At 52.8% G+C, this 57,671-nt stretch carries 47 protein-coding genes (2 of these 47 only partly in view); 27 read left to right on the top strand and 20 right to left on the bottom strand.

Going from position 1 to position 57,671, the window contains the following annotated elements; all coding sequences use genetic code 11:
- On the top strand, positions 1-1,058 hold the 3' portion of the coding sequence (locus tag AACU55_RS15715) for an exoribonuclease II (protein WP_134705716.1). Its footprint begins 886 nt before the window's first position; only the last 1,058 of its 1,944 coding nucleotides appear in the window; its start codon lies off the left edge, out of view; its stop codon occupies positions 1,056-1,058.
- A gap of 138 nt (positions 1,059-1,196) precedes the next feature.
- Here AACU55_RS15715 and cbl read toward each other — a convergent pair whose 3' ends face one another.
- Both cbl and AACU55_RS15705 read right to left on the bottom strand, forming a co-directional pair.
- On the bottom strand, positions 1,197-2,150 hold the full coding sequence (gene cbl, locus AACU55_RS15710) for an HTH-type transcriptional regulator Cbl (RefSeq protein ID WP_013575556.1): 954 nt from the start codon (positions 2,148-2,150) through the stop codon (positions 1,197-1,199).
- A gap of 192 nt (positions 2,151-2,342) precedes the next feature.
- Entirely contained in the window at positions 2,343-3,287 is a 945-nt protein-coding gene (locus tag AACU55_RS15705; RefSeq protein WP_134705715.1) for a 2-hydroxyacid dehydrogenase, read from the bottom strand.
- Positions 3,288-3,499: 212 nt separating this feature from the next.
- Between AACU55_RS15705 and glgX the strand changes: the two genes are divergently transcribed.
- Positions 3,500-5,782 (top strand): glycogen debranching protein GlgX, encoded by a 2,283-nt coding sequence (gene glgX, locus AACU55_RS15700; protein ID WP_134705714.1) that lies wholly within the window; start codon positions 3,500-3,502, stop codon positions 5,780-5,782.
- A 46-nt stretch (positions 5,783-5,828) separates the two neighbouring features.
- Here glgX and apbE read toward each other — a convergent pair whose 3' ends face one another.
- Positions 5,829-6,869: an FAD:protein FMN transferase ApbE gene (gene apbE / locus AACU55_RS15695; RefSeq protein WP_013575559.1), complete on the bottom strand. Its 1,041-nt coding sequence runs from the start codon at positions 6,867-6,869 to the stop codon at positions 5,829-5,831.
- Between the two features lie 114 nt (positions 6,870-6,983).
- Positions 6,984-7,550 carry a DNA endonuclease SmrA gene (smrA, locus tag AACU55_RS15690; RefSeq protein WP_134705713.1) on the bottom strand — a complete coding sequence of 189 codons (567 nt, stop codon included), beginning with the start codon at positions 7,548-7,550 and terminating at the stop codon, positions 6,984-6,986.
- 214 nt (positions 7,551-7,764) lie between these two features.
- On the opposite strand from smrA, the gene AACU55_RS15685 reads away from it, so the two are divergent.
- Both AACU55_RS15685 and AACU55_RS15680 read left to right on the top strand, forming a co-directional pair.
- Positions 7,765-8,580, top strand: a complete 816-nt coding sequence (locus AACU55_RS15685) for a mannosyl-3-phosphoglycerate phosphatase-related protein (RefSeq protein ID WP_119261651.1) — start codon at positions 7,765-7,767, stop codon at positions 8,578-8,580.
- Positions 8,581-8,699: 119 nt separating this feature from the next.
- Complete coding sequence (locus AACU55_RS15680; RefSeq protein WP_037034052.1) at positions 8,700-9,920, top strand: glycosyl transferase; 1,221 nt, start codon at positions 8,700-8,702, stop codon at positions 9,918-9,920.
- Between the two features lie 79 nt (positions 9,921-9,999).
- Here the strand turns inward: AACU55_RS15680 and AACU55_RS15675 are convergent, their stop codons facing one another.
- Positions 10,000-11,025, bottom strand: a complete 1,026-nt coding sequence (locus AACU55_RS15675) for a TerC/Alx family metal homeostasis membrane protein (RefSeq protein WP_013575563.1) — start codon at positions 11,023-11,025, stop codon at positions 10,000-10,002.
- A 441-nt stretch (positions 11,026-11,466) separates the two neighbouring features.
- Here AACU55_RS15675 and AACU55_RS15670 point away from each other — a divergent pair, with 441 nt between their 5' ends.
- Positions 11,467-12,222 (top strand): FNR family transcription factor, encoded by a 756-nt coding sequence (locus AACU55_RS15670; RefSeq protein WP_013575564.1) that lies wholly within the window; start codon positions 11,467-11,469, stop codon positions 12,220-12,222.
- Between the two features lie 135 nt (positions 12,223-12,357).
- Entirely contained in the window at positions 12,358-13,317 is a 960-nt protein-coding gene (uspE, locus tag AACU55_RS15665) for a universal stress protein UspE (protein WP_013575565.1), read from the top strand.
- Positions 13,318-13,386: 69 nt separating this feature from the next.
- On the opposite strand, the gene pntB is transcribed toward uspE, so the two are convergent.
- Positions 13,387-14,778: a Re/Si-specific NAD(P)(+) transhydrogenase subunit beta gene (pntB, locus tag AACU55_RS15660; RefSeq protein WP_013575566.1), complete on the bottom strand. Its 1,392-nt coding sequence runs from the start codon at positions 14,776-14,778 to the stop codon at positions 13,387-13,389.
- A 9-nt stretch (positions 14,779-14,787) separates the two neighbouring features.
- Positions 14,788-16,317: a Re/Si-specific NAD(P)(+) transhydrogenase subunit alpha gene (gene pntA / locus AACU55_RS15655; RefSeq protein ID WP_134705796.1), complete on the bottom strand. Its 1,530-nt coding sequence runs from the start codon at positions 16,315-16,317 to the stop codon at positions 14,788-14,790.
- Positions 16,318-16,852: 535 nt separating this feature from the next.
- On the opposite strand from pntA, the gene ydgH reads away from it, so the two are divergent.
- Positions 16,853-17,806 carry a DUF1471 family protein YdgH gene (gene ydgH, locus AACU55_RS15650; RefSeq protein ID WP_013575568.1) on the top strand — a complete coding sequence of 318 codons (954 nt, stop codon included), beginning with the start codon at positions 16,853-16,855 and terminating at the stop codon, positions 17,804-17,806.
- A gap of 229 nt (positions 17,807-18,035) precedes the next feature.
- Here the strand turns inward: ydgH and AACU55_RS15645 are convergent, their stop codons facing one another.
- Positions 18,036-19,148: a dipeptidase gene (locus AACU55_RS15645; protein WP_134705712.1), complete on the bottom strand. Its 1,113-nt coding sequence runs from the start codon at positions 19,146-19,148 to the stop codon at positions 18,036-18,038.
- A gap of 250 nt (positions 19,149-19,398) precedes the next feature.
- Between AACU55_RS15645 and AACU55_RS15640 the strand changes: the two genes are divergently transcribed.
- The 13 genes from AACU55_RS15640 (at position 19,399) to dauA (ending at position 36,484) form a co-directional block, all read left to right on the top strand.
- Complete coding sequence (locus tag AACU55_RS15640) at positions 19,399-20,994, top strand: ABC transporter substrate-binding protein (RefSeq protein ID WP_134705711.1); 1,596 nt, start codon at positions 19,399-19,401, stop codon at positions 20,992-20,994.
- Positions 20,991-22,004, top strand: a complete 1,014-nt coding sequence (locus AACU55_RS15635; protein ID WP_134705710.1) for an ABC transporter permease — start codon at positions 20,991-20,993, stop codon at positions 22,002-22,004. Before AACU55_RS15640 ends, AACU55_RS15635 begins: the two co-directional genes overlap by 4 nt.
- Complete coding sequence (locus AACU55_RS15630) at positions 22,001-22,927, top strand: ABC transporter permease (protein ID WP_013575572.1); 927 nt, start codon at positions 22,001-22,003, stop codon at positions 22,925-22,927. The genes AACU55_RS15635 and AACU55_RS15630 overlap by 4 nt, the downstream gene beginning before the upstream one ends.
- Positions 22,927-23,757 carry an ABC transporter ATP-binding protein gene (locus AACU55_RS15625; RefSeq protein ID WP_013575573.1) on the top strand — a complete coding sequence of 277 codons (831 nt, stop codon included), beginning with the start codon at positions 22,927-22,929 and terminating at the stop codon, positions 23,755-23,757. The genes AACU55_RS15630 and AACU55_RS15625 overlap by 1 nt, the downstream gene beginning before the upstream one ends.
- Positions 23,754-24,527 (top strand): ABC transporter ATP-binding protein, encoded by a 774-nt coding sequence (locus AACU55_RS15620; RefSeq protein ID WP_013575574.1) that lies wholly within the window; start codon positions 23,754-23,756, stop codon positions 24,525-24,527. Before AACU55_RS15625 ends, AACU55_RS15620 begins: the two co-directional genes overlap by 4 nt.
- A gap of 83 nt (positions 24,528-24,610) precedes the next feature.
- Positions 24,611-26,164 (top strand): serine hydrolase domain-containing protein, encoded by a 1,554-nt coding sequence (locus tag AACU55_RS15615; protein WP_134705709.1) that lies wholly within the window; start codon positions 24,611-24,613, stop codon positions 26,162-26,164.
- A 209-nt stretch (positions 26,165-26,373) separates the two neighbouring features.
- Positions 26,374-28,353 carry a formate-dependent uric acid utilization protein AegA gene (gene aegA / locus AACU55_RS15610; RefSeq protein ID WP_134705708.1) on the top strand — a complete coding sequence of 660 codons (1,980 nt, stop codon included), beginning with the start codon at positions 26,374-26,376 and terminating at the stop codon, positions 28,351-28,353.
- Positions 28,354-28,771: 418 nt separating this feature from the next.
- A complete protein-coding gene (locus tag AACU55_RS15605) occupies positions 28,772-29,248 on the top strand; it encodes a GlcG/HbpS family heme-binding protein (RefSeq protein ID WP_134705707.1) in 477 nt (158 codons plus the stop codon).
- A 40-nt stretch (positions 29,249-29,288) separates the two neighbouring features.
- A complete protein-coding gene (locus AACU55_RS15600) occupies positions 29,289-29,855 on the top strand; it encodes a sugar dehydrogenase complex small subunit (protein ID WP_134705706.1) in 567 nt (188 codons plus the stop codon).
- Positions 29,848-31,452: a GMC family oxidoreductase gene (locus AACU55_RS15595; RefSeq protein WP_134705705.1), complete on the top strand. Its 1,605-nt coding sequence runs from the start codon at positions 29,848-29,850 to the stop codon at positions 31,450-31,452. Before AACU55_RS15600 ends, AACU55_RS15595 begins: the two co-directional genes overlap by 8 nt.
- 22 nt (positions 31,453-31,474) lie before the next feature.
- Entirely contained in the window at positions 31,475-32,797 is a 1,323-nt protein-coding gene (locus tag AACU55_RS15590; RefSeq protein WP_134705704.1) for a c-type cytochrome, read from the top strand.
- Between the two features lie 890 nt (positions 32,798-33,687).
- Positions 33,688-34,395, top strand: a complete 708-nt coding sequence (locus tag AACU55_RS15585) for a GNAT family N-acetyltransferase (protein WP_134705703.1) — start codon at positions 33,688-33,690, stop codon at positions 34,393-34,395.
- 421 nt (positions 34,396-34,816) lie between these two features.
- A complete protein-coding gene (gene dauA, locus AACU55_RS15580) occupies positions 34,817-36,484 on the top strand; it encodes a C4-dicarboxylic acid transporter DauA (protein ID WP_037034063.1) in 1,668 nt (555 codons plus the stop codon).
- Positions 36,485-36,547: 63 nt separating this feature from the next.
- Here dauA and kdsA read toward each other — a convergent pair whose 3' ends face one another.
- The 6 genes from kdsA to hemA all read right to left on the bottom strand — a co-directional run bounded on the left by kdsA (position 36,548) and on the right by hemA (position 41,965).
- Positions 36,548-37,402: a 3-deoxy-8-phosphooctulonate synthase gene (kdsA, locus tag AACU55_RS15575; RefSeq protein ID WP_015689950.1), complete on the bottom strand. Its 855-nt coding sequence runs from the start codon at positions 37,400-37,402 to the stop codon at positions 36,548-36,550.
- Between the two features lie 95 nt (positions 37,403-37,497).
- A complete protein-coding gene (gene sirB1 / locus AACU55_RS15570) occupies positions 37,498-38,307 on the bottom strand; it encodes an invasion regulator SirB1 (RefSeq protein ID WP_013575584.1) in 810 nt (269 codons plus the stop codon).
- A gap of 2 nt (positions 38,308-38,309) precedes the next feature.
- The gene (locus AACU55_RS15565; protein ID WP_037034064.1) at positions 38,310-38,699 is read right to left on the bottom strand and encodes a SirB2 family protein; all 390 of its coding nucleotides are present in this window, start codon (positions 38,697-38,699) and stop codon (positions 38,310-38,312) included.
- Between the two features lie 19 nt (positions 38,700-38,718).
- Entirely contained in the window at positions 38,719-39,588 is an 870-nt protein-coding gene (prmC, locus tag AACU55_RS15560) for a peptide chain release factor N(5)-glutamine methyltransferase (RefSeq protein ID WP_134705702.1), read from the bottom strand.
- Positions 39,588-40,670: a peptide chain release factor 1 gene (gene prfA / locus AACU55_RS15555; protein ID WP_013575587.1), complete on the bottom strand. Its 1,083-nt coding sequence runs from the start codon at positions 40,668-40,670 to the stop codon at positions 39,588-39,590. Before prfA ends, prmC begins: the two co-directional genes overlap by 1 nt.
- A gap of 32 nt (positions 40,671-40,702) precedes the next feature.
- Entirely contained in the window at positions 40,703-41,965 is a 1,263-nt protein-coding gene (gene hemA / locus AACU55_RS15550) for a glutamyl-tRNA reductase (RefSeq protein ID WP_134705701.1), read from the bottom strand.
- Positions 41,966-42,227: 262 nt separating this feature from the next.
- On the opposite strand from hemA, the gene lolB reads away from it, so the two are divergent.
- The 3 genes from lolB to prs all read left to right on the top strand — a co-directional run bounded on the left by lolB (position 42,228) and on the right by prs (position 44,826).
- Positions 42,228-42,851, top strand: a complete 624-nt coding sequence (lolB, locus tag AACU55_RS15545) for a lipoprotein insertase outer membrane protein LolB (RefSeq protein ID WP_013575589.1) — start codon at positions 42,228-42,230, stop codon at positions 42,849-42,851.
- Between the two features lies 1 nt (position 42,852).
- Positions 42,853-43,716, top strand: a complete 864-nt coding sequence (gene ispE, locus AACU55_RS15540; RefSeq protein ID WP_134705700.1) for a 4-(cytidine 5'-diphospho)-2-C-methyl-D-erythritol kinase — start codon at positions 42,853-42,855, stop codon at positions 43,714-43,716.
- A gap of 162 nt (positions 43,717-43,878) precedes the next feature.
- Positions 43,879-44,826, top strand: coding sequence for a ribose-phosphate diphosphokinase (gene prs / locus AACU55_RS15535; RefSeq protein WP_013575591.1), 948 nt, complete (start codon positions 43,879-43,881; stop codon positions 44,824-44,826).
- A 122-nt stretch (positions 44,827-44,948) separates the two neighbouring features.
- On the opposite strand, the gene ychH is transcribed toward prs, so the two are convergent.
- A complete protein-coding gene (ychH, locus tag AACU55_RS15530; RefSeq protein WP_013575592.1) occupies positions 44,949-45,227 on the bottom strand; it encodes a stress-induced protein YchH in 279 nt (92 codons plus the stop codon).
- A gap of 292 nt (positions 45,228-45,519) precedes the next feature.
- Between ychH and pth the strand changes: the two genes are divergently transcribed.
- Positions 45,520-46,110, top strand: a complete 591-nt coding sequence (pth, locus tag AACU55_RS15525; RefSeq protein WP_037034067.1) for an aminoacyl-tRNA hydrolase — start codon at positions 45,520-45,522, stop codon at positions 46,108-46,110.
- A gap of 91 nt (positions 46,111-46,201) precedes the next feature.
- On the opposite strand, the gene AACU55_RS15520 is transcribed toward pth, so the two are convergent.
- From AACU55_RS15520 to AACU55_RS15500, 5 genes are all read right to left on the bottom strand, one after another.
- Positions 46,202-48,106 carry a cation-translocating P-type ATPase gene (locus AACU55_RS15520; protein WP_134705699.1) on the bottom strand — a complete coding sequence of 635 codons (1,905 nt, stop codon included), beginning with the start codon at positions 48,104-48,106 and terminating at the stop codon, positions 46,202-46,204.
- A gap of 12 nt (positions 48,107-48,118) precedes the next feature.
- The gene (gene hflK, locus AACU55_RS15515) at positions 48,119-49,162 is read right to left on the bottom strand and encodes a protease modulator HflK (RefSeq protein WP_134705698.1); all 1,044 of its coding nucleotides are present in this window, start codon (positions 49,160-49,162) and stop codon (positions 48,119-48,121) included.
- On the bottom strand, positions 49,159-50,193 hold the full coding sequence (gene hflC, locus AACU55_RS15510; RefSeq protein WP_134705697.1) for a protease modulator HflC: 1,035 nt from the start codon (positions 50,191-50,193) through the stop codon (positions 49,159-49,161). The genes hflK and hflC overlap by 4 nt, the downstream gene beginning before the upstream one ends.
- Positions 50,190-52,148, bottom strand: coding sequence for an SPFH domain-containing protein (locus AACU55_RS15505; RefSeq protein ID WP_134705696.1), 1,959 nt, complete (start codon positions 52,146-52,148; stop codon positions 50,190-50,192). Before AACU55_RS15505 ends, hflC begins: the two co-directional genes overlap by 4 nt.
- Positions 52,149-52,360: 212 nt before the next feature.
- Positions 52,361-53,842 (bottom strand): SulP family inorganic anion transporter, encoded by a 1,482-nt coding sequence (locus AACU55_RS15500; protein ID WP_013575598.1) that lies wholly within the window; start codon positions 53,840-53,842, stop codon positions 52,361-52,363.
- 218 nt (positions 53,843-54,060) lie between these two features.
- Here AACU55_RS15500 and ychF point away from each other — a divergent pair, with 218 nt between their 5' ends.
- The 3 genes from ychF to AACU55_RS15485 form a co-directional block, all read left to right on the top strand.
- Complete coding sequence (ychF, locus tag AACU55_RS15495; protein ID WP_013575599.1) at positions 54,061-55,152, top strand: redox-regulated ATPase YchF; 1,092 nt, start codon at positions 54,061-54,063, stop codon at positions 55,150-55,152.
- A gap of 172 nt (positions 55,153-55,324) precedes the next feature.
- Positions 55,325-55,672: an HNH nuclease YajD gene (yajD, locus tag AACU55_RS15490; protein ID WP_013575600.1), complete on the top strand. Its 348-nt coding sequence runs from the start codon at positions 55,325-55,327 to the stop codon at positions 55,670-55,672.
- A gap of 210 nt (positions 55,673-55,882) precedes the next feature.
- Positions 55,883-57,671, top strand: the 5' portion of a protein-coding gene (locus AACU55_RS15485; RefSeq protein ID WP_134705695.1) for a TonB-dependent receptor. Its footprint extends 419 nt past the window's final position; the window shows 1,789 of its 2,208 coding nt (coding positions 1-1,789); it begins with the start codon at positions 55,883-55,885; its stop codon lies beyond the right edge, outside the window.

Genomic DNA, 57,671 nt, shown 5'->3' with positions numbered 1-57,671 from the left:
GCAGCGACATTCGTTTCTTCGCGGCGACTATCGAGTCGAAAGCCAAACTGGCTTATGACGACGTGTCTGACTGGCTGGAAGCGGATGAGAAAAGCGAATGGCAACCAGCCAGTGAGGTGATCGCCTCACAGATCCGCCTGCTCAAACGCGTCTGCGACGTGCGCAGTGCATGGCGTACCGAACATGCACTGGTATTTAAAGACCGTCCTGATTACCGCTTCGTGCTGGGTGAGAAAGGTAACGTGCTGGAAATCATCGCCGAACATCGCCGCATTGCTAACCGCATCGTTGAAGAATCGATGATTGCCGCCAACGTCTGTGCCGCTATCGCCTTGCGCGACAGCCTCGGTTTCGGCGTTTATAACGTGCATACCGGTTTTGATCCTCTGCTGGTGGAAAACGCGGTCACCGTGCTGCAGGCCAATGACGTTGAAGCCAACGCTGAAGAACTGCTGACCCTGCCGGGCTTCTGCGCTCTGCGCCGTAAGCTTGATGCATTGCCAACCCAGTTCCTCGACAGTCGCATCCGTCGTTTCCAGACCTTTGCAGAAATCAGCACCACTCCGGGGCCGCACTTCGGTCTGGGGCTGGAAGCTTATGCGACCTGGACATCACCTATCCGTAAATACGGCGACATGGTGAACCACCGTTTGTTGAAAGCGATGATCCTGCAACAGTCTGCTGAAAAACCTCAGGACGACATGACCATTCAACTGGCAGAACGCCGTCGTGCCAACCGCATGGCCGAGCGCGATGTCGGTGACTGGTTGTATGCCCGTTACCTGGAAGATAAAGTCGGCACTGACGTTAAATTCAGTGCTGAAATTATCGATGTCACCCGCGGCGGCCTGCGCATACGTCTGCAAGATATCGGTGCCGTGGCGTTCATCCCTGCTCCGTTCCTGCACAGCGTGCGCGACGAACTGGTGTGCAGCGCCGATACCGGTACTGTCCTGATTAAAGGCGAAGTGGCCTACCGCCAGAGCGACATTATTGAGGTGAACATTGCTGAAGTTCGCATGGAAAACCGCAATGTGATCGCCAAACCGGCAGTCTAGGTTTCGCTTTTAGCGAAGGTAAAAAACCGGTCTCAGGACCGGTTTTTTTATGTCGTAAACAGGCATTGCTGGGAAAGTGCTCTGTCAACTCCCTCCCAGCATCCCCCTTCGCAGGGGGAGGAGCGAAAAGCTTGCCCCTCAGATCTGATAGTCAATCACCGGCTCCCCGCCCGTCGCAAATACCTTTTCTTTGATCTCATTCACAGAAAGCCCCGGATTACACAACTCGATAAACCGCCATACGTAGTTTCTCTGCAATTGCGCTTTCTTCAGTCCCAGCCAGACCGTATTGGCTTCGAATAAATGCTCCGCATTGATCAACTGCAGGCCGGTATCACGGGCGGCTTCAAATGCCTTATCTGCCAGGATACCCACGCCCAATCCCAGCTCGACGTAGGTTTTAATCACATCAGAATCCTGGGCACTCAGCACGATATCGGCGGTCAGCGCGGCACGGCTGAAAGCTTCATCGAGACGGGAACGGCCAGTGATACCCTGACGATAGGTGATCAGCGGTTGTTCGCTCAGATGTTGTAACGTCAGCGGGTGTTGCAACGTCAGCGGATGCCCTTGCGGTACGACAATTGCGTGATGCCAGCGGTAATAAGGAAACGCGGCGACTGACGGGTCATTCATCAGCTTTTCGCTGGCGATGGCGACATCCGCCTGCCCGCTCAGCAGCATTGTCAGCACTTCCTGTGGCGAGCCCTGATGCAACTCGAGGCGTACACCCGGATAAATTGCACGGAAGGCTTTGATGACTTTAGGCAAACTGTAACGCGCCTGAGTGTGAGTGGTGGCGATGGTCAGCACGCCCGCATCTTCTTTAGAGAAAACATCCGCAAGACGGCGGATATTCTGCGCCTCATTGAGAATTCTCTCAGCCACTGCCAGCAACTCTTTACCCGGCTCAGTCAGCCCCAGTAAGCGCTTTCCACGACGGATAAATATCTCAACGCCCAGCTCATCTTCCAGCTCGCGGATATGACGGCTGACACCTGACTGCGACGTGAACAGCATGTTCGATACTTCGGTCAGGTTGTAATTGCATCGCGCTGATTCCCGTATAATTTTGAGTTGTTGAAAGTTCACCGCTGTCTGCCTCTTTGCTTGCCGAAAACCCTATTGTTACGATCTGTTGCTATGCCAGACAAATAAGAAAAAGCGGTTACTTATGCTTTTTACGACTATAGAAATCAGGTGTCTGTTTTTTGGCTGCCATAAAAAAACGCTGGCAAGCAGCGTTTTTAAAGCATTCTCAGCAGAACGGTAACAATCAGCGGCTTACTCAGGCACCGGCGTTAAGACCGGTTTGCCGCCAAAATGCGCCTCAAGATTTGATAACACCAGGGCCAGCATATTTTCTACTGATTCCGGCGAACGCCCCGCGACGTGCGGCGTGATCACCAGATTATCCAGCGTGAGCATTTCCGCCGGCACCTGCGGCTCGCCGTCCACCACATCCAGTGCGGCACCGGCGATTTCGTTATTGTGCAGGCTGGCAATCAGCGCGGCGCTGTCCACCACACTTCCCCGCGCAATATTAATCAAAAACCCTTCCGGCCCCAGCGCGCGCAGAATATTGTCATCCACCAGCCTGGCCGTATTTTTGCCACCCGGCGTCGCCACCACGAGATAATCAGCCCACTCGGCCAGCTCAGTGATGGTGAGGAAATAACGGTGCGGGCTGTCTTCCAGCGAACGCCGGTTGTGATAACCGATCTCCATATCGAACCCGCCCGCTGCACGTCGTGCGATCAGTGCGCCGATATTTCCCAGCCCGATCACACCGAGACGTTTACCCGCCATTCCCGGCGTATTCCAGCGCGTTTTTTTCCATTCTCCCGTACGTACAGCGGCATCAAACTGCGGGATTTTCCGCGTGACCGCCAGCATCAGCGCCAGTGTATGGTCAGCGACAGAAGCGTTATTGGTGCCGGGGCCATTCGTGACGTGAATACCGCGCTGTTTTGCAGCCGCGACATCAATATGTTCAAACCCTACACCCTGTGCACAAATGATTTCCAGCGCCGGTAACGCGTCCATTTCAGTTGCACTTAGTCCGATGCTGCCAATGGTTAATACCGCACGGATTTGCTGAGCAATCTGCGGATCAAGGTTCGCACGTTGTTCAGGCGTCGTCGCAAAAAAGAGAGTAAAACCGGCCGCTTCGAACCGGTCAGGATAGCCAGCATCAAGTTCAACATGGCTGAGCAACGCGATGGTCATGGAGATTCCTCTGGATAAAGTCAGACAATAACTAGCAGGCTAGCTTTTTCGCTTTCACTATCGACGAAGCCCTTCCTCTTGTACAGCTTTTCGGCGGTTTACGGGAGAAGTTACGAAGTCCGGTCTACACTCGTTGTTATCGTCTGCGTGAACGCAGACGGCCCTTTTCGGCAATTTTTGTCAGATTTCCCTGAAACGGAGTGACGTCAAGTATGGCAAAGGCCCGATCCAGCAAGATAAGTAAACCTGCCGTAACAACGGAAGCAATCCGCACCCTTCCGGCACATTTACAGGTTGATATTGCAGTAGATGAGTTTGGCGTACGTATTATCGAGCCTTACAGCGACGGTGAAATTGTGCGCAGTTTCGATTCCGGACACACCACACGGGTACGCGAAGGACTGCCGGTGCCTCTGGGGGCGACCTGGGACGGGCTTGGCGTAAATTTCGCACTGTTTTCAGCCAATGCCACCAAGGTAGAACTGTGTCTTTTTAACGAAGACGGCGAGCAATATGATGTGATCGAACTGCCGGAATATACCGATGAAGTCTGGCATGGTTATCTGCCGGATGCCCGTCCTGGCCTGCTGTATGCCTATCGCGTGCATGGTCCCTATGCACCGCACGATGGTCACCGGTTTAATCCCGCCAAGTTACTGCTCGACCCTTACGCCAAGCAGATTGTCGGCGAACTGAAATGGGACGATGCTCTGTTTGCCTATGACCTGCAAAGCCCAAAGAAAGATTTGCACATCGATAACAGTGACAGCGCACCGTTTTTGCCTAAATGCCGGGTGATTGATCCGGCATTCTCGTGGGCCCGTTCACGTAAAAGACATATCCCCTGGGAAAAAACCCTGATTTATGAGACGCATGTACGCGGCTATACCATGCGCCATCCGGCAGTACCTGAGCATTTGCGCGGCACGTTTTCCGGCATGAGCACACCGCATATCGTGGACTATATCCGTTCTCTCGGGGTCACGTCTGTCGAGCTGATGCCGGTCCATGCTTTCACCGATGACCGGCATTTGCAGGATAAAGGTCTGCATAATTTCTGGGGCTACAACACGCTGAGTTTCTTTGCGCCGCATCCGCAATATATGGCAACGCATACCGTCAACGAATTCAAACAAATGATCGCCACCCTGCACGCTGCGGGTATTGAGGTCATTCTGGATGTCGTTTACAACCATACCGCTGAAGGTAACGAGCTGGGTCCGACGCTGTCTTTTAAAGGTATCGATAACGCCAGCTATTACCGGCTGATGCCGGACAATAAGCGTTATTACATTAACGATACCGGTACCGGTAATACGCTCAATCTCAGTCATCCGCGCGTATTACAGATGGTCACAGACTCGCTGCGATACTGGGCAACCGAGATGCAGGTCGATGGTTTCCGCTTTGATCTGGCGACGATCCTCGGACGTGAAAGCTATGGCTTTGATGAGGGCTGCGGTTTTCTCGACACCTGCCGTCAGGATCCGATCCTCAGTCAGTGCAAACTGATCGCCGAACCCTGGGATTGCGGTCCCGGCGGCTATCAGGTGGGCGGCTTCCCGCCGGGCTGGATGGAATGGAACGACCGGTTCCGCGACACGGTGCGCAAATTCTGGCGTGGCGACGAGGGCCAACTGGCGCAGTTTGTCACACGGCTTTCCGGTTCAGCAGATCTGTTTAATCACCGGGGCCGCAAGCCTTATGCTTCCGTGAATTTTATTACTGCCCATGATGGTTTCACGCTCAATGACTGGGTGTCGTATGCCAGTAAACACAACGAGGCGAACGGCGAAGACGGCAAGGATGGCAGCGATAACAACATTTCTGCCAACTATGGAGTGGAAGGCCCGACTGACGATCCGGCCATCAATGAACTGCGGTTGCGGCAAATGCGTAATATGCTGGCGACGTTACTGCTTTCTCAGGGAACGCCGATGCTGCTTGCGGGTGATGAATTTGGCCGCTCGCAAAACGGCAATAACAACGCCTATTGTCAGGACACAGAGATTGCCTGGGTGAACTGGGATATTGGAGACAAAGGTCAGTCGTTGTTGCTATTCACCTACCGGCTCATTGCCCTGCGTAAGCGCTTCCCGATATTGCATCGCGGACGTTTCCTGACGGGCGCATTGCATGAAAAACTGGGAGTGAAAGATGTCAGTTGGTTCCAGCCACAGGGGCCGGAAATGACGGATGCGGCATGGAAAGATCCGCATGCCAAATGCATTGCGATGCTGCTTGACGGGCGCGCCCAGCCCACCGGTCTGGTTCGCCAGGGCTCACTCAGCACCGTGTTGCTGTTGTTCAACGCGTCACACGAAGACGTGGTGTTCACCTTGCCTTCGGTGGCGCACGGTGAAAGCTGGCGACATATTTTCGATACCTTCCAGCCGGACGACATCAACGAGCACAACTTTGAGTTTGGCCGCGAGTACATCTGCACCTCCCGCACTGTCGTGTTGTTCGAGCTGATCAGCACCGCGAAACACTAAGGCTTTGGCGCTGCTTCAGATAAGGAGGATCTGAAGCAGCGAAAACCTACTCCGGATCTTTCAGATAGGCTTTGAATTGTGGAGACATGTAGCTTTTAAACGTGTCGCCTTCTCTGGTGATGAGATAAACCGCCAGATGCTGTTGCTCAGCCAGCGCCAGCGCTTTCTTCGTGCCAAGTACCATCAGGCCGGTATCCCAGCCGTCCGCTTCCAGTGCGGTCGGTGCAATCACCGTGGCTGACACCAGCTTGTGCGTGATCGGCGAACCGGTCGCCGGATCAATAATGTGTGAAAGGCGTTTGCCGTTCAGTTCGTAATAATTACGATAACTGCCGGAAGTGCTGATCCCCATGCCCTGCAAATCAACAATCGCCTGCACCGCAGTTTCTTTGTCCGTCGGTTTCTGAACTGCCACCTGCCAGGGTTTATCCTGCGCGTTATGCCCGCGGGAAACCACCGCTCCGCCGACAGACACCAGATAATTGCTGATGCCGTTGCCTTCTATTAAACGTGCCAGATGATCGGTAGCGTAGCCTTCGCCCACGGTTGAGAGATCGACATACATCCCGGGTAAATCTTTTTGCAGGTACTGCCCGTCATTTTGCTGGATCACTTTAAGATGCTGTAAACCCGTGCGGGCGCGGGCGGCATCGATTTGCTCCGTTGTCGGGATTTTTACCGGCTGTTTGTCCGGCCCGAATCCCCACAGATTCACCAGCGGGCCGACAGTAATATCCATCGCGCCACCGGTCAGCCTGCCAATCCGGATGGAGGTAACAATCGCATCGGCCATTCCTTCACTGATCGGCTGCGGCACGTTGCCCTGATACTGATTAAAACGTGACAGTACGGAGTCATCTTTGTAAGTCGACAGCTGATGATCGTCTTCTTTAAGCTGTGCTTCAATTTGTTCGCGCAGCGCCGGTTCCCGGTTTTTATCCACTCCTGCCAGACTGACACGATAAAACGTGCCCATAGTTTTGCCCTCAATCACCAGCGGCTCAGGAATATGACGATCACAGGCAGATAAAAGGCTGACGCCGCACAACACAAGTGTACAGCGCAGATAAACCGGTTTTGAGAACATGGAAATAACTCGATTAAGTGCCCGTCGCCGGGCATGAAAAGTATCAGGACAGTAAGGGGTGATGCTTAAACCACACTGCAACGGACGCACCGTTGAACCATAGCGCAATAAAAATTACCGGCTGCGCTTGGCGTGGCGCTCCCAGTTTTCCTGTTTTGCCTGCGCGGTTTTCTTTAGTGCGACATAACAGGCTCCTGCACCGCCATCTTTCTGAACAGCGGCGCAAAACGCTTGCACGTCATCCAGTTGCTGCAGCCATTTGGCAATATAACTGCGCACAATATTCGCATGACTTTCGTCTTCGCGGCCACGCCCATGAATAATCAGCAAGGTGCGTAAATTTTCAGCCTGTGCCTGACAGAAAAAGGCAAACAGTTCCTGACGGCACTGCTCAACAGGTTTGCGCAACAGGTTCAGGCTGGCTTCCAGCGGGTATTTCCCCTGCCGGAGTTTATCCAGCACTCCCTGCTGTACGCCATCGTGTTTGTATTCGAGAGGGTCATCGCATGGCTGAATATTCAGAAAGCCGGTAGTCAGCGGATTCTCACGTATTTCCGACTCAGGGTCTGCACTCACCTTGTGCCCCGCAACTGAGTTTTTGAGGTAGACCACCCGTTTATCCGACGCCAGTGGCTGTACACCTGCCATCTCCTGACTGAATAAATCATCATCTTCGCTCATCTGCTTACCTCTTTTTCAGCGGGGGGACTGCACCAAATTATCGCCATAAACCCGCAGCGGGTAAAGTCACACGCCTGCGGAACTGCGTCGGTAAAAATTCCGGAAATGCCCTGCCCGCCGTTAAAACTCATTTTTATATCTATACTTAGCTGCTGGGGAAGAAGTAAACCAGTGAGCTTGTGCTTGCGTTCCCCGGCACAATTGAGGAGAAAAAATGCCTTACCTTGATGATCCCTTGATTATTTTCACTGACCTTGATGGCTCACTGCTCGACCATCATGATTACAGTTGGCAACCCGCGCAGCCCTGGCTGGATAAACTCTCGGTGGCACAGGTTCCGTTAATTTTAACCACCAGTAAAACCTCAGCCGAAGTGGCGGAATTACAGGCTGACCTGAATCTGACACAGCAGCCTTTTATTGCAGAAAATGGCGCAATCATTCATCTGCCACCTGACTGGCGGGACGAGGACGCCGCGCCGTTTCACCTTTCCGGCGCGAGTTATCGCGAGATCCGCCAGGTTTTAGTGGAACTACGCCAGCGTTATGATTTTGAGTTTCGCGGCTTTGGTGATGTTACGGCGAAACAGGTCGCAGTCTGGACCGGACTGGCAGTCAAGGACGCGGCACTGGCGATGCAACGTGACGCTTCTGAACCGCTGATCTGGTTCGGTAACGATCTGGATTTCGCGCACCTGAAAAAATGTCTCACGCGCGAAGGCCTGTCACTGACCCGCGGCGGGCGTTTCTGGCACGTAATGGGAGCCGGGGCCGGTAAAGGTCAGGCGGTGCAATGGTTAACGGCGCGCTATCAGCAAAAACGCGGTCATCCGGTGTTAAGCATAGGTCTGGGAGATGGCCCTAATGATTTATCCATGCTGGAAGCGGTGAATTACGCCGTGGTGATCAAAGGCCATCATGAGCATGAAATGCCGCTACAGCGAGACGATGTGACACAGGTTTTTCGCACCGATGAATTTGGCCCGCGCGGCTGGAGTCAGGGGCTGAATCATTTTATTACCCTTCTCTGAAGGAAAAATGGAAAAGGTAAAATACTTTATTAACAGTTGGTTTCCACATTGTTTATCGTTCTGTGTTTGCAGAGAAGACTTCCAATAATTTTATCTATTCTAAAATTGGAGAATACCGTATGAGCGATTTTTATCAGGATGGTGTCATTACTAATTTTCATAATCTGACGAACCGCAAAGTCGAAGAACTGGAATACGATCTGCAGGTGTTCTCCGGCCGCCGTTCAATGGGATTAATATTACCGTCGTTATTTTCAGAACTGGAAGGTCCGGCCCTGACGCGCATTGTCGACGAGCTGACGAAAGTCCCGTATCTGGAAGAAATCGTTATTGGTTTAGATCGCGCTGACCGTGATCAATTTTTATTTGCCCGCGAATTTTTCTCCCGCCTGCCGCAACGTCACCGCATTTTATGGAATGACGGTCCGCGCCTGACGGCACTGGATGAGGAGCTTAAGAAAGAAAACCTTTCCCCGAATGAACCGGGCAAAGGCCGCAATGTGTGGTTTTGTGTCGGCTATACGCTGGCCTCGCGCCGCACCTCAGTGGTCGGGCTGCATGATTGTGACATTGTCACTTACAGCCGCGAGATGCTGGCTCGCCTGATGTATCCGGTGGCCAATCCCAACTTCCATTATGATTTCTGCAAAGGTTATTACGCCCGTGTGGCAGACGGGAAATTCAATGGCCGCGTCGGTCGCCTGCTGGTTTTCCCGTTGCTGAAATCCCTGCAAATCGTTTACGGCCATTCTGATTTTCTTGAGTATCTGCGCACCTTCCGTTACCCGCTTTCAGGTGAATTTGCGATGCGCACGCATGTTCTGAACGATTTGCGCATTCCGAGTGACTGGGGGCTGGAAATTGGTGTGCTGTCAGAACTGCACCGTAATACGGCGACCAGGCGTATTTGTCAGGTGGATATTGCCGACAATTACGACCATAAACACCAGCCGATGTCAGAAGAGGATGCGTCTAATGGTTTACAGCGCATGAGTATTGATATCACCAAAGCGCTGTATCGTAAGATGGCTATTCTCGGCGTGAATATTACCAGTGAGTCTTTCCGTATTCTGAAAGCGACCTATTATCGTAATGCGCTGGATATGATCGACGGATTTGAAAATGACGCCAAAATGAACGGGTTAACTTTTGACCGTCACAGCGAGGAATCGGCGGTGGAATTATTCTCAGGCGCGATCATGGAAGCCGGTCAGGCTTTTGTGGATACGCCGAGCGAAAAGCCGTTCATTCCAAGCTGGAGCCGTGTGCAGTCCGCCTTCCCGGACATGCTGGACCGCATTCATGAAGCAGTCGAAAAAGATAATGAAGGCGATGTGTAACACCTTTTAAAAGAATTACCGCAGAAAGTAAAAACGCTGCAATCGCAGCGTTTTTTTATGCATAAATTTCAGACTGGCGTTACGCGGCTTCTTTTTTCCCTGGGAAAAGTAAGCTGGCAATGATGCCTAACGCCAGAACACCCAGCACCACGTAAAGACTGGCTAATGCGCTGATTTCAATCCCGTGATGCCACAGATGGTTACTGGAATTCAGTGCCAGTTTTGCCGCCACGAAGAACAGCAGGAAGATCACTGATTTCTCCAGATGCACCAGATATTTACGCAGAGCCTCGAGCACGAAATACATCGTACGTAAACCAAGCACGGCAAACATCATGGCGGAATAGACGATCAGAGGTTCACGGCTGACAGCGATGACGGCAGGTACGCTGTCAAACGCAAACATCAGGTCTGAAATTTCAACCACAGCAATGCACAGCAATAACGGCGTTGCATAACGTACGCCCTTCTTCACCGTAAAGCTGAAGCCCTGATTTTCCGGCTTCGCCAGTTCAGCTTCTACCTGCTCACTGCTGACGAGAAAATGTGGCCCCACCAGTTTCGGGAACACCGGGAAGAAACGACGTACCATGCGGTTAGCAATATGATCGGAGTAATCATCATTTTCTTCATCATCGCTGGAGGCGCGCATCATCAGAATAGCTGTCCAGAGAATGACAACGGCAAACACCATTTCCACCCATGGTCCCAGCGCCAGCAGGCTGGTACCAATCACCACGAAAATTCCCCTGAAGACAATTGCGCCAATCACGCCCCAGTAAAGAATGCGGTGACGATAGCCATCCGGCACTTTGAACCAGGCAAAAATAGCCATAATCACAAACAGGTTATCAATGGAAAGCACCTGTTCCAGCGCATAACCGGTAAGGAAAAGACTGGCGACTTCTTTGCCGTGATGGATATATAAGAATCCGGCAAAACCAAGAGAAACAGCGATCCAGAATAGGGTCCAAAGGGAGGCACTTTTCAGGCCGATAGGCTTATGACTGCGGTGGGCAAAGATGTCAGTCAGCAGCGCCGCAACAGCTACAACGACAAAAACAAGCGTGGTTTCAAACGGAAAACCCAGAGAATCAGACTGCATTACACCTTTCCTAAAGTAAACGAAAGCTAAACGAATTCAGCCATTGTAAGCGGTTGTGAGGTGAATGGGTATCAAAGTCGATCCGGTACGGCGTTTTATGCCATAATCCGATGCGTCTTTTACGGCAAGAATTGCAAAAAAACCTTGGTCAATAACGAACCAAAACGGATAATTAAATAGACGTTTTCTCTCCTAAATTGATTCAATCTACTTATTCTCTAAAATTTAAATATTCTTTTTAGTGATAATTTGATCCAGCTTTGAATCTCATTGATTCTCAATTGGGCTTAATTCTCAGTGCAGATCAAAATAATGAGAAAAAAAACCCGTTAAAAAACGGGGTTTTTTAACATTTCGCCCTTTTAGCTACTTATAGCTACTTATCACTCGCTGCAAAAGATGTTAAAATTGACCCATATCAATATTGCCAGAGTGACTCTTATGATCCCGGAAAAGCGTATTATTCGACGTATCCAATCTGGTGGCTGTGCAATCCATTGTCAGGACTGTAGCATCAGCCAGCTTTGTATTCCTTTCACGCTGAACGAACATGAACTCGATCAGTTAGACAACATTATTGAAAGGAAAAAGCCGATCCAAAAAGGTCAGGCATTGTTTAAAGCCGGTGATGAACTGAAGTCTTTATATGCGATTCGCTCAGGCACCATCAAAAGTTACACCATCACTGAGCAAGGCGACGAGCAAATCACTGGCTTCCATCTTGCGGGCGATTTAGTGGGTTTTGATGCTATTGGAGGCTTACAGCATCCAAGTTTTGCGCAAGCGTTGGAAACGTCTATGGTTTGTGAAATTCCGTTTGAGACCCTCGACGATCTCTCCGGAAAAATGCCGAATCTGCGCCAGCAAATGATGCGCCTGATGAGCGGTGAGATAAAAGGCGACCAGGATATGATCCTGCTGTTGTCGAAGAAAAATGCTGAAGAACGACTGGCTGCATTTATCTACAACCTCTCCCGCCGCTTTGCACAACGTGGTTTCTCTCAGCGCGAATTCCGCCTGACCATGACCCGTGGCGACATCGGTAATTACCTCGGCCTGACCGTGGAAACTATCAGCCGTTTACTCGGTCGTTTCCAGAAATCAGAAATGCTGAGCGTAAAAGGTAAATACATCACCATTGAGAATCATGAAATGCTTTCTCAATTAGCCGGTCAGTCTGCTCCGGTTTCTGCCTGATAAATATTGAGTCGGATCTGCAAAGAATAATTTGTTGATCCGACTCAATTTCTCCTCTGTCCGATTGCTTAATCTTGGTTTACTCTGTACTTAATACACTGACCGCCGTTCTTCTACAGGTGTTAAGGAGTCCCCATGGCTAAGTATCAGAATTTACTGGTTGCTATAGACCCCAATCAGGATGACCAACCCGCGCTACGTCGTGCCGTTTATCTGGTGCAACGTAATGGCGGCCGCATCAAAGCCTTCCTGTCGATTTATGACTTCTCCTATGAGATGACCACCATGCTGTCGCCCGACGAACGGACCAGTATGCGACAAAGTGTGATCAGCGAACGGGAAGAATGGATTAAAGAACAGTGCCGGTATTATGTCGAAGCGGGCATTCCCATTGATGTCAAAGTTGTCTGGCATAACAAACCTTTCGAAGCCATCATTCAGGAAGTCGTTTCCAATAATCACGACTTGTTGTTGAAAATGGCTCATCAGCATGACCGCCTTGAGTCTGTTATTTTCACTCCGACTGACTGGAACTTACTGCGTAAATGTCCGTGTCCGGTATGGATGGTAAAAGACCAGCCGTGGCCGGAAGGCGGCAAAGCGGTGGTTGCTGTCAACCTTTCCAGCGAAGAACCTTATCACGACCCGCTCAACATTAAACTGGTGAAAGAGACCATTGAGCTGGCGTCTCACGTTAATCAGACGGAAGTCCATCTGGTCGGCGCCTATCCGGTTACGCCAATCAATATTGCTATTGAACTACCGGACTTCGACCCAAGCGTATATAACGACGCCATCCGCGGTCAGCATCTGATCGCGATGAAAGCGTTGCGTCAGAAATTCCAGCTTGATGAAAAATATACGCACGTGGAAAAAGGCCTGCCGGAAGAAGTCATTCCTGACCTTGCAGAGCATTTGCAGGCAGGTGTGGTTGTTCTTGGTGCGATTGGCCGCACCGGCCTTTCTGCCGCATTTTTGGGGAATACGACCGAACAGGTGATCGACCATCTGAAATGCGATTTGCTGGCAATCAAACCCGATGATTTCGAATGCCCTATTACGTCAGATGACGACGAAGAAGATGAAGACGAGTAAAGTCTGATTCATACAAAAAATAAAGGCCAGTCAACTGACTGGCCTTTTTGCATTACGGATTTCGATTGATTACAGCGCGCGCAGGATTTTCTCTACGCTTTCTTTAGCATCGCCAAACAGCATTTGGGTATTTTCTTTGAAGAACAGCGGGTTCTGCACACCGGCATAACCGGTATTCATTGAACGTTTAAACACAATCACGTTCTGCGCTTTCCACACTTCCAACACAGGCATACCGGCGATTGGGCTGCGCGGATCTTCCTGCGCGGCCGGGTTCACGGTGTCATTGGCACCAATAACCAGCACCACGTCGGTATCGCTGAAATCATCATTGATTTCATCCATTTCCAGCACGATGTCATACGGCACTTTTGCTTCGGCCAGCAAGACGTTCATGTGGCCCGGCAGACGCCCCGCAACAGGGTGAATACCGAAACGCACCTTGATGCCTTTCGCGCGCAATTTCGCCGTGATGTCATGCACCGGATACTGTGCCTGAGCAACTGCCATGCCATAGCCAGGAGTGATGATTACCGAGCTGGCATTTTTGAGCATGTCAGCCACATCTTCCGCGCTGGCTTCGTGATATTCACCCATCTCTTCAGCATCACCGGTAGAAGAACCGTCAGTACCGAAACCGCCTGCAATCACACTAATGAACGAACGGTTCATGGCTTTACACATGATATAGGACAGAATTGCACCGGAAGACCCCACCAGCGCACCGGTGACGATCAGCAGGTCGTTGCTGAGCATGAAACCTGCCGCAGCTGCAGCCCAACCGGAATAGGAGTTCAGCATGGAAACCACAACCGGCATATCCGCGCCGCCGATGGAGGACACCAGGTGCCAGCCAAACGCCAGTGCGATCAGGGTCATGATCAGTAATGCGAGAACCTGCAGCCCTACGCTTTCAGTGCGAACAAACATCACCATCAGCAGGAAGGAAATGACCAGTGCAGCCAGATTCAGTTTATGCCGGTGTGGCAATGCCAGCGGTTTGGAAGAGATGATCCCACGCAGTTTGCCGAACGCCACAATCGAACCGGTAAAGGTCACTGCGCCGATGAAGATACCGAGGAATACTTCGGTCAGATGGATATTTTCCATCACGCCTTCCATCGGAACAACACCGTGATCCAGATAGCTGTTAAAGCCCACCAGAACCGCCGCCAGACCCACGAAGCTGTGCAGAATCGCCACCAGCTCAGGCATTTCGGTCATTTCGACTTTACGCGCCAGATAAACACCGATCGCACCGCCAATCACCATAGCAACGATGATCCAGCCAACATTGCCGGAGTCAGGCCCAAGGATGGTCGCGATTAACGCGATCGCCATCCCGGTGACACCGAAAATGTTACCCTGCTTGGATGTTTCATGTTTTGACAACCCAGCCAGGCTGCAAATAAACAGAATTGCGGCAACAATATATGCTGCTGTTACTAAACCCCCAGACATATATTCCCCTTAGTTCTTACGAAACATCTTCAGCATGCGCTGAGTGACGGTGAATCCGCCGAAAATATTGATACTGGCAATCAGAACAGCGACGAAGGACAGGAAACTCACCCAGCCGCCGTGACCGATTTGCAGTACGGCACCGACCACGATAATCCCGGAGATGGCGTTAGTCACCGACATCAGCGGGGTATGCAGCGCATGACTGACATTCCACACCACGTAATAACCGACCACGCACGAAAGCGCGAATACGGTAAAGTGGGAAAGGAATTCTTTCGGGGCAACGTTCGCCAGCCAGCCAAACAGCACAATAGCCACAGCCATAATGATGAATTTGGTCCACGGCGACGCCGGTTTGGCTTCAGCTTTGGCAACAGGCTCTGCGGCTTTCGCAGCCTGAGGCTGAGCAGAGACCTGAATCGGCGGTGCAGGCCAGGTGACTTCGCCGGATTTCACGACTGTTACACCGCGCACAAGGGTATCTTCGAAATCAATCTCGATTTCACCGTTCTTCTCTTTGCACAGCAATTTCAGCAGGTTAACCAGGTTGGTACCGTAAAGCTGGGAAGACTGCGTGGGCAGACGACTTGGCAAATCGGTATAGCCGATAATCTTCACGCCGTTTTCAGTGGTCGTGATTTTGTCTGCTACTGTCAGCTCACAGTTACCGCCTGTCTGAGCCGCCAGATCGACGATCACACTGCCCGGCTTCATAGAGGCAACCATCTCTTTGGTGATGAGCTTCGGTGCAGGACGGCCAGGGATCAACGCGGTCGTGACGATAATGTCCACTTCTTCGGCCTGCGCCGCAAACAACGCCATTTCCGCTTTAATGAACGCTTCGGACATCACTTTGGCATAACCGTCGCCGCTGCCTGCTTCTTCCTCGAAATCCAGCTCGAGGAATTCAGCGCCCATACTTTTGACCTGCTCTTTCACTTCCGGGCGGGTATCAAACGCACGGACGATAGCACCGAGGCTGCCAGCTGCACCGATAGCAGCCAGCCCAGCCACACCGGCACCGATAATCATCACTTTTGCCGGTGGCACTTTACCCGCAGCAGTAATCTGCCCGGTAAAGAAACGACCGAACTCATGCGCCGCTTCAACGATCGCACGATAACCGGCAATGTTAGCCATTGAGCTCAGGGCATCAAGGGATTGCGCACGGGAAATACGCGGCACAGAATCCATAGCCATTGCCGTCACCTGACGGTCGGCCAGTTTTTGGATCAGATCAGGGTTTTGCGCAGGCCAGATAAAGCTGACTAACGTGGTTCCCGCCTGTAATTTATCGATTTCATCGTTTTCAGGCGCATTAACCTTCAAAACGATATCTGAGTGCCATACATCATCACCGCTGACGACTGATGCCCCCGCTTGCTCATAAGCCGAGTCTTCAAAGCTGGCTAACTTACCGGCCCCCTGTTCGATAGCGACCGTAAAGCCGAGTTTCAACAACTGCTCCACCGTTTTCGGCGTGGCTGCAACCCTGGCTTCATTGGTCAACCGCTCTCTTGGTACACCAATACGCATAGTATTCCCTTCACCCTTTTCATTGATGATTTTTGTCATCGACATAACAATTCAAGTACAAGCCTGTCGGTTCATAAGCCACCGAATTTTATTTTTTCAGGCTGACTATAACCTACTGAATATCTAATCAATAATCTACGTATCACAGCGATAGACAGGTAATTAATATTAAAAAAGTCGATATGGTCCGCAAACCTGCTGCAAACCCTGAGAAACAAGCCTTTAATCCACCTCATAACAACCGTAACACCGGATCAATCACTCAGGATCCTTCTGCCATAACCCGCTCGGACTGGGCATAAAAGTTAGAAAATAGTGAATAATTAACATTTATTTCACTACTTGGATTATTCAACAAACTTATATAAGTTATGCGCAGTAATAAAAGTGATGTGATATACCGGTAGCACACGCATTATTGCCATAAATTGCTGAGACACTTGGCATTGTTACATGCAATAATCGTCCGCTAACCTGTTACACATCAAGAATTCAGCACGTTTCAACATTACTGCGCAAGGTGGAAGGATTTTTTATGAAGCTGACAAAAACGATCATCGCATCGGCCCTGTTTTCTGTTTCTGCGCTGTCTGCTGCACATGCCGCGCAGGAAATTAGCCCGCAGAAAGCCGCAGCCATCAAGCCTTTTGATCGCATTGTTATTACCGGGCGGTTCAACACGCTGGGCGACGCCGCTGACGCCGTTTCCCGCCGTGCCGATACGCTGGGTGCAGATTATTTTTATATTCAAGATACCAACAGCACTAACAATAGCGGGAACTGGCGCGTAGTTGCAGACATCTATAAAAAAGATGCGCCAGAAATCAGCAATGATCCTCACTACCGTGTTATCAACGGTGTGGTTGAGCTGCCTAAAGATGTTGCTTACGGCCTCGAACCTTTCGATACCGTCACCGTTAACGGTTTCTACCGCAGCCAGCCAGACGTCAACGATGCCATTACGAAAGCAGCGAAAGAAAAAGGGGCGTATTCCTTCTTCATCGTTCGCCAGATTGATGCCAACAGCGGCGGCAACCAGTACATCACTGCATTCATTTATAAGAAAGATGCACAAAAACGTGTTGTTCAGTCTCCGGATGCTATCCCTGCTGATTCTGAAGCCGGTAAAGCAGCACTGGCAGCGGGCGGCGCAGCAGCAGCCAAGGTCGAAATCCCGGGTGTGGCATCCTCTGGTAGCCCAAGCCGTGATGTTGGCCGTTTCTTTGAAACACAGTCATCAACTGGCAAGCGTTACACTGTCACTGCCACTAACGGTGCAAAGATTCAGGAAGTGAATGACGTAACTGCCGCACAGATGGTTCCGTTTGATTCCACCACTTTTACCGGCCACTTCAACAGCACCACGGATGTTTCGCAGGAAGTCGCGAACCGTGCGGCTGCCAAGGGTGCCAAGTTCTACCACATTACCCGCCAGTGGCAGAACAAGAGCGGTGGCAACCTGACTGTAAGCGCAGACTTCTTCAAATAAGTCGGAATGACAGACAGCAAAAAGGCAGCCCTGGTGGCTAATGCCAGTCAGTTAAGCATTTTTATGAATACAAATTCATTTTTGTGCTTCAAAGGATAATGAAGGAATCAGGGCTTATAGCGCTATTTTTCTTCATCGAAGGCCCAAATTCACGGGCCTCATTTCCTTAAGTGACCGGCATTAGCCCTGGTGGCTGCTTTTTTTTGCCGCGAACGCCCTTGCGGCCCGCTTAGTTTCCCCAGGTACGTTCCAGCACATTCATCCAGTTTTTGTAGCAGATTTTTTCCAGCAGCGCATTGCCGTAGCCCGCTTTGCGCAGGGCTTCAACCAGCACCGGTAACCCGCGCACATCCTTCAAAAACGGTGCCATCGATGCGCCATCAAAGTCTGATCCCAATCCGACCCCCTCCTCACCCAGATGCTCAACCAGATAATCCATGTGACGTACCATAATATCGGTGCCGGTATCATCACTGCGTTTACCGTCTTCACGCAGGAATGGCACCGCAAAGTTCAGCCCGACGAAGCCCTGGCTTTCTTTGATGGCGTGCAGCTGCTTATCGGTCAGGTTACGTGACTGCGGGCAGATACTGAATGCGTTGGAATGGCTGGCCACCAGCGGCGCATCACTTAATTCGGCCACCTGCCAGAAGCCTTTTTCGTTCAGATGAGAGAGGTCAATCATGATGCGTTTCTGGTTACAGGCTTTCACCAGACGCACACCCGCCTCTGTCAGCCCCGGTCCGGTATCCGGTGAGGTCTGATATTTAAACGGTACCCCCTCACCGAAGATGTTCGGACGACTCCATACCGGCCCCAGGGAACGCAGCCCCATGCTGTAAAGCACATCAAGATTATACAAATCCTCATCAATTGCCTCGGCGCCCTCAATATGCATAACCACAGCTAATGCATGGTTATGCATTGACTGCCTGATCTCCTGCGCGGTACGACAAATTTTCACCTTGCCCTGCGATTGCGCTTCGATTCTCAGCAGGAACGCCATCATGCCAAATGTGACATCACGTGCAAAATCGAAAGAAGGTGTCGGGGAAAAATCAGGATGTTTTTGAGTACCTTCGGGCAGAAAACGGGGGTCCACTGAACGATCCGGCACGCTAATTGCTAGATCAATATCCGGAGTCGGCACCCAGGCGGCGAAAAGCCCGCCAGCAAAGCCTGCTTCACGACAGCGCGGCAGGTCCAGTTGTCCGCTGGCGGGTCCCTGAAGGAATGCGCGTTCAGGATCCTGATGATGTTCTGTCCAAAGTTGCAGCAAAACATCGTTATGTCCATCAAAAACCGGCATTAATTCTTCAGTTCCGTGCGCTACGTTATTCATAAAAAAGGTCTACCTTTGATTAAGCATGACTAAGACAACGGAGATTTGTTCATGCGGGGTGCAGTAATGGAGTCATGCTGCACCAGCTTTGAACAAACACAGTACGCTTCACATTAGTTTTTTCGATATGAAACGTCGACGAGTGCAAAGCAACCGTTTTTCATTTAAGCCAGTTGCCCGGAGTTAAGTCAAGGGTTTGCCACCGTAATTTTTAATTTTACTTTTATATATCAACACGATGGGAGTAGTTATGGTTACCAGGCGTCAATTTGTTACCGGTTTTTCCGCAATACCTGTGCTGTCCTACCTGAAATTTGATGCCGTGTTTGCTGCCACGCCGGCATCAATACTGGTCATGGCTATTCAGCTCGACATCATTACCAGCCTTGATCCGCATGAAAGCTTTGAGTCCGTGGGCAGTGAAATTACCGGCAATATGTATCAGCAACTGGTGAAACCTAAACTGGCCTCCCCTGATGAAATTGAAGGCGATCTGGCAGTGTCCTGGACGGCTTCTGACGACAAAAAAACCTTCACCTTCAAGCTGGATCCGAAAGCCAAATGGGCCGATGGCAAACCGGTTACTGCCGAAGACGCCGCTTTCTCCCTGCAACGCGTTGTGAAACTCGATAAGAGCCCGGCCTACATTATTAATCAGTTTGGTTACACCAAAGATAACGTCGAGAGCCTGATTACCGCGCCTGACGCCGAAACGCTGGTGATCAAAACCGCTGAACCTGCATCTGAATCCTTCCTGTTGTATTGCCTGACCGCCAACGTCGGCAGTATCGTGCAAAAATCCGCCTGCCTGGTGAATCAGACCGGTGACGATTTAGGTAATGCCTGGCTGAAGAAAAACAGTGCCGGTTCCGGTGCGTTCAAGTTGCGCGACTGGAAAGTCAGCGAATCCGTGATTCTGGAAAGCAACAAGAACAACCCGCACGCAGGCAAAATTCAGCGCATCATCATGCGCCATATTATCGACCCTTCCGCTCAGTTGCTGATGCTGCAAAAAGGTGATGTGGATATCGCCCGTAACCTGACCACCGAGCAGTTGCGTCCGCTGATCAACGACAAAAACTTCACGCTGGTACAAAAAGGTATCGCCGGCACCTTTATGTTGTCTGCCAATACCGCGCATCCGAATCTGGCTAAACCGCAGGTCTGGCAGGCGATCAAATGGGCTATCGATTACGAGAATATCCAGCAACATATCGTGCCGCTGACCCACAAAATCCATCAGAGCTTCCTGCCTGAAGGGTTCCCGGCGGCGGTGAACACCATCATGTACAAACGTGATGTGGCAAAAGCCAAAGCCTTGCTGGCCGAAGCGGGTTTCCCGAATGGTTTTGAAATCACCTTAGATCACTACTCCGCTTCACCTTCTTCTGACATCGTGCAGGCATTGCAGTCTAACCTCGCCGAAGTGGGGATTAAAGTGACGCTGCTGGCTGCGGAAAGCCGTCAGGTTCTGACCAAAATGCGTGCTCGTCAGCAACAACTGGCAATGACCCAATGGGGCGCGGATTACTTTGACCCGAACTCTAACGCCGAAGCCTTCTGCAGCAATCCGGATAACACCGACGCCGCCAAGAGCCGTACGCTGGCATGGCGTTGTAGCTGGCAGGATAAGGAAATCTCCGATCTGAGCACCCAGGCGCTGAAAGAATCGGATCCGGCCACCCGTATCAAACTCTATGAAGAATTGCAGACCAAACATATGGAAAACAGCCCGTTTGCCATCATGCTGCAACCGACCATGACCGCCGCCTGCCGCAAAGTGATTTCCGGTGTGGTACTGACTGTAATGAGCACCAGCCCCTACGAGAAGGTTGTTAAAGCGTGAGCAAGAGACTCAAAGGATTTCTGAGTACCTGCATCAGCGTTTGTCTTACTTTGTTTGGTCTGTCGGTAGTGACTTTTTTTATCGGTCGCGTAATGCCGACGGACCCGGTTCTGGCTGCGGTTGGCGATAATGCCCCGCAGGCAGTGGTCGAACGGGTTCGTCATGAAATGGGGCTGGATCAGCCCCTCTGGTTGCAGTTTTTCCATTATCTCAGTCAGGTATTCCACGGTGATTTAGGGCGCTCTGCCCTGACCTCCAATCTGGTCACCACGGATATCGCCCGGTTTTTCCCTGCTACGCTGGAACTGGCCACGGCGGCGATCATTATCGCCGCCATTGTCGGTATTCCGCTGGGCGTCTGGGCCGCCACCCGTCAGGGAAGCTGGATTGATCAGACTATCCGCGTGGTATGTCTGGCCGGTCACTCGCTGCCGGTGTTTGTGCTGGCGCTGCTCAGCCTGCTGATTTTCTACTCTGCGCTGGGTATCGCGCCGGGGCCGGGACGTCAGGACATCATCTATCAGGACATGATCCCGCAGGTCACCGGCTTGCTTACCGTGGATTCTCTGCTGGCCGGTGACACGGGCGCATTTTGGGATGCCCTCGCCCATATGGTGCAGCCGGTGCTGATCCTTGCGTATTTCAGCATGGCTTATATCACCCGCATGACGCGTACTTTCATGCTCAACGCACTGGGCGGGGAATACGTGATCACCGCCCGCGCCAAGGGACTCTCGGCGCAACGGGTTATCTGGAAACATGCCTTCCCCACCGTCGGTGTACAACTGATCACCGTGCTGGCATTGACGTACGCGGGCCTTCTCGAAGGCGCCGTGGTCACAGAAAACGTCTTCTCCTGGCCGGGTCTCGGACAATATCTCACCGTGTCGCTGATGAATGCGGATATGAATCCGGTGATCGGCTCAACATTGCTGATTGGCGCGATTTATGTGCTGCTCAACCTGCTGGCTGACCTTCTCTACCGACTATTGGATCCCCGCGTAAAATGAGCACTTTACCTGTCATACCTCAACCCCGCGCGGGCAGCCGCGCCTGGCTGCTGGCCGACACGCCGCACACCCGCACGCAAGCCGTCTGGGGGCGTCGTTACCGCATCTGGCTCGGTCTGCGTAAAAACCCGCTGGCAGTAACCGGCCTGTTTACCGTGCTGATTGTGTTGCTGATTTCCCTGTGCGCGCCGTGGCTGACCAGCTACGACCCGGGCGCACAGGATCTGGCGCACCGTCTGGCAAAACCGTCTTCCCTGCACTGGCTGGGTACCGACGAACTGGGCCGCGATACCCTGAGCCGTATTCTTTATGGCGGACGTATCACGCTCGGAATGGTGATTATCGTGGTAGCGATTGTCGCCCCGCTCGGCCTGCTGATTGGCTGCGTGGCCGGTTATGCGGGCGGATTACTTGACCGTATTCTGATGCGCATCACCGACATTTTTCTGGCCTTCCCGCGTCTGATCCTGGCTCTGGCCTTTGTGGCGGCACTCAAACCCGGTATCGAAAGTGCCATTCTGGCGATCGCCCTCACCGCCTGGCCGCCGTATGCCCGCCTTGCACGCGCAGAAACCATGCAGGTACGCGGCACGGATTATATTGCCGCCTGCCGTCTGACTGGCGCAACGCCTGCCCGCATCGTGCTGCGCCATATCATGCCGCTGTGTGTGCCGAGCCTGGTGGTGCGTATCACGCTGGACATGAGTTCGATCATTATCACCGCCGCGAGTCTGGGCTTTTTAGGTATGGGCGCTCAACCGCCATCGCCGGAATGGGGGGCGATGATTGCCACTGCCCGCCGCTTCCTGTTCAGTGAATGGTGGGTACCGTTAATTCCGGCCATTGCCATTTTTGTGACCTCTCTGGCGTTTAATTTCCTCGGCGACGGGCTGCGTGACGTCCTCGATCCTAAGGAGCAATAATGCTGGTTGATATCAAAGATCTGCATATTACGTTTCAGACCAACAGCGGCAGTTTCGATGCCGTTCGCGGCGTATCGCTGTCATTGGGTAAGGAGAAATTTGGCATCGTAGGCGAAAGTGGTTCGGGTAAATCCCTGACAGCACGTTGCCTGATGAACCTTCTGCCTTCCAGCGCCAGGTGCCGCGCCGAAACGCTGTCTTTCGACGGCATCGATTTGCGCAATGCCAGCGAGAAGCAAATGCGTCAGATCCGTGGCAAGCGGGTAGGTTTCATTTTGCAGGATCCGAAATACTCGCTCAATCCGGTGATGCCGATCGGTAAACAGGTGGCTGAAGCCTGGCAAACGCATAAAGGCGGCTCGAAAAAACAGGCCATGAATGCGGCAATTGAACTGCTGGATCAGGTGCGTATCCGTGAGCCGCATAAAGTGGCCGAGCGTTATGCCCATGAGGTATCCGGCGGCATGGGGCAGCGCGTAATGATTGCCATGATGCTGGCTCCTGATCCGGAGCTGATGATTGCCGATGAACCGACCAGCGCCCTTGATGCCACTGTGCAGGCTGAGATTTTGCGTCTGCTCGATGACCTTGTATCCAGCCGCGGCATGGGGCTGATTCTGATCAGCCATGATTTGCCACTGGTATCGAAATTCTGTGACCGTGTGGCCGTCATGTACGCCGGGCGTATCGTCGAAACGTTACAAGCCGGTAATTTACTGAAAGCTCAACATCCTTACACCCGCGGGCTGCTGGAATGTCTGCCGTCGCTGAAACATCCTCGGGACAGACTGCCGGTGCTGGTGCGTGACGAAGCATGGAAAACCTCATGACAGCAGAACTCCCTCCTCTGGATAACAGCAAAATAATCCTCAATAACCTGCGCATTGCGTTCGGCGATACCGAAGTGGTGAAAGGCGTGAGTTTCAGTGTCGCGCCCGGTGAATGTTTCGGCATCGTGGGAGAAAGCGGCTCGGGCAAGTCCACCATTTTACGCGCACTGGCCGGGCTGAATCAGTCCTGGTCCGGCGGGATGGTGATTGGCGGCGAAGATCAGGTGCCGGTGCGCCAGAAACGCTTTTTCCGCCGCGTGCAGATGGTATTTCAGGATCCATACGGCTCGCTGCATCCGCGCCAGACCATTGACCGCATTCTCAGCGAACCGCTGATTGTGCACGGTTTTCTGAATATCGAAAAACGTATCACTGATGCGCTGGCCGAAGTTGGCCTGCCGCAGACGGTGCGTTTTCGCTTCCCGCACCAGCTTTCCGGCGGTCAGCGTCAGCGGGTCGCAATCGCGCGGGCGATGATTTCAGAACCGGAAATTTTACTGCTCGATGAGCCGACCTCGGCGCTGGATGTCTCGGTGCAGGCGGAGATCCTCAACCTGCTAAGCGACCTGCGTGAACGCCGGAAACTGACTTATATTCTGGTCAGTCACAATCTGGCCGTCGTTACGCATCTTTGCACCAGCATTGGCGTAATGATTGGTGGTGAAATGGTCGAACTTCTGAGCGCAGACGATTTACGGATGGGCAACGTCAGCCATCCGCACACAGCCGAGTTACGATCGTTAAGTCTCAGTTTAGAGGAGCCCGGATAATCGTTCCTGCCGTGAACGTATTTGGGTTTCGCGGGCAGCCCGGGCTGCCCACTTTTTCACTGAAAGACAGTCAGGAGACGTTAATGACATCCACCGAACAGTCTGCATTACAGTGGCAGGCGGCTGAAGAAACAGCAAAACGCATAACTAAAAACTGGGATAAACCCGGAGAACCGGGCGGCGCGATCACCCTTTTTGACAGTAAAACTCTCCGCAGTTTCGCGACCGGAGGGCTGGCAAACCTCAGCACATCGACACCTTTCAGCATCGATTCTGTTGTCCGCTATGCCTCTGTCACAAAACATATTTTCGCCACACTGGCCTTGCTGAAAAGCGATGCCAGTCTTTCGGTGAGTGATACCCTTGGCCAGCATTTACCGCAACTGAAAGCGCCGATGTCACAGGTGCCCCTCGGGCAGGCGCTGGACATGACCGCAGGCCTGCCGGACGTGCGGGAAACCCTTTCGCTGCTGGGTATTTCTGTTTATAACGTCAGCGAAGCCAGTGCCATTATGGAATTCCTGACGCAGGACGGCGCTCTGAACTTCACAGCAGGGACTGAGATTTCCTACAGCAACACCGGTTACCGGCTGGTGGAAGAAATCCTCAAACAAAAAGGCATTTTGTTTGAGGATCTGCTGCAAAAGCATATCGCGCAGCCGCTGGATATCGCTTTCCATGCGCCGGAAACCTGGTTCGATATCGTCCCGGACCTGGTGCCCGGTTACTGGCAGGACACGACAGGCTGGAAAACAGCCGTCGCAGGTTTGCATCTGTCAGCATCCGGTAGCCTGACCGGCAGCGCACGTTCGCTTTCAGTATGGCTGCAAAGCCTGCTTTCACAAAACGGACCGGCCGCGGGCGTACTGCAAACACTGACAGAACAACGTTATCTGCAAGGCGACATTCCTTCCGCTTACGGGCTGGGCATCACCTCGACGAAAATCGGTGAACATACGGTTTACGGCCACGGCGGTTCCCATGCCGGTTATAAAACCTATTTCCTGCTTCATCCTGAGTTTGATGCAGGCATTGCGCTGGTCTCCAATCGCGAAGACACCACAGCGTTTACCCATGTGCTGGAAGTCATGTCGTCACTGTTAGCTGCGCCGCTCCCGGCGCGTAGCCATGCATTGCCGGATGGTGTATACGCCAGCATTGCCGAGCCGTACTGGCTAAAAGTCAGCAATGGCACGGCCAGTTATCTCGGCGCTGCCGATAACCTCTATCAGGGTGCGGACGCCGACGAAGCCATCACTCTATCCGCGCACATGCCGATGCGTTTGCGTTGGGACGGCACCGCCATTCAGGGTGAAATCGGACACGCGCCGCGTTACTTTACCCCGGTGGAAACCAACGATTGCCTGAAAATGGTTCAGGGGCGCTGGTATCATCCCCAATCGAAAGCCGCCTTTGATATTGAGGGCGATCAGTTGCTGATGGGCGTCGGCACGCTGCGTGCCAGCGGCCAGTTAACATCGCTGGGTGCTGGGCGTTTGCTGGTGGAACTCCCTGACGGACCGTGGAAGAAAAACTTCTGTCTTTATTTCCAGGGCTACAACGTCCGGCTGATTTCCAACCGCAGCCGCGTGCTGAGTTTCCGTCGTGATGAATGCCGCAGCAGCTGGCATCCGTAAAAATAACCTGCGAAGCGTTGTCCTGCAAAACGCCGCCCCGGCCCACGTCTGGCGGCGTTTTTTTAAACTCCCTCACTGCAACAACAGGTCAAACTGTGACACACCTCAAATAAACCCTGTATTTGTATCCATTAGGATGACAAACAAACCCATAGTATTTGTGTGGTCTATGAGAGACCACAGCAAACTAAAATGCAGACAGGGTAAAAATGAACCAATTTATTATTGCTGATTCTCAGGCTTGCATAGGCTGTCGCGCCTGTGAGGTCGCTTGCGTCTTGTCTCACAATGAACAATGTTATCCGTCGAAAGAACAGTTTACCCCGCGCATTCATGTCATCCGGCAAAACGATCTGCATAGCGCCGTGCTATGCCGTCAGTGCGAAGATGCCCCGTGTTTACAGGTTTGCCCGACAAACGCATTCGTTCGTCGTAACGACAGCATTCAGTTGCTGGAAGAACGCTGTATCGGCTGTAAAACCTGCGCCGTGGCCTGTCCGTTTGGCGCCATTGATATCGTACAGCATGAGAGCTATCCGCTGACCGGCTTACCCGCCGCGGCAGCCGTGGCGCATAAATGTGATCTGTGCAATGACAGCCCGGACGGACAGGCATGCGTCAATGCCTGCCCGACACAGGCACTGCATCTCATCACCGATCAGGTCATTGCTCAGAACCGTGCTGATAAACAATACCGCGCCGCCATGGGCCGGAATCCACAGGTTTCACTGACCAGCAAATCAGCCGCCGTATTCGCCGCCGCCCTGGCACCACCGCGCCTCGATGCGGCAAAAGCCCCGCTCACCGAACGTAAAAGCACGTTTAATGAGATCTATGCGCGCTTTACACCGATGCAGGTTGAAGAACAGGCTGGCCGCTGTCTGCATTGCAGCGATCACCCTTTCTGCGCCTGGACCTGCCCGCTGCATAACGATATCCCTCAATTACTGGCGCTGGCGAAACAGGGACACATTCTGGAAGCCGTAGAGCTTTCGCACCGCACCAGCAGCCTGCCGGAGATCTGTGGCCGCGTCTGCCCGCAGGACAGGCTTTGCGAAGGCGTCTGCACTTTTGATAAACAAGGCTCAGTGAGCATCGGCAATATTGAGCGCTACATTACCGATACCGCGCTGGTACAAGGCTGGAAACCCGATCTTTCAGAGGTTATTCCGCGTAATTATCGCGTAGCCGTGGTGGGTGCAGGCCCGGCCGGATTGGGCTGCGCTGACGTGCTGGCGCGGCATGGCGTAAAAGCCGTGGTCTTTGATCGTCACCCTGAGATCGGCGGCCTGCTGACCTTTGGTATTCCGGCGTTCAAGCTGGATAAAAACGTACTGGTCAGACGCCGGGAAATCTTCACTGAAATGGGCATTGAGTTCCGGCTCAATACCGAAATCGGCGTCGACATTCAGGCGGAACAACTGCTGGAAGAGTTCGATGCAATATTCTTAGGTGTGGGTACGTATAAAGCGATGAAAGCCGGACTGGAAAATGAAAACGCGCCGGGCGTTTACAGCGCCCTGCCTTTCCTGATTGCGAACGCCAAACATCTGATGAATCTGCCCGAACTGAAACATGAGCCTTATGTCAGCATGGCGGGAAAACGCGTGGTCGTGCTCGGCGGCGGCGATACAGCGATGGATTGTCTGCGCACGTCGCTGCGCCAGAATGCCAAAAGCGTGATTTGTGCGTATCGCCGCGATGAAAAAAGCATGCCGGGCTCGAAGAAAGAAGTGAAAAACTCACGCGAGGAAGGGGCTGAGTTTATGTTTAACGTTCAGCCGGTGAGCATTGAGCTGAATAACCGGGGCGAAGTCTGCGGTATCCGCTTAGTCCGAACCGCCCCGGGAGAACCGGATGCCAGCGGCAGACGCAGACCCACACCGATTGCCGGTTCTGAATTCCTGCTCGAAGCGGAAGCGGTCATTATGGCATTTGGCTTTCTGCCGCATGCTATGCCGTGGTTGGATGAACTGTCGGTGAGGCACGACGAACAGGGATTGTTACAGGCCCCGCATCACAGCCGCTTCCCGTATCAGACCAGTCACCCGCAGATATTTGCAGGCGGCGATGCGGTGCGGGGCGCCGACCTGGTGGTGACAGCCATGTCGGATGGACGACAGGCAGCAAACAGCATTATTGCATCGCTGGATTTCCGTACACCAGCTCTCAGACCAGCGGCCCATTAGCCCTCCCGTTTCTTTGCGCTGTCGGCAAAATACAAACCTCCCTTTTCGGGAGGTTTTTTTGTTAACAGGATCACATTTAATTAATATAAACGGATCGAATGGTTCGTAACAGCACAAAATGTTCAATCCTTATCCAACAAGGCCTGCAGGCCCGATCTGCTCATAATATCCGCACGAAATCTCCCGGGAATTAATTTCCCAGCGCAACCGTCACTTTTGCTGTTTTGTTAATTGAATTAACATCCGCGAAACAAAAACCAATAACGCCTTTGTTCGTGTGGCATTAAGAAACACACCAGAGTGTTCCGCCCGTTAACGTTATTGTTTTTAATTCTATTGATTTAAAACACTTATTTAAAAACTATTATTCGAAAAATACGTCAAGTCATGTTTTGCTACTGCTACAAGGGATGAGTCTATGTCTGTTAAAAAAACCACCACACAGGCTTTACTGTGTGCCACCACGCTTTTCTTCTCTGCCACTTCCGCTTTCGCCGCCGGACATCCTCCGCTGGATAACGCGCAGGCAGCCAAAGTCATCGACAGTGTGAAATCCACTCTTGCGGAACAACACAGCACCGGTTGCGTCGCGGTAGTTGATGCATCTGGTTCATTACTGGCCTTCCAGCGCCTTGACGGTTCTCCGGCCGGTTGTGTTGATGCGTCCATCGGCAAGGCACGCACTTCCGCGCTCTACCACGTGCCATCACTGAAATTCATGCAACGCCTGCAGGGTGGCGAAACCACCGTACTGGCGATCCCGAATGCCGTGCCACTGGGTGGCGGATTCCCGCTGACGATTAACGGTGACGTGGTGGGCGCAGTCGGTGTCAGCACACCGAAGCAGGACATCGACAACCAGTCCTCTGAGAAAGCGGCCAGCGTCCTGAAATAACGACGTAAACCATAATAATTCGTATACGGAACATCACGTCATGATCAATTTCTCCCGTCGCCGGCTGGTTATCGGCACTGCGGGCATACTGGCTGCGGGTATCAGCAGCCAGATGCTTGGTGGTGTATTGACCCGCCTGGCTTATGCTGCGCCCCCTCTGGCTTCTGCCGTACGTATGCCGGCAAGTTTTATGACCCTTTCAGCACAACTCACCGGCATGGACAAGCTTGAGCCGCATCTCGCTCAGGCACTTTACAGCTGGCTGCATCAGTCGCAGAACAACGCGCAGCTCGACTCACAACTCGATACCCTTTCAGCACTGATCACCGCACACCGCGGCGTGGTGGGAGATGATTTACATCAGCTTCTTGCACAGCAACCGGCAGAGCTGACGCAGTTGTATCAGCAACTGGTCAGTGGCTGGTATCTCGGTGTGGTCGGTCAACCCGGCAGCCAGAAATGTATCGGATTCGAAAATATCGTCAGCTATCAGTTGCTGAAAAATAATCTGCTGCCTCCAAGCTATGCACCGGGCGAGCCGAATTTCTGGGTCAACAAACCTGCTGCACCGCAACAAAACTCCACGGAGGTAATGGCTCATGGCTGATGCTCTGAACGCAGATGTCGTTGTTATTGGTGCCGGTATCGCCGGTTCTCTCGCCGCGCTGAAAATGGTCAAAGCCGGTGTTTCCGTGCTGATGCTCGATTCCGGGCCGGTGATCAAACGAGACGAAGCGGTAGAACTGTTCCGTCAGTCACCGCTCAAAGGCGACTTCACCGAACCCTATCCGCCGAAACCCTGGGCACCGCAACCGAAATTCCAGCCAAAAGATAACAATTATCTGATCCAGAAAGGCCCGGACCTCTACGCAGCGCAGTATCTGCGCGGTGTGGGTGGCACCACCTGGCACTGGGCGGGACAGGCGTTTCGCCTGCTGCCAAATGATATGAAAATCAAAACGCTGTATGACGTGGGTCGTGACTGGCCAATCAGTTATGAAGATCTGGAGCCGTATTACACCGAAGCCGAAATTCAGATGGGCGTTTCCGGTGACGACGCGCTGGATTCACCGCGTTCACAACCCTATCCGCTGCCGGGTATTCCGCTGCCCTACGGTTTTGACCGCATCAGCAAACGCATTGCCAAACTCGGTTACGTATTAGGTATCGGCCCGCAGGCGCGTAACAGTATTCCTTATGACGGTCGTCCTGCCTGCTGCGGCAACAATAACTGTATGCCTGTTTGCCCGATTGATGCGCAGTATCACGGCGGTATTTCGGCGCGCAAAGCTATCGAAGCCGGTGTGCGCGTGATTGCCAACGCCGTGGTGTACAACATCGAAGCCAGTGACAGCGGCGAGATCGTGGCTGTGCACTATCTGGATGCTGACAAAGTGGCCCATAAAGTCACCGGTAAACGCTTCGTGCTGACCGCCAACGGCATCGAAAGCCCGAAACTGTTGCTGATGTCCACCAGCGATAAATACCCGAACGGTATCGCCAACAGCTCCGGCATGGTGGGTCGAAATCTGATGGATCACCCCGGCACCTCTGTTGAGTTTTACGCCGACGAGCCAGTGTATTTCGGCCGCGGCCCGATGCGCCCGGGCAGTATCAATAATCTGCGTGATGGTGATTTCCGCCGCGATCGCTCTGCGTTACGTATCGACGTCGCCAATACCTCGCCGGTGCGCTATCTGACTGAACGTCTGGTGCGTCAGGGGTATTACGGCAAAGCGCTGAATGACAAGCTGACCTATCAGTCTGAGCGTTTTATTCAGCTGAAATGCCTGCTGGAAATGCTGCCGGAACCGGAAAACCGTGTGGTGTTGAGCAAAACCGAGAAAGACGAATGGGGGATCCCGCGCCTCGAAGTGCATTACAAATTCCCGGACTACGTTCACCGCGGTTATGACCAGTCGATGCTTGATTTTCAGAAAATCGTCAAAGAAATGGGCGGCACCGAAGTGGTGTACAGCAAGCGTGGGGTGTACGACAACAATCAGCATATTACTGGCACGATGATCATGGGCAACGATCCGAAAGATTCGGTAGTGGATGGTGATTGCCGTACGCATGACCACCCGAACCTGTTCATCGCCGGTACCGGCATTATGCCCTCGGCTTCAACAGTGAACTCCACGCTGTCGGGAACTGCGCTGGCATTGCGTATGGCTGATACGGTGCTGAAAAGCCTGGCCTGATTGATTTTCTGAGGACTGAGTAATGAAAATGAAATTCATGCTGGCGTTGCTGCCGTTAATGGTCGCGGCTAACGCCGCCCGGGCTGATGACGCAGCGGGCAACGCAGATTTAATTAAGCGCGGTGAATATCTGGCGACAGCCGGTGACTGTACCGCCTGCCATACTGCGCCGGGGGCGGATAAAACGGCAAAATTCGGCGGCGGTTATCCGCTGGCGTCACCTTTCGGGGTGATTTACGGCACCAACATTTCTTCTGACAAACAGTTTGGTATTGGCAACTGGACGGACGATGAATTCGTGCGCGCGGTACGTGACGGTGTCGGCAAAGACGGACAACAGTTGTATCCTGCTATGCCTTACGACTCCTTCACCAAAATGAAACGTGAAGATGTTTTAGCGATCAAAGCTTATCTGATGTCGCTGCCAGCGGTACATTCCGCAGGGCCGCAAACGGACTTGTCCTTCCCGTTTAACCAACGCTGGGGCATGCGCGTGTGGAAGATGTTTAACTTTGACAAAGGTGAGCTGAAAAACGATCCGTCCAAATCAGCGGACTGGAACCGTGGGGCTTATCTGGTGGAAGCGCTGGAACACTGCGGCACCTGCCATACGCCGCGCACGCTGACCATGGGCATGGACACCGACAAAGCGTTTTCCGGTGGCGATTTAGGCTCATGGGTAGCTTTCAACATCACGCCGGATAAAAATGCCGGGATCGGTAACTGGTCGCAGCAGGATCTGGTGACTTACATGAAAACAGGTTTTGTTGCCGGTAAGGCGTCAGCGTCAGGGGCGATGTCAGAAGCCATTGAGCACAGTCTGCAGCATCTGTCAGACAGCGACCTGAACGCGATTGCGACCTATATCCGTTCCGTCCCGGCAATCGGAGATGACAAGCAAACCAAACCGCGAGATGCATGGGGTGAGCAGAATCAGGATATTTACCCACTGCGCGCTGAAGGTCAGACAATCGACCAGTCAGCCGCCGCCCTGTTTAATGCCAGCTGCGCAGCCTGTCACGGCAAAGGCGGTGAAGGCAGCGGCGAGGGATTCCATGCCTATCCGTCACTGTTCAGCCATACCAGCACTGGTTCTTACGACAGCCGCAATCAGGTTTCGGTCATCCTCAACGGCGTCCAGCGCCACATGGATAAAGGCGAAATCATGATGCCGTCGTTTGCCAGTCAGCTCGACGATGAACAGATTGCGACGCTAAGTCATTACGTCAGCACACAGTTTGGCAATCCGGCGGGAGCCACGGTCACCGCGAAAGATGTGGCGAAGATGCGTAAAGCCGCTGACCTGCCCTATCCGCCGAAAATTGAAGATGGCACGCAAAAATAATTCACCACGGTGAAAGCTAAACAAAAGGAGCCGCACAAGGCTCCTTTTAATTGTGAGAAGGTTAAAGATTTTAATATACCAATAATATTACCACTGTCCAAATATTCGACTGAATGAGACTTATTCGTACGGCAGAGCAATAAATAAGAATATGATAGAAAATAAAAAAAAGCGCTGATACATCAGGCTATCAGTGCCAAAAACTTCATTATTTATACTACTGCATCCAGACGTTCCTGAACTTAATAAGCATAGTCTACATTTTAATAATTTGTATGCCTCATTTTCATTATCCTGATTAATTTAATTATTTAGCCCTGTCAACACGTCATTACACGGAAAACTCAAAAAACGAATGCAAATAATTTACGCAAACTATAAAAAACCTAAAAATAATATGATGAAACCAGAATAAAGCAGAGGGTAATTATAATAAGACGAGGAATAACAACGTCATTTAACATTAGCCTGCTAGTCACAACATCAATACATCCCTGTGATCTGGCGCACTATTTTGAATAGCACCCGATAACACCGGTGAAATTAAAGTACATATAAATCAAACCATTGCGTTTGATTTGTGATAATTAAGGAATTTCGACCTAAGGTAAATTATTTTTTTACCGATAAATATTTCAGCTACGATGCACCCACACCAGGGAATGCTAAAATAATAGAAGAAAACATATGGATATGTTAAATAAGGATTTTATTATGTTAACCAAACTGACTTTCAGAAATCTTTCAAAAAGAATGTATAGCGTTCCAGATTTATCGTATTGATTATTATCATCACTGGCGTGTCACTTTGCTGTATTTAGGTTGAGTTCGTTTTGTCTACTGTCACCCGGCGACACTTTTATAAATTTAACCACGCATGAAGGTTTATAATGACGGAAGTAAATGTTTACGGACAAGAATTGGGTAAATCACTCCCCGACTGGCAGCCACGCTCGCTCCCGCAAAAAGTTATACTCAGGGGGAAATATTGTCTGCTTGAGCCGATTGATCTCAAACATAGCCGGGATTTATTTGACGCCTGGCACAGTATCGATGACGAACGTGACTGGACATACTTTCATATTAAACGCCCCATCACGATCAGACAGTGCGATCACTATATCGCCTCACTTGCCGCAAGCAAAGACCCGCTTTTTTACGCGGTGATTAATTTGTCCACGGGTAAGGCCACGGGCTTTCTCGCGTTGCAACGAATGGACCCTGATAACGGATCTGTAGAAATTGGCTGGGTTAACTGGTCACCACTTATGAAACGGACCTTGTGCAGCACAGAAGCCATATTTCTTTTACTCTCTTACATCCTGGAAACACTCCAGTATCGCCGGTGCGGTTGGAAGTGTGACAGCCTGCATCAGGCCGCCATCAGTGCGGCTGAAAGACTTGGATTTACCTATGAAGGTACGCTCAGACGGACACAAGTCTCGAAGGGGCATAGCCGTGACATCCGCTGGTACTCCATTATTGACGAGGAGTGGGATGGGATCCGTCGGGCCATGGAAAGTTGGTTAAGCCCTTCCAACCTTGATGACCGTGGAAAGCAAAAGTATCCGCTGGCAGAGTTTATGCCTCACCCGTAGCAGGTAAATGGGGAGAGACCAAAACCAATCCTGATGCAGACTATAGCCTTCGTCTGCATCGGGCGTTTTTCGTGTAGATCCGCTGATTCATCAGCAGCCTATCCGGTTGCCGGGATTATTTTTAACTACATCATTACTGTATGTCCGGCACAGATAAATGCATCCTCCCGGGCTTTTTCAGGCTGATTTCGGGTATTAAGTTAAATACAGATGATGAATGCCATGATTATTTTCACGCATGAAATATCTGGCGGCACATCACATGGCGAACAATTACACTATAAGGGCTGCAACACGCCTTTGTGTAAGCAAGGCTTGATTTATGTCTACGCGTAGTGGCCCTGAAAGGCGTAGGCTACCGTTTTTCCGGTGAAGGAATACCGGGTTAATATCCATTCTTCTGTCAGGTGATTTACATCCTATGAATACTTCAGGAAGACGCCATATCAGGCCTTTCAGCGCACTGATAGACGCCTGTTTTCGTGAAAAATATACGCTTCAACGCTTACTCAAAGATGCCATTGCTGGCGTCACCGTGGGGATCATCGCCATCCCGCTGGCCATGGCGCTGGCCATTGGCAGCGGTGTACCGCCGCAATACGGGCTGTATACGTCGGCCATTGCCGGGATTGTCATCGCTGTTTTCGGCGGATCACGTTTCAGTGTTTCCGGCCCGACGGCGGCGTTTGTTGTCATTCTCTATCCAGTCTCACAACAGTTCGGCTTGTCCGGTTTATTGCTGGCTACGCTGATGTCTGGTTTTATGCTCCTCTTCATGGGGCTGGCGCGATTTGGCCGGTTGATCGAATACATACCGCTGCCTGTCACGCTCGGCTTTACGTCCGGTATTGCGATCACCATCGGCACCATGCAATTTAAAGATTTCTTTGGCCTGACGATGGCAACGGTGCCGGAACATTATCTGAGTAAAGTTGCGGCGCTGGTCATGGCGCTGCCAACGCTGGATATCGGCGATGCCGCGATAGGGATTGTGACGCTCGGTATATTAATTCTCTGGCCAAAACTGGGATTGCGCGTGCCCGGCCATCTTCCGGCTCTGCTGGCGGGTTGCGCGGTGATGGCCATTTTCATGCAGGCAGGACACCCTGTCGCCACCATCGGTTCACGCTTTCACTTCCTGCTGCCTGACGGTTCGCAGGGCAACGGCATTCCGCCTATTTTGCCGCAATTTGCCCTGCCGTGGACTCAATCCGATGGCAGCGGACTGAGCTGGTCTCTGGTGCAGGCGCTGCTCCCCGCTGCGTTTTCCATGGCAATGCTGGGCGCGATTGAATCGTTGCTGTGCGCCGTGGTGCTCGATGGCATGACCGGCAAAAAACACCATTCGGATAACGAACTGATCGGTCAGGGTATCGGCAACATGGTCAGCCCTTTCTTTGGCGGCATCACCGCTACAGCGGCGATTGCGCGCTCTGCGGCTAACGTTCGCGCCGGTGCAACATCTCCGGTCTCGGCCATTATTCACTCGCTGCTGGTGATCCTCGCCCTGCTCATTCTCGCGCCGTTGCTTTCATGGTTGCCGCTGGCGGCGATGGCGGCGTTATTGCTGATGGTGGCGTGGAATATGAGCGAAGCGCATAAAGTGGTGGATTTACTGCGCCGTGCACCGAAAGACGACATTCTGGTGATGCTGACCTGCATGAGCCTGACGGTACTGTTCGACATGGTGATTGCGATTACCGCAGGTATCGTGATGGCGTCGCTGCTGTTTATGCGCCGTATCGCCAAACTCACCCGCCTGACGGAAGTGATGGCCGACATACCGGAAGATACGCTGGTGCTGCGTATCAATGGCCCGCTGTTCTTTGCTGCGGCGGAACGTATCTTCAGTGAATTGCAGGTGCGCAGCGAAGGCAAGAAAGTGATCATTCTGGTATGGGATCGCGTTGCCGTACTCGATGCCGGTGGCGTCAGTGCATTACGCAACTTCATCAATACCTTGCCGGAAGGCACAGAACTGCGAATCGCTGAGATCCCTTTCCAGCCGCTGAAAACCCTGGCCCGCGCCAGAATGCAGCCGGTGGAAGGCAAACTGAGTTTCCACAGTTCTTTGCACGACGCGTTATAAACCTGCGCGGTAAACGGAAAAGGCGACCCGGAGGTCGCCTTTGTTTTATCTGAATAGGTCAGATTACTTGCTGGTATCGAGCGCCGGGAAGCTTTTCACCAGATCGTCGATGGCTTTCATCTGAACCAGGAACGGTTCCAGTTTATCCAGCGGCAAGGCTGACGGACCGTCGCATTTCGCGTGAGCCGGATCTTCGTGCGCTTCGATAAACAGACCGGCGATACCTACCGCCATACCGGCACGAGCCAGTTCAGCGACCTGAGCACGACGACCGCCAGAAGCAGCGCCGAAAGGATCACGGGTTTGCAGTGCGTGAGTCACGTCGAAAATCACCGGATGACCGCCCGTAGCATTGATCATCACATTCATGCCCAGCATGTCGACAACCAGATTGTCATAACCGAAGTTGCTGCCGCGATCGCACAGAATCACCTGATCGTTGCCGCCTTCTTTAAATTTGTCGACGATGTTGCCCATCTGACCAGGGCTGACGAACTGTGGTTTTTTCACGTTAATCACTGCGCCGGTTTTCGCCATGGCTTCAACCAGATCGGTCTGACGCGCCAGGAATGCAGGTAACTGGATCACATCAACCACTTCAGATACAGGCTGCGCCTGCCAGGATTCATGCACATCGGTGATGATTTTCACGCCGAATGCTTTTTTCAGCTCCTGGAAAATTTTCATACCTTCATCCAGGCCCGGACCACGGTAGGAATGAATAGATGAGCGGTTGGCTTTATCGAAAGACGCCTTGAACACGTAAGGAATGCCGAGTTTCTGCGTCACTGTGACGTAATGCTCGCACACACGCATCGCCATATCGCGCGATTCCAGTACATTCATCCCGCCGAACAATACAAACGGCAGATCGTTGGCGACTTTGATGTCCTGAATGCTAACCACTTTATGTTTCATGCTTTGGCCTTTTTAGTGATAAATCTTTCACCCGAAAATAACATAACTCTTTGTTCTGTCATAACTTTTCGGGTGTGACGTAAGGTAAGTATAAATTAGTGCAACGTAACTTGTTTGTGCTCAATCGAATGGATCTGCACTTTAATCACTTCTGAAATCGGGTCTTCCGGACACTGCTCAACAAAATAATTGAGATCAGAAATCGCCACATGGTCGCATTCCAGCTGAGCATAAATCAGCCCGCGATCGCGGATTTCATAGGGGTCTTCCGGGTCAAACTGCAATACTGTTTCACTGGCGCGCAGAGCCAGTTCGAACTGTTTTTCTTCCATCAGCGCGGCTTTCAGCGTATCAAGCATTTTGCGGACGATCAGCGTGTTTTCCGCTTCTTCCAGATCGTCATCTTCTATTTCCGCCATCACACCCAGATTGCCTTTCAGCCATACGCTGAGCATATGCTCATTGAGCGTATCGCCGTTGATCGGATTAAGCAGCCACATTTCTTCGTCGAGCCAGTCAGCACGCAAGATAAGTTGAGTGGGGAAAATCACCGGCATCAGCGGCAAACTCAGTTCATGGGCAATGTGCAGAAAAATCACCCCCAGTGAAACCGGTGTTCCCTGACGCGAAGACAGCACTTTGTCGATCCAGATAGCATCAGACAGACGATAAACGCCGCCAGCGCCCCCAAAACCCCAGGTGCGGTAAAACAGTTCAATCAACACTTCGAGCTGCTGATCCTGATCAAGCTCTTCAGGAACGACACGGCGGGCTTCATCGACCAGTGACTGTAACTGGTGGCGAACGTCGTCCGCATTGAAATCGAAACGCACGGCTTCCGTTACTTTGATCACCCCGGTACTGAGCCGGGCGGTGTTAAATTCAAAATCAGCAAGGGTACTCATAGTTATCCCATTAGCAGCGGTATTTTCGTCAGCGCCAGTTTAAGAATCAGATACAGGCAAGCGAGCGCCAGAATAAAGGCCAGCCAGCGGATGTTCTGACTGACTGGTCGCTTGCTCAGGGCCACAAAACCCAGCGCGATATAGATAATAACGCCAAAAATCTTTTCGGTCAGCCAGGTTCCCTGAGGGCTGAACGGATAAAAGTGTGTGATGAAGATAAGCGAAATACCACTTAATAACAGCACTGTATCCACAATATGGGGAACAGTCTTCACCCAGCGTTTCTGCATCATAGCAGAACCTGCCCATTTCCAAAAAAATCGTAAAACAAACAATGCAATACTCAGGGTTATAGTGAGCAGATGCAGATTCTTGATCCAGACATATGCCATTGTCCGTTTCCTTTGAAATTTAAATTCTAACCAATTGATTTTCTTCTGATCCGTGTAGCGGCTCCCACTGCCCAAGGCTGACACGATCGTTATCGCCATAATCTTTTACCGTCGCGATATGCTGATAACCGGCATCGCGCAATAACGCCTGCACGTCAGTCGCCTGCTGCCAGCCATGTTCGAGCAGTAACCAGCCGCCTTTGTGAAGATACGCGGGTGCCGCCTGAATAATATGCGCCAGATCAGCCAGACCGGCATTTTCTGCCACCAGCGCGCTGGCGGGCTCAAAACGTACATCACCCTTCGCCAGGTGCGGATCGGCGGCATCGATATACGGCGGATTACTGGCTATCAGCGCGAAACGTTCACCGGTTACCGGTGAAAACCAACTGCCCGGCAAAAATCGTGCATTCAGGATATTCAGCTTTTGCGCGTTGTGTTGCGCGAGGCGTACAGCATCCGGTTGCAGATCGACACCGGTAACCTTGCAATCCGGGCGTTCACTGGCCAGCGCCAGTGCAATCGCACCGGTTCCTGTGCCGAGATCCAGTATGCTGACGGGTTGAGAAGGCAGACGGATCAACGCCTGTTCCACCAGGCATTCGGTATCAGGACGGGGAATTAATGTCGCGGGAGAAACAGACAGTGGCAGCGACCAGAATTCTCGCTCGCCGGTCAGATAGGCAACCGGTTCGCCCTGCTCACGTCGCGCAAGCAGAATTTCCAGTTGTTGAAGTTGTCCGGCTGTCAGCAGCGTTTCGCCAAAAGCCATAATAAAAGTTCTTGCCCGGCCGGTCACAAAACCGAGCAAGATTTCAGCATCCCGCTTCGGGCTTTCACCCGCAGCAAGACGGCGGGTGGCATCACGCAGCCAGGACTGAAAATCCATCAGTCCTGCTCAGATAGCGCGGCGAGTTGATCGGCCTGATATTCCTGCACGATCGGCTGGATCAGACTGTCCAGTTTACCTTCCATCACTTCATCCAGACGGTAAATCGTCAGGTTGATGCGGTGATCGGTAACACGCCCCTGCGGGAAGTTGTAGGTACGGTTGCGATCAGAACGGTCGCCACTGCCGAGCAGGTTACGGCGCGTCGAGGCTTCTTCTGCCTGACGTTTTGCCACTTCCGCAGCACGGATACGCGCGCCCAGCACGGACATCGCTTTGGCTTTGTTTTTGTGCTGTGAACGTTCATCCTGACATTCCACCACAATACCGGTTGGAATGTGGGTAATTCGAATCGCGGAATCCGTGGTGTTAACGTGCTGTCCGCCAGCGCCGGATGAGCGGAAAGTATCAATGCGCAAATCACCGGCGTTGATTTCCGGCAGTTCGGCTTCCGGAATTTCCGGCATCACGGCAACGGTACAGGCAGAGGTATGAATGCGCCCCTGAGATTCGGTTTCCGGTACACGCTGAACGCGGTGGCCGCCTGACTCAAATTTGAACTGGCCGTAAGCGCCCTCGCCACTGATTTTGGCGATCACTTCTTTATAACCGCCGTGTTCGCCTTCGCTGGCGCTCACGATCTCTACACGCCAGCGACGCATTTCGGCGTAGCGGCTGTACATACGGAATAAGTCACCGGCGAAAATAGCCGCCTCATCACCGCCGGTTCCTGCACGAATTTCCAGGAAACAACCGCGTTCATCGTCCGGATCTTTTGGCAGTAACAGAACCTGCAATTTTTCTTCGAGTTCTTCGATATTAGCTTTGCACTCTTTGATCTCATCCTGCGCCATTTCGCGCATCTCAGGATCGTCGAGCATCATCTCAGCAGTTTCTAAATCTTCCTGTGCCTGACGCCAGGCAAGAAAACATTCAGAAACAGCCGTTAACTGTGAATATTCGCGGGAAAGACTGCGGAATTTATCCTGATCGGCAATGACGCCGGCATCGCCAAGCATCGCCTGCACTTCTTCGTGGCGCTCTTGTAACGCTTCCAGTTTGGCAACAATAGAAGGCTTCATGCGTGGTGTTTAACCCTGTGAGAAAAGGAGAACTATTGCTGACCCAGCCCGAGGCTGTCGCGTAAAATTTGCAAACGCTCCACATCACCGTCGCTGGCTGCCTGTTGCAGAGAACGGGTTGGTGCGTGAATAAGGCGGTTTGTCAATTTGTGGGCTAATTCATGGATCACCGCTTCGACGTCAGCGCCCTGCGCAATGGCGGCAAGAGCTTTTGCTTGTGCGTCGGCGCGAATAATATCAGCACGCGAGCGATAATCACGAATAATTTCAACGGCTCCCTGCGAACGCAGCCAGGCCATGAAGTTTGAACTCTCCTGCTCAACGATAGTTTCAGCCTGAATGGCCGCCGCTTTGCGTTGTGCAAGATTGTTTTGAATGATGCTGTGCAGGTCATCGACGCTGTACAGATAGGCGTTCGCCAGTTTGCCGACTTCCGGTTCGATATCACGCGGAACGGCAATATCCACCATCAGCATCGGCTGGTTACGGCGGGCTTTTAACGCGCGCTCGACCATGCCTTTACCAATAATCGGCAGCGGGCTGGCGGTAGAACTGATAATAATGTCCGCTTCAGCGAGACGGGAATCGATATCCTGCAGACTGATCACTTCTGCGTTCACTTCCGTCGCCAGCACCTGCGCACGTTCACGCGTACGGTTGGCAATCATCATGTGGCGGACATTATGCTGATGCAGATGACGCGTCACCAGTTCGATGGTTTCACCCGCACCGACCAGCAAGACGGTTAGCTCAGAAAGGGATTCGAAAATCTGGCGTGCCAGAGTACAGGCCGCAAACGCGACAGAAACGGCGCTGGCGCCGATATCAGTTTCAGTACGCACACGCTTGGCCACGGAGAAAGATTTCTGGAACAGACGCTCCAGTTCACCGGAAACCGCCCGTCCGTTTTGCGATTCGGCGAAGGCTTTTTTAACCTGCCCCAAAATCTGCGGCTCGCCTAACACCAGTGAATCCAGTCCACTCGCCACGCGCATCAGATGGCTGACGGCTTCATTATCATGATGCCAGTACAGGCTTTTGCGCACTTCATCTTCACTCAGATGATGGTAATCGCATAACCACTTAACCAGTTGCTCCTGCAGGTTTTCCTGTTGCTCAACGCTCAGATACAGCTCAGTGCGGTTGCAGGTAGACAACACGACACCGCCCTGCACCAGCGGTTGCTGGAGCAGACTGGAGAGCGCCTGATCGAGGGTCTCGGGTGAAAATGTTACCCGTTCACGCAGAGACACCGGGGCGGTTTTGTGGTTGATACCTAATGCAAGCAGGGTCATAGGGAGAGCGATTATCGGCTTATACTTTATAATAGTATGGGTTTACGTCTGTTGGGCATTCTACAAGATGCGCGAGATCAATAAAAGGCGAACAGCATCTTCGGTTAAATCCTTTTACACATCAGCATTGTCCCAAAACCTTTCAATCGCCGATCATCTGCACAGGGTTGAGATCACCCCTCGCGCGGGCTGTGCTAAACTGACGCACGCCACATTTGCCCTGGCATCCCATTTCGCCAAAGCACAAAGGATTTTATCTGTTATGCCAATGCGTAAAGCACACTTTGTTCGCCTTCTTCCTCTTGCAAGCTTAGTCCTTGCCGCCTGTTCGATTAACGCGCCGAAAGGCCCGGCGACCAGCCCGACTTCACCGCAGTGGCGTGAACACGAAGCTCAGGTTAAACAACTCGAGCATTATCAGACCCGCGGTTCTTTCGCTTATCTTTCCGATAAACAGAAAGTCTATGCCCGCTTCTTCTGGCAACAATATTCCCCTGACAGCTACCGTTTATTGCTGACCAATCCGCTGGGCAGCACGGAAATGGAATTAAAAGTGCAAAGCGGTATTGCGCAGTTGACCAACAATGAAGGCAAGCATTACACCAGTGATAATCCGGATGACATGATCCAGAAACTGACCGGTATGTCGATTCCGCTGGCTAATCTGCGTTTGTGGATGCTCGGTTTGCCGGGTGACGGCACAGATTTCACCCTCGACAGTCAGTACCGCCTGTCACAAGTTAAGTTCACGCAGAACGGAAAACCAGGCACCGTGGTGTATCAGAGCTACGACGAGGATGCCAAACCGTCCCTGCCACAGCGTCTGGAAATGACCCAGGGAGAACAGCGTATCAAGCTGAAAATGGATAACTGGACGCTAAACTGAGATGACGCAGCAATGGTGGCCTTCTCCGGCTAAACTCAATTTGTTCCTTTATATCATCGGCCAGCGCCCGAATGGCTACCATGATCTGCAGACACTGTTTCAGTTTGTGGATTACGGTGACAGCCTGAGTTTTAAAGTCCGCAACGACGGCGATATCGTGCTGACCACGCCAGTTGAAGGCGTTGCAGATGACGAGAATCTGGTGGTACGTGCCGCCCGTCTTCTGCAACAGCACGCGGGCGCGTCACAGGGGGCAGACATTACCTTGCAAAAACGAATTCCAATGGGCGGCGGTCTGGGCGGCGGTTCTTCCAACGCCGCCACTGTGCTGGTGGCACTGAATGCGATATGGAATTGCGGCCTTTCTGATACCGAACTGGCTCAGATGGGTGTGACGCTGGGCGCGGATGTGCCGGTCTTTGTGATGGGCCATGCTGCCTTTGCTGAAGGGATTGGCGAGATTTTGCAGCCGGTCGAACCGGCGGAAAAATGGTATCTGATCGCCCATCCGGGTGTCAGCATTGCGACGCCGGTGATTTTCAGCGATCCGCAACTGACCAGAAATACACCAAAACGCACTGTAAATGTGCTTTTAGACACGCCTTACGCAAATGATTGCGAACCGATTGCGAGAAAACGTTTTTACGAGGTTGAACAGCTACTTTCTTGGCTGTTAGAATACGCGCCGTCGCGACTGACCGGAACGGGTGCCTGTGTGTTTGCGGAATTCGACACCGAGTCTGCCGCCCGTCAGGTTTTAGACAAAACACCATCGTGGAGTCGGAGTTTTGTCGCACAAGGTGTTAATATCTCGCCGTTGCACCGTTTTCGTGACGTCTGGTTGAGAACTGCGGGCAAAGCGTAGAGAGTCACGGTAGTTTTGTGTCTGTTCTTTGCCAGCCAATTATTCAACAGATTTAAGTAGTAAGATTTAGAAGTATCGTGAGCATAATGCTTTGGTACCGCTCACCGCCCGGTGGTGCCAAAAGCCAATGTCTTCCCTGGACGCAAGCCTGAGGTTCTTCTCGTGCCTGATATGAAGCTTTTTGCTGGTAACGCCACCCCGGAACTAGCACAACGTATTGCCAACCGTTTATACACCAGCCTTGGTGACGCCGCCGTCAGTCGTTTCAGTGACGGTGAAGTAAGCGTGCAAATTAACGAAAATGTACGTGGCGGAGATATTTTCATTATCCAGTCCACCTGCGCGCCTACTAACGATAACCTGATGGAACTGGTCGTAATGGTTGATGCCTTACGCCGCGCCTCCGCTGGTCGTATCACAGCCGTTATTCCTTACTTCGGCTATGCACGTCAGGATCGCCGGGTGCGTTCTGCCCGTGTGCCTATCACCGCTAAAGTTGTTGCTGACTTCCTGTCCAGCGTCGGTGTTGACCGTGTTCTGACTGTAGACCTGCATGCAGAGCAGATTCAGGGCTTCTTCGATGTCCCGGTAGACAACGTGTTCGGCAGCCCTATTCTGCTTGAAGACATGTTGCAACAGAACCTGGAAAATCCGATTGTGGTTTCTCCGGATATCGGCGGTGTTGTTCGTGCCCGTGCTGTGGCAAAACTGCTGAACGATACCGATATGGCTATCATTGATAAACGTCGTCCACGCGCAAACGTTTCTCAGGTGATGCATATCATCGGTGACGTTGCTGGTCGTGACTGCGTACTGGTTGATGACATGATCGATACCGGCGGCACGCTGTGTAAAGCTGCCGAAGCACTGAAAGAACGCGGTGCTAAACGCGTATTCGCGTATGCCACCCACCCGATTTTCTCCGGCAATGCAGTGGAAAACATCAAAAACTCCGTCATCGACGAAGTGATTGTCTGTGACACCATCCCGCTCTCCGCTGAAATCCGTGCACTGAAAAAAGTGCGTACCCTGACCCTGTCAGGCATGCTGGCTGAGGCTATCCGCCGCATCAGCAATGAAGAATCCATTTCTGCGATGTTCGAGCATTAATCATTATGCCCCTGTTTTCAGGGGCATTTTGTTTTGACAGAACCTGAAATGCAAAAACCGTTATCGTGTGAGCGACAACGGTTTTTTTATTACCAAAGAAGCCAGATTACAGCCTGATAAACTCAGGAATGACGGTGTGACTTACCGTTCGTGCAGCGGGAATCAAAATGACGAACCCACCAGTACCTGTCTGCAACACGCTCCTGTCCACCGACTCTGGCTCCCGCCAGCCATAAAATGGCACCGACGAAGATGCTACCAATTGCGCCATGCGCTAAAAATTGTGGTAACCCCAGTTCAGGCATCTGATTCAGGATGGAATAACCAACACCACCGACCATTGTGAGCAAACCGAGTCCCATCAGGCCATTGCCGATTATTCTTGCGGTTTTACGTTTCATAAGTCACCTCCAGTTGTCGATAGTCTTAGCATCACTGCTGTCTTGTCTTTTCCTGCCTTTAACTATAGACGTCCCATCCGGTTCACTTTGCGGTCACGATCACAGACAGAGAACATTGAATGACAAATCTTTACGTTTTCCAGGCAGATACGTTCGGAAAGTGAATAGTCAGACACGTAAACTATTCAAAATCTGGCACATCAGGCGGGTTTGCCCTGTCTGATATTTGGCACAGCCCAAAGTGACAGGTAAACTAGCGCGCTAAACCTCACCGGATAAAGAAGCGAACATCGTGAGCAGCATTAAATTGATCGTTGGACTGGCCAATCCCGGCGCAGAATACGCCCAGACCCGCCATAATGCCGGCGCCTGGTACGTCGACCTTCTCGCCCGCCAGCACAACCAGCAACTGAAAGAAGAAAGTAAGTTTTTTGGTTATACCGCCCGCCTTTCTCTGGCCGGTCAGGACGTCCGTCTGCTGGTGCCGACCACCTTTATGAACCTGAGTGGCAAAGCGGTTCTGGCGATGGCACAGTTCTATCGCATTGAGCCCGATGAAATTCTGGTCGCGCATGACGAGCTGGATATCCCGCCGGGCATGGCGAAAATCAAGCTGGGTGGGGGTAACGGCGGCCACAACGGCCTGAAAGATATTCAGAGTAAATTCGGTAACAACCCGAACTTCTACCGTCTGCGTATCGGTATCGGGCATCCTGGCGATAAAAGCAAAGTGGTGGGATTTGTGCTTGGCAAGCCGCCAGCCAGTGAACAAAAGCTGATTGACGACGCGATTGATGAGTCGCTGCGCTGTACTGAGTTGCTGATGAAAGAAGGTTTGGAAAAAACCATGCGTCGCCTGCATACCTTCAAAGCTGAGCTTTAATCGCCGCTTTTGACAAGAGTGTTAGCCGGGTGCAAAAGAATCGAGCCTGGCTAACACCTGAAATTTTAGAAATATAACTAACCGACTTTATTTAAAGCGGCTCATCAAAACGCAGCAAACGCCCCGCATTCCCCAGCACCAGCAAAGTGCTGAGATTATGCAGCAACGCGGCAATCAGTACGCCCCCCACGCCTAACCACCCCATCGCGGCCGCCGCCATCACCACCAGCGTCCAGCCCAGCCCGATGAACACATTGATTTTCAGCGTCCTGCGGCAGGCACGGCTCAGTCGGACACAGGTGCCGAGACGGCGTAAATCGCTGCCGATCAGCACCACGTCGGCGGAGGCCAGCGCGATATCACTGCCGCCCGCCCCCATCGCAATGCCCACCACGCCCGCTTTTAACGCCAGCGAATCATTAATGCCGTCACCGACCACCATTGGCCGGAACCCTTGCGCAATTTCCGCTGACACCTGATGCAGTTTATCTTCCGGTAAAGCCTGCGACACCACGTCACTGATGCCCAGTTCTCCGGCAATACGCTCAGCCACGCTGGCGCGATCGCCGGTCAGCAGCAGTTGTCGCTGCAGGCCAAGCTGACGCAGTTCAGCTAACGCCGTCTGCGCCTCAGGCCGCAATGAATCTGCCAGCAACAGCCAGCCGAGAAAATGCCCGTTCAGCCCCAGACCAACCAGCGGCCCGTCATGTTCAGGTACGACGGTCATCGCGATAGTGTTCTGGCTGAAGAATGCCGGGCGCCCTAACAACGCCTCGCCTTGCGCAGTTTGCGCCCGCACGCCCATGCCCTGCTGTTCCGACACGTCTTCCAGCGGTAAGTATTGTTCACGCGGCAGTAACTTAGACAGCGCACGGCTGACCGGATGGCTGCTCGCCGCGCCCAGACTGGCCGCCAGACGGAGCACGGCGTCAGAGGATTGATGCTCTGCCAGCACCGTGCGTTGCAGATGCAGTTCACCGTGGGTCAGCGTGCCGGTTTTATCCACCACAATAGCGTTCAGATCCGCCAGTTCCTCAAGAAAAGCGGAGCTGCGGATCAGAATGCCGTGACGCGCAGCAACGGCGATACCGGCGATTGCCGTGGCCGGTGCGGAAAGCACCAGCGCGCACGGACACGCCGCCACCAGCACCGCCAGCATGGCGTGAGCATCACGGGTGATAAACCAGGTCGCGGCGGCAATCAGCAGAATAAGCACCAGATATTGCCCGGCATAACGCTCAAGCAAACGGGTGATCGGCGGTTTGGCATGCTCCGCTTTTTGCATCAACGCAATCACTTTTCCGAGCGTAGCATCCGCACCGGTGCGCGTGACTTCAACGCAAAGCAATCCGTCGAGGTTGATGGCACCGCCAAACACATCGTCACCCGCGCAGGCTTCCTGTGGCACCGATTCGCCGGTGATCGGTGCAGTGTCGAGACTGGCGCGACCTGATAACACACGGCCATCGGCGGGCAACCGGTCACCGGCGCGCACTTCAATCCGGTCACCGGTTCGCAACTGATGGTTGTCGATTTCTTCAATCTCACCATCGGGCAAAATCCGCCGGGCGCGGCTGCAGGTCAGATGGCTGAGCGCATCGATGGCTTCCTGCGAACCGATAACGCTGCGCTCTTCCAGAATATGACCAAAAATCATAATGCCCGGCAGCAACGCGGCGGTCATCAGGTCTCCCGTGGCCCACGCGCCAAGCATCGCCAGCGCAATCAACTGATCGGTGACGCCGTGCAGGCTCGGGCTGCGCAAACTATAAATTGCCGAGCGCAGCACAGGAACTGCCACCAGCAATGACGCCACACCAAACAGAATTTGCCCGACATCGCTTTGCTGTGGAAACCACCATTGCCAGATCCAGCCGCACAGCAGCAGACCAAACGCCGCCATCGCCAGAAGCAGCTGAACCGCCATGCGCCGCTGTTCATGGCGCGTTAACAGCACGCTTTTCGCTGCCGGTTCTTCAGAAGTAAAAGAAGTCACAGGGCAAATACCTCAGGGTTGAGAGGATGGACGGTCTGGCCCCGGCAGGATCAGATGTGCATCGTCATGGGGATCAACGGCAGTGACGCCGCCCGCATGGGCAAGGATTGCCGGCATCCGTTCACGCCACAGACGCCACAGTAATTCAGGTGAATGATCATTCGCCAGTTGCACCACGGTTGCAGTCTCCGTGGAAGCACGGGCTATCTGTTCGCTGGCTTTGGCATGGGAGACCTGTAAGGTGCGATCTGCCGCCTGAACCGCCTCCTGATGCACACTGGCAGCCTCATTACTCGCGCTGGCGATGTTCTGATCCGCCTGCTGACTGGCCGTCAGTACGGCATTAAACGCCTCAACCGCCGACGGTGGCAGAGAAGACTGCACGTCAACGCGACGGACTTCGATACCGGAGTTGCTGCCTGCAGCTCTCAGGGCGGCGAGTTGCTGATTAATGCCCTGACGTAAATCGCCGCGCAGCCGTTCCCGGCGTTCGGCGATATGGCTGTCGTTACCCACCATTTCCGGCCGCGCAACCAGAATGGTATCCAGATCGCGTGAGGCACAAATCGCCACCGCCGCGTGCTCGGTTAAACGATCCAGGGCCGGTAACACGTGTTCCCCCTGCAGCACAAACGCCACCGGATCGGTAATCACGTAATACACCTGCACATCCAGCTGAACCACGCCGGAATCACCGGTCAGCAAATACCCCGCGCCCGCGACGGCATCACTTTTCTCGCCACCGGTATTGGTCCACGCAGGCACAATGTTTTCTCTGAGCAACGCGGTCACGTGATGCTCGATTACCCGGTCAGCGGCAGGTAAAATTTCTACCTGCTCCAGCGGTTCCGGCCACGCCAGCAACAACCCGGCTCCCGCCGTGCGGGAAACCGCACCAAAGCGCATCACCACCGCGCGCTTATCCGGCTCTATCTGCCGCACATTGGAGAACAGCCAGTTCGCGGCGGCAATCAGCGTCATGGTAAACAGCGCCAGACAGGCTATGCGTCCTGCCTGAAACCACGCATTCCCCTGAAAGCGGGACAACGGATTCATGGCCGCGGCCCGTTGCTGGCGGCGGGCAAGGCGGGCGGACCTTCAACCAGTTGCCGGAACGGTGCGGCATCAGTGCGCAGCACCAGCTGGGTGCCCGGCGTGATCACGCTGTTGAGCGTGTCAAGCGAGCGCAACAAATCGTACAATTCGGGGTTACTGGTCCGGGCTTTAGCGTATATCGCCGCGCTCTGAACCTGCGCCTGCGCTTCAATATTGGCTGCGCTGACCGACGCATCGGCCTTAATCACACGGGCATCGCGTTCGGCGGAAGACCGGATTTCAGCCGCCTGACGCTTACCTTCGGCGGACCGCTCGGTGGCAATGGTTTCCCGTTCTGCCCGCATGCGATCCACGGTGGCATCTAACGTCACCGACGGTAATGTCAGCCGTTCAACGCCGACCTGCACCAGTTCAATGCCATAGCTGTCGAGCAACTGGCGGGCGATCTGATCATGCAAATGCTGTTCAAAACCCGGAAGGCGGATTTTACTGGCATCAGTGTTAACCAGATCAGCCAGTGCAAAACCGCTGGTGGTGGTTTCCAGCGCCGAACCAATAAACGTTCGTATCTGCGCGGCGGCCATATCCGGCTGATTTTGTACCGCGCGGATAAAACGCTGCACATGCTGAGGATCGTTTTTCACCTGCCAGACAGTATAAGCCTGAACAATGATCCGCAGACCGTCACGGGTGCCGACATCCTGCAACCCACTGGACGTGGTGCGGATACGTAAATCCACCGGGATCGCGGTCTCCAGCGGCACCGGCAGATGCCATGCCAGTCCCGGTTGCAGCAGTACACGCACCGGATTACCAAAGCGCGTGATCACCATCGCTTCGCCGGAACGCACCTGCACCAGACAGGCGGTGGCGGCAATCAGTGCCACCAGGACGATGGCAACCGTAACCCGTCGCCAGAGTCCAGGGGCCGCCGGGCCGGAATGATGATGGTGATGTCCGGCACCGTGATGATGTCCGCCATGTGCATCGTGATCGTGTCCGTGGGCTTCAGGTTGTTGGGAATCATTCACCGGGTAGTCTCCGCGTTGACAGAATGCGCCGCTTTATCCGCTCCGGGCGTAAATGGCAGGGTAAAATTTCTCAGATCCAGCACCGGCGAAGTCCCGCCGCCAATACGGTGATCAACAATCAGAACTTCCGGATGCTGCTGCATCGCCAGAATCAGCTGACTAAAATAACGGTCGGTCAGGAACGACTGTCCGCCAGCCTGATACGCCTGATTTTCTGCGTTAAAGCGCAACGCCATGACCTGTGCCTGGTCGAGATTTTCGTGGCTTTGTGCACTGGCGGTATCCTGCGCCAGACGGGCAAATTGCTGTGCCGCATTGAGTTGCTGCGCGGCCTGCCCTTTCTCACCGGCGATGGCGCTTTGTGCCAGAATTTGTGCCGCCTGTACGCTGTGATACGCATCCGCCGCACCCGCAGGTGGATGGATTGATTCAATCACCGTAGCCAGCAGTTCCACGCCGCTGTTGAGATGATCAAGCTGGCTCTGTACTTTCCGGCCAATATCTGCGGCAAGGCGTGTCTGATCACTTCCCAGCAGGCTGTCGAGCGTACGCGAGGAAAAATCATGCACCAGCACCTGGTTGGCAATACTGCGGATCAGCACCGGCATATTGTCGGTGTGATAGAGGCTCGCCATCGCCGCGCCGTCATTCATGGCGATGCGGTACACAAAGCGGACATCCATATTCATGATTTGAAAACTTTGCCTGTCACGGGTGGCACTGGCGATGATTTGTGATTTATCGCTGCTGTGGCCGGAGTCCCACAGACGGTTTGCGCTTTCAGGCGCCGGGCCTTCGGCGGTATCAGCCACCGTGACCGGTGTGGTGGTGACCGGTTCTTCGGAACCGGTGGTGAGTTCATGTACTTCGCCGTTATCAACCATTAGCGTACGGCCAAATGGCCACGGCAGACCTGCATGTAAACCGGGTTGTCGGACCGCCACCGGTTTGCCGAAGGATTCATAAATTCCGCGCTGGGTCAGCGGCACCTCGCTGATGCCCGTCAGCAGCCAACCGGTCAGCAACAAGATTGCGGCCAGCGGTAACAGTGCGCGACGCATAAAATGAAACGCCCGGATCTGACGAAGATCGATACCAAAATGCTGATGCAGTTCGTTTTGCACAAACTGTAACGGACGCGGCGGCCAGCAAATCTGCGCGGCCAGCAGGCTGCCCGCAATAAACTCCGGCTCTTTATCCTCACGCGGCGGCGAAAACATCGCCATCAGCGCCCGCAGGAAAAGCTCCAGCGCCACCATCCCCGGTAACAATCCGGTGAGCATCAACAGGTGGGCAGGCCACACCGAAGCCTCACGGGCAAACATCAGGGCTAATGCACTCAGCAAAAACACGCCAATCATCATGCGCATCATCGGTGCGAGCTTTGCCGCTTCCGGCCATTCCAGCGGGTTTTTTAGCGTCCAGTGACGCTCCAGAACCAGTACAGCAAAGGCGCAGAGAATGAATACCGAACCGGCAAAATACCCCGCCTCACCGGCGTCATTGGCCGGTATTGGCAACTGCCATAACACACTGATGAGCACAATTGCGGCAAACGCAGGAAGCGCCTGGAAGAACACATGCGCGTCAACATAACGTAAAACAGGACGCATCCAGGGGCGGGAAATCAGACGTTGGGGAAATCCGGAAGACGCTTCCGGCATGGCGGTTTCAACAGCAGGTGCAAATTGTTGCGTCCGCCAGCGGGAGATACGCCGGGCACATTGCAGGGAGGCAGCGCAAACCCACATCGCCGCCATGATATTGCCGGTCACCCAGGGCCACACCGATGCCGGAGAGACCAGATACAGCATCAGCAAGATCAGATACATCACGCTGCTGATCACCATAATGGGGTTGATCAGCCCGCTCAGCCAACGCGTGTGGGTGGCGGCAGACTGAAAGCGCAGCTGTTTACTGGCGTTATCCGTCCCGGATACTTTGTCTGTACTCATGTCCGCTCCGGCAGTGGAAAAAATACCCCGCAGCGCAGGCCTGAAGCCAGTTAGTGCGAAGTTGACCGGGCGTAACGGTATAACATTACAGAATTTTCAGCGATATGAATTTGGCCGCTTTTTTGCCCCGAATTGTAAGCATTTATCTTTAAAGGGCCACAAGCGGGTGAATAACGAAAAAGGTGCCGTTTTTAAGCGACACCTTTGAGGTTTCAGAGATTATCTTCAGCCACGTAATATTGCGGATCGTCGAGTTCGTGAGAACAGAATGGCCCGGCTTTTTTGAGCAAACTCACGCAATCATTGCTCAGATGACGCAGGCGAATGGTTTTACCGGCATCGAGATAGCGCGTGGTCAGTTTATCAATCGCCTCCACTCCGCTCGAATCCATGACCCGCGTACCGGCAAAATCCAACACTACATTTTGCGGATCGTTTTCAGGATTAAACAGCTCGGCAAAGGTCGCGGCAGATCCGAAGAACAGCGGTCCGTCCAGCTTATACACTGCCAGGTCGCCTTTAGTTTTATGCTCGCGCACACGGATACGCGCCTGCTGCCAGGCAAAAACCAGCGCCGAGATAATCACGCCACTGATCACCGCCACGGCAAGATCGGTGAAAATCGTGATGACGGTGACAATCAGCATCACCAGTACATCAGCTTTAGGCATGCGGCGAAGACGGCGCAGCGAACTCCACTCAAAGGTGTTGTAGCAGACCACCAGCATAATGCCCGCCAGCGCTGCGACCGGCAGCAAGCCAATATAACCGGACAAACTGACCACAAACAGGATCAGTAAAATGGCGCCGACTGTACCGGAAATTCGCCCCCGACCGCCGGAGGTGAAATTAATGATCGATTGCCCAATCATCGCGCAACCGGCGAAGCAACCGAACAGACCGCAAATCGTATTCCCCGCTCCCTGCGCAATACTTTCACGGTTGCCGTTGCCCTTCTGATGACCCATTTCATCAAGCACGGTCATCGTCAGCAGCGATTCAATCAGGCCGACCAGCGCTATCACTACCGCATAGGGCAGCACGACTTTCAGCATCTCAACATTGAAAGGCGCAACCGGCAGGCTGAAGTGTGGCAACGCCCCTGAAATATCTGCCAGGTCACCCACGCGCAAGGTGTGCAGGTTAAAACCGATCGCTACGGCCGAAACGACGATCAGCGCTGCCAGCGAAGAAGGAATAATTTTGGTCAGTTTCGGGAACAGCACCACCACCAGAATCGCCAGCAACACCAGTCCGTACATCAGCAGTCCCTGCCCGGCAATCATGTGCAACTGCGCCAGCATAATGACAATTGCCAGCCCGTTCACAAAGCCGTGAACCGCAGGTAACGGCACCAGCCGGATAAATTTCCCGAGGCGGAAAACACCAATCAGAATCTGAATCACCCCGGCAAAAATGGTCGCCCAAAGCACGTATCCCATACCGTGTTGTGCCGCCAGACTCATCAGCACCACCACAATGGATCCCGCTGCACCGGACACCATGCCCGGTTTACCGCCGAACAGTGCCGTCACCAGCCCGATAATAAACGCCGTGTGCAAACCGACAATCGGCGACAATCCGGCAACCAGTGAAAACCCGACCGCTTCGGGGATCATTGATACCGCCACCACAAATCCGGCCAGCGTTTCGTTCTTCATTTCAGACAACTTCAGACCACGCGGATTAAACATAAAACATCCGGTACATTTCCCGATCAGTTAAAAAATTGTGACAAGTATCTAAAAATGAACCAGGCGAGGCAAGGTTTATCCTGTGTACTGACAACAGTGGCGGCCACAAGCGGATCGAGATAAATGCGGTTCTCGTGTATAATGCGGGGAATTGTGGTCATTACATCGTGCGGTTATATTTAATCGTTTGATAATTAAGATATTAAGGTGAGAAAAACATGGGATTCAAATGCGGTATCGTCGGCCTGCCGAACGTCGGTAAATCTACTCTGTTCAATGCGCTGACCAAAGCGGGTATCGAAGCAGCAAACTTCCCGTTCTGCACCATCGAACCGAATACCGGTGTGGTACCAATGCCCGATCCGCGTCTCGACCAGTTGGCCGAGATTGTAAAACCGCAGCGTATCCTGCCAACCACCATGGAATTCGTGGACATCGCGGGTCTGGTCAAAGGCGCATCTAAAGGTGAAGGTCTGGGTAACCAGTTCCTGACTAACATCCGTGAAACTGAAGCCATCGGCCACGTTGTGCGTTGTTTCGAAAACGACAACATCATCCACGTTAACAACAAAGTGGATCCGGCTGATGACATCGAGGTTATCAATACCGAACTGGCATTATCTGACCTCGACACCTGCGAACGCGCGATTCACCGTGTGCAGAAACGTGCCAAAGGCGGTGACAAAGATGCGAAGGCAGAACTGGCCGCACTGGAAAAATGCCTGCCACAACTGGAAAACGCTGGCATGCTGCGTGCACTGGATCTGACAGAGGAAGACAAAGCGGCCATCCGCTACCTGAGCTTCCTGACGCTGAAACCCACCATGTACATCGCCAACGTTAACGAAGACGGTTTCGAGAACAACCCTTACCTCGACGTCGTACGCAAAATCGCAGACGCCGAAGGCTCCGTGGTCGTTGCTGTTTGTGCAGCGGTTGAATCTGACATTGCCGAACTCGACGACGCTGACCGTGAAGAATTCATGGCTGAACTGGGCATTGAAGAGCCGGGCCTGAACCGCGTGATCCGCGCCGGTTACGAACTGCTGAACCTGCAAACCTACTTCACCGCTGGCGTGAAAGAAGTTCGTGCATGGACCATCCCTGTCGGCGCAACGGCTCCGCAAGCCGCAGGTAAAATCCACACTGACTTCGAGAAAGGCTTCATCCGCGCACAAACCATCGCGTTCGAAGACTTCATCACCTACAAAGGTGAGCAAGGCGCGAAAGAAGCGGGCAAAATGCGTTCAGAAGGCAAAGACTACATCGTTAAAGATGGCGATGTGATGAACTTCCTGTTCAACGTCTGAACCGCACTTCAGTTTCCGCTCCATACAGAATCCACGCCCTTGCGTGGATTTTTCTTTTTTATCCCCTCCTAAGATCGTCCTCAGCTCCCTCTTTTATTTCTCCTTCCGCTCCGTTACGGGATATATTAAGGGCACTATCGTAAATTTTCTCTTTGTAACGGGTAACATCTCAATGGCACTGATCCCAAAAAACTACCAGCGTCTGGAAAGCGGATATCGCGAGAAAGCGCTAAAAATCTATCCGTGGGTGTGCGGACGTTGTTCGCGGGAGTTTGTGTATTCAAACCTGCGTGAATTAACGGTTCACCATATCGACCATGATCATACCAATAATCCGGAAGATGGCAGTAACTGGGAGTTGTTGTGCCTGTATTGTCATGACCACGAGCATTCAAAGTACACCGAAGCCGATCAGTACGGTTCAACGGTGGTGGCCGGTGAAGATGCGCAAGATGATGTCGGTGCCGCCACCTACAACCCGTTTGCCGATTTACAGGCGATGCTGAATAAGAAGAAATAGGGTCGATTCCGCTCCGCTCCTCCGGCAAAACTAAAAACCCCGGTATTCACCCAAATCCACGCGATGCCGTGGATTTTTTATGATGAACGAGGCGATTTCCGCCACATAAGTTAGTCCCCTGATATTTTTCTTGCATCCCAAAACGCCATGCGCATAATCGCAAATTCAAATAATAATGATTCTCAGTCCTTTTTACATTAGGGTTACATTATGCGCGAAAAAAATTCACCCACAGGGTTTAAACCGACCCTGCTGGCACTCTTCGTCAGCGTAAGCTGCATGCCTGCGATTGCAGCCACCGCCCCTGCTCCGGCGACCAGCTCAACGGCGGCGACAGGCGATACCATGACTATCGTCAGTGCGCCGGATAATGAATTCAAACCCGGCGGCAATGAGCTGGTTCCGGCCTATCTGGACGGTCAGGTGGCGCATGGTGGTCGCCTCGGCATGCTTGGCGAACAGAAGGCAATGGATGTGCCGTTTAACGTCATCGGCTTCACGTCAAAACTGATTCAGGATCAGCAGGCGCGGACCATTGCTGACGTGGTGCGCAATGATGCCACCGTCCAGAACGTGCAGGGATACGGCAACTTCGCCGAAACCTACCGCATTCGTGGCTTCCAGCTCGATGGCGATGACATGACGTATGGCGGATTGCCGGGCGTGGTGCCGCGTCAGGTGATGGATGCGTCGTTAATCGACCGCGTAGAAATTTTTAAAGGTGCGAACGGATTACTGAACGGCGCGGCAACAAGTGGCGTAGGCGGCATGATCAACCTTGAACCGAAGCATGCGGATGACGCGCCACTGACCCGTGTGGGCGTGGATTACACCTCCTCTTCTCAGGTTGGTGGCACCCTGGATCTGGGCCGTCGTTTTGGCGATGACAACCAGTTCGGTGTCCGTCTGAATGCCGTTAACCGTGAAGGCGAAACCGGTATTGATGGTGAGAAAAAACGCACCACCGCAGCCTCACTGGGCCTCGATTATCGCGGTGACCGCCTTCGTACCTCTGTGGACATGGGCTATCAAAAGAAAACCTTCCACGACGCCCGTCTTGGCGTGAATATCAGTGGTGTGGATTTCATCCCTAAAGTGCCATCCAACAGTCACAATTACAGTCAGGACTGGGTATACAGCAATATTGAGTCCGAATTTGGTATGGCCAAAGCGGAATATGATGTGACTGATGACTGGACAGTGTATGGCGGCGTTGGGGCACAGCATTCGCATGAAACCGGCGACTATGCCTCCCCTGCGCTGAAAGATGCTGACGGAACGGCAACGATTGGTCGTCTGGATACCAACCGCATCATCAATAATTTCAGCGGAATGGCGGGAATTCGCGGCAATTTCGATACCGCCTTCATCACCCACAAGGTGAATTTTGGTTATTCTGCACTGACTTCACGCAATAATACGGCGTGGCGTATGGCCTACGGTGCCAATGCTGAAAACACCAATATTTATCACACCACGAATGTCCCGAACCCGACACCTAATCTGTCTGGCGGTAATTATGACGACCCGCTGACCACCGGGCGTAACCGGACTCAGGGCTATCTGTTAACCGACACGATGGGCATCCTGGATGACACCCTGCTGTTCACCGTCGGCGCCCGTCATCAGAAAGTGATCGTCCGTAATTACAGCAATGCGACCGGCGCTGAAGACGTGTCATCACGTTACAGCGACAGCCGCTGGATGCCGACGTACGGGGTTGTGTATAAACCGTGGCAGGTGATTTCCCTGTACGCCAACCACACCGAGTCTTTACAGCCGGGCGATGTGGCACCGAATAATGCGAAAAACTACGGTTCGACCACCGGCATTGCCCATTCAAAACAGAACGAAGTGGGTGTAAAAGCGGACTTCGGGCGTGTTGGCGGTTCACTGGCATTATTTGAAATCAAAAAACCGTCAGGCATTTTGGACAGCAATAAATTCTACAATCTGGACGGTGAACAACGTAACCGGGGCGTGGAGCTGAACGTCTTTG

The organism is Rahnella sp. CJA17(1/100), from assembly GCF_963881615.1.
Classification (GTDB): domain Bacteria; phylum Pseudomonadota; class Gammaproteobacteria; order Enterobacterales; family Enterobacteriaceae; genus Rahnella; species Rahnella aceris.
The sequence above is the reverse complement of the archived record's forward strand: the minus strand, read 5'-3'. Positions and strand labels throughout refer to the sequence as shown.

Bases quoted from the DNA above. Each gene is read 5' to 3' on its own strand.
- AACU55_RS15705 (WP_134705715.1), bottom strand. From the start codon at position 3,287: ATGACCATCGCGTTGCTCAGCCATGTTGAACTTGATGCTGGCTATCCT.
- glgX (WP_134705714.1), top strand. From the start codon at position 3,500: ATGGCAAAGGCCCGATCCAGCAAGATAAGTAAACCTGCCGTAACAACG.
- apbE (WP_013575559.1), bottom strand. From the start codon at position 6,869: ATGTTCTCAAAACCGGTTTATCTGCGCTGTACACTTGTGTTGTGCGGC.
- smrA (WP_134705713.1), bottom strand. From the start codon at position 7,550: ATGAGCGAAGATGATGATTTATTCAGTCAGGAGATGGCAGGTGTACAG.
- AACU55_RS15685 (WP_119261651.1), top strand. From the start codon at position 7,765: ATGCCTTACCTTGATGATCCCTTGATTATTTTCACTGACCTTGATGGC.
- AACU55_RS15680 (WP_037034052.1), top strand. From the start codon at position 8,700: ATGAGCGATTTTTATCAGGATGGTGTCATTACTAATTTTCATAATCTG.
- AACU55_RS15675 (WP_013575563.1), bottom strand. From the start codon at position 11,025: ATGCAGTCTGATTCTCTGGGTTTTCCGTTTGAAACCACGCTTGTTTTT.
- AACU55_RS15670 (WP_013575564.1), top strand. From the start codon at position 11,467: ATGATCCCGGAAAAGCGTATTATTCGACGTATCCAATCTGGTGGCTGT.
- uspE (WP_013575565.1), top strand. From the start codon at position 12,358: ATGGCTAAGTATCAGAATTTACTGGTTGCTATAGACCCCAATCAGGAT.
- pntB (WP_013575566.1), bottom strand. From the start codon at position 14,778: ATGTCTGGGGGTTTAGTAACAGCAGCATATATTGTTGCCGCAATTCTG.
- pntA (WP_134705796.1), bottom strand. From the start codon at position 16,317: ATGCGTATTGGTGTACCAAGAGAGCGGTTGACCAATGAAGCCAGGGTT.
- ydgH (WP_013575568.1), top strand. From the start codon at position 16,853: ATGAAGCTGACAAAAACGATCATCGCATCGGCCCTGTTTTCTGTTTCT.
- AACU55_RS15645 (WP_134705712.1), bottom strand. From the start codon at position 19,148: ATGAATAACGTAGCGCACGGAACTGAAGAATTAATGCCGGTTTTTGAT.
- AACU55_RS15640 (WP_134705711.1), top strand. From the start codon at position 19,399: ATGGTTACCAGGCGTCAATTTGTTACCGGTTTTTCCGCAATACCTGTG.
- AACU55_RS15630 (WP_013575572.1), top strand. From the start codon at position 22,001: ATGAGCACTTTACCTGTCATACCTCAACCCCGCGCGGGCAGCCGCGCC.
- AACU55_RS15625 (WP_013575573.1), top strand. From the start codon at position 22,927: ATGCTGGTTGATATCAAAGATCTGCATATTACGTTTCAGACCAACAGC.
- AACU55_RS15620 (WP_013575574.1), top strand. From the start codon at position 23,754: ATGACAGCAGAACTCCCTCCTCTGGATAACAGCAAAATAATCCTCAAT.
- AACU55_RS15615 (WP_134705709.1), top strand. From the start codon at position 24,611: ATGACATCCACCGAACAGTCTGCATTACAGTGGCAGGCGGCTGAAGAA.
- aegA (WP_134705708.1), top strand. From the start codon at position 26,374: ATGAACCAATTTATTATTGCTGATTCTCAGGCTTGCATAGGCTGTCGC.
- AACU55_RS15605 (WP_134705707.1), top strand. From the start codon at position 28,772: ATGTCTGTTAAAAAAACCACCACACAGGCTTTACTGTGTGCCACCACG.
- AACU55_RS15600 (WP_134705706.1), top strand. From the start codon at position 29,289: ATGATCAATTTCTCCCGTCGCCGGCTGGTTATCGGCACTGCGGGCATA.
- AACU55_RS15595 (WP_134705705.1), top strand. From the start codon at position 29,848: ATGGCTGATGCTCTGAACGCAGATGTCGTTGTTATTGGTGCCGGTATC.
- AACU55_RS15590 (WP_134705704.1), top strand. From the start codon at position 31,475: ATGAAAATGAAATTCATGCTGGCGTTGCTGCCGTTAATGGTCGCGGCT.
- AACU55_RS15585 (WP_134705703.1), top strand. From the start codon at position 33,688: ATGACGGAAGTAAATGTTTACGGACAAGAATTGGGTAAATCACTCCCC.
- dauA (WP_037034063.1), top strand. From the start codon at position 34,817: ATGAATACTTCAGGAAGACGCCATATCAGGCCTTTCAGCGCACTGATA.
- kdsA (WP_015689950.1), bottom strand. From the start codon at position 37,402: ATGAAACATAAAGTGGTTAGCATTCAGGACATCAAAGTCGCCAACGAT.
- sirB1 (WP_013575584.1), bottom strand. From the start codon at position 38,307: ATGAGTACCCTTGCTGATTTTGAATTTAACACCGCCCGGCTCAGTACC.
- AACU55_RS15565 (WP_037034064.1), bottom strand. From the start codon at position 38,699: ATGGCATATGTCTGGATCAAGAATCTGCATCTGCTCACTATAACCCTG.
- prmC (WP_134705702.1), bottom strand. From the start codon at position 39,588: ATGGATTTTCAGTCCTGGCTGCGTGATGCCACCCGCCGTCTTGCTGCG.
- prfA (WP_013575587.1), bottom strand. From the start codon at position 40,670: ATGAAGCCTTCTATTGTTGCCAAACTGGAAGCGTTACAAGAGCGCCAC.
- hemA (WP_134705701.1), bottom strand. From the start codon at position 41,965: ATGACCCTGCTTGCATTAGGTATCAACCACAAAACCGCCCCGGTGTCT.
- lolB (WP_013575589.1), top strand. From the start codon at position 42,228: ATGCCAATGCGTAAAGCACACTTTGTTCGCCTTCTTCCTCTTGCAAGC.
- ispE (WP_134705700.1), top strand. From the start codon at position 42,853: ATGACGCAGCAATGGTGGCCTTCTCCGGCTAAACTCAATTTGTTCCTT.
- ychH (WP_013575592.1), bottom strand. From the start codon at position 45,227: ATGAAACGTAAAACCGCAAGAATAATCGGCAATGGCCTGATGGGACTC.
- hflK (WP_134705698.1), bottom strand. From the start codon at position 49,162: ATGAATCCGTTGTCCCGCTTTCAGGGGAATGCGTGGTTTCAGGCAGGA.
- AACU55_RS15505 (WP_134705696.1), bottom strand. From the start codon at position 52,148: ATGAGTACAGACAAAGTATCCGGGACGGATAACGCCAGTAAACAGCTG.
- AACU55_RS15500 (WP_013575598.1), bottom strand. From the start codon at position 53,842: ATGTTTAATCCGCGTGGTCTGAAGTTGTCTGAAATGAAGAACGAAACG.
- ychF (WP_013575599.1), top strand. From the start codon at position 54,061: ATGGGATTCAAATGCGGTATCGTCGGCCTGCCGAACGTCGGTAAATCT.
- yajD (WP_013575600.1), top strand. From the start codon at position 55,325: ATGGCACTGATCCCAAAAAACTACCAGCGTCTGGAAAGCGGATATCGC.